The organism is Mesorhizobium sp. M8A.F.Ca.ET.218.01.1.1 (assembly GCF_004791165.1).
Classification (GTDB): Bacteria; Pseudomonadota; Alphaproteobacteria; order Rhizobiales; family Rhizobiaceae; genus Mesorhizobium.
In genome coordinates this window covers 63397-119626 of sequence record NZ_SRUZ01000008.1, presented here as the reverse complement: position 1 = coordinate 119626, position 56230 = coordinate 63397, and the positions used below count along the sequence as shown (strand labels likewise).

General features: G+C 64.3%; 55 protein-coding genes, 1 tRNA gene, 2 pseudogenes and 1 riboswitch (1 of these 59 cut by a window edge). Of the genes and pseudogenes, 24 read left to right on the top strand and 34 right to left on the bottom strand.

Features of this window, described 5'->3' with window-relative positions; genetic code table 11:
• Positions 1-337, top strand: partial view of an MBL fold metallo-hydrolase gene (locus tag EN861_RS26645; RefSeq protein WP_245512117.1) — the 3' portion only. It extends 518 nt beyond the left edge of the window; 337 of the gene's 855 nt are visible here — the last part of the coding sequence; the start codon falls outside the window, past its left edge; its stop codon occupies positions 335-337.
• A gap of 21 nt (positions 338-358) precedes the next feature.
• Here EN861_RS26645 and EN861_RS26640 read toward each other — a convergent pair whose 3' ends face one another.
• The 17 genes from EN861_RS26640 to EN861_RS26560 form a co-directional block, all read right to left on the bottom strand.
• Positions 359-2029 carry a ribonuclease J gene (locus EN861_RS26640; protein ID WP_135866590.1) on the bottom strand — a complete coding sequence of 557 codons (1671 nt, stop codon included), beginning with the start codon at positions 2027-2029 and terminating at the stop codon, positions 359-361.
• Positions 2030-2124: 95 nt separating this feature from the next.
• Positions 2125-2946, bottom strand: coding sequence for a biotin--[acetyl-CoA-carboxylase] ligase (locus EN861_RS26635; RefSeq protein WP_135866588.1), 822 nt, complete (start codon positions 2944-2946; stop codon positions 2125-2127).
• A gap of 4 nt (positions 2947-2950) precedes the next feature.
• On the bottom strand, positions 2951-4387 hold the full coding sequence (nuoN, locus tag EN861_RS26630; protein WP_135866586.1) for an NADH-quinone oxidoreductase subunit NuoN: 1437 nt from the start codon (positions 4385-4387) through the stop codon (positions 2951-2953).
• A gap of 19 nt (positions 4388-4406) precedes the next feature.
• Complete coding sequence (locus EN861_RS26625) at positions 4407-5912, bottom strand: NADH-quinone oxidoreductase subunit M (RefSeq protein ID WP_127276496.1); 1506 nt, start codon at positions 5910-5912, stop codon at positions 4407-4409.
• Positions 5912-7885, bottom strand: coding sequence for an NADH-quinone oxidoreductase subunit L (nuoL, locus tag EN861_RS26620; RefSeq protein WP_135866584.1), 1974 nt, complete (start codon positions 7883-7885; stop codon positions 5912-5914). The genes EN861_RS26625 and nuoL overlap by 1 nt, the downstream gene beginning before the upstream one ends.
• 10 nt (positions 7886-7895) lie before the next feature.
• Positions 7896-8204, bottom strand: coding sequence for an NADH-quinone oxidoreductase subunit NuoK (gene nuoK, locus EN861_RS26615; RefSeq protein ID WP_127276500.1), 309 nt, complete (start codon positions 8202-8204; stop codon positions 7896-7898).
• Position 8205: 1 nt separating this feature from the next.
• Positions 8206-8826 carry an NADH-quinone oxidoreductase subunit J gene (locus EN861_RS26610; protein WP_127276502.1) on the bottom strand — a complete coding sequence of 207 codons (621 nt, stop codon included), beginning with the start codon at positions 8824-8826 and terminating at the stop codon, positions 8206-8208.
• 232 nt (positions 8827-9058) lie between these two features.
• Positions 9059-9550: an NADH-quinone oxidoreductase subunit NuoI gene (gene nuoI / locus EN861_RS26605; RefSeq protein ID WP_023763316.1), complete on the bottom strand. Its 492-nt coding sequence runs from the start codon at positions 9548-9550 to the stop codon at positions 9059-9061.
• Positions 9550-10593, bottom strand: coding sequence for an NADH-quinone oxidoreductase subunit NuoH (gene nuoH / locus EN861_RS26600; RefSeq protein WP_135866582.1), 1044 nt, complete (start codon positions 10591-10593; stop codon positions 9550-9552). The genes nuoI and nuoH overlap by 1 nt, the downstream gene beginning before the upstream one ends.
• Positions 10594-10595: 2 nt before the next feature.
• Positions 10596-12677: an NADH-quinone oxidoreductase subunit NuoG gene (nuoG, locus tag EN861_RS26595; protein ID WP_135866580.1), complete on the bottom strand. Its 2082-nt coding sequence runs from the start codon at positions 12675-12677 to the stop codon at positions 10596-10598.
• A gap of 73 nt (positions 12678-12750) precedes the next feature.
• A complete protein-coding gene (locus tag EN861_RS26590; protein ID WP_135866578.1) occupies positions 12751-13446 on the bottom strand; it encodes an NADH-ubiquinone dehydrogenase in 696 nt (231 codons plus the stop codon).
• 66 nt (positions 13447-13512) lie between these two features.
• Positions 13513-14817, bottom strand: coding sequence for an NADH-quinone oxidoreductase subunit NuoF (gene nuoF, locus EN861_RS26585; RefSeq protein ID WP_015317342.1), 1305 nt, complete (start codon positions 14815-14817; stop codon positions 13513-13515).
• A 10-nt stretch (positions 14818-14827) separates the two neighbouring features.
• Positions 14828-16108, bottom strand: coding sequence for an NADH-quinone oxidoreductase subunit E (locus EN861_RS26580; protein WP_135866575.1), 1281 nt, complete (start codon positions 16106-16108; stop codon positions 14828-14830).
• Positions 16109-17299 carry an NADH-quinone oxidoreductase subunit D gene (locus EN861_RS26575; RefSeq protein ID WP_127871586.1) on the bottom strand — a complete coding sequence of 397 codons (1191 nt, stop codon included), beginning with the start codon at positions 17297-17299 and terminating at the stop codon, positions 16109-16111.
• Positions 17300-17308: 9 nt separating this feature from the next.
• Positions 17309-17914 (bottom strand): NADH-quinone oxidoreductase subunit C, encoded by a 606-nt coding sequence (locus EN861_RS26570; RefSeq protein ID WP_135866573.1) that lies wholly within the window; start codon positions 17912-17914, stop codon positions 17309-17311.
• A 4-nt stretch (positions 17915-17918) separates the two neighbouring features.
• Complete coding sequence (locus tag EN861_RS26565) at positions 17919-18500, bottom strand: NADH-quinone oxidoreductase subunit B (protein ID WP_015317338.1); 582 nt, start codon at positions 18498-18500, stop codon at positions 17919-17921.
• Complete coding sequence (locus EN861_RS26560; RefSeq protein ID WP_006335683.1) at positions 18491-18856, bottom strand: NADH-quinone oxidoreductase subunit A; 366 nt, start codon at positions 18854-18856, stop codon at positions 18491-18493. Before EN861_RS26560 ends, EN861_RS26565 begins: the two co-directional genes overlap by 10 nt.
• A 333-nt stretch (positions 18857-19189) precedes the next feature.
• On the opposite strand from EN861_RS26560, the gene EN861_RS26555 reads away from it, so the two are divergent.
• The 8 genes and pseudogenes from EN861_RS26555 (at position 19190) to EN861_RS26520 (ending at position 29324) form a co-directional block, all read left to right on the top strand.
• On the top strand, positions 19190-20389 hold the full coding sequence (locus tag EN861_RS26555; RefSeq protein ID WP_135866571.1) for a winged helix-turn-helix domain-containing protein: 1200 nt from the start codon (positions 19190-19192) through the stop codon (positions 20387-20389).
• A gap of 29 nt (positions 20390-20418) precedes the next feature.
• Positions 20419-20625: riboswitch (cobalamin riboswitch) on the top strand.
• Positions 20626-20662: 37 nt separating this feature from the next.
• Positions 20663-21097, top strand: coding sequence for a DUF1636 family protein (locus tag EN861_RS26550; protein WP_127871589.1), 435 nt, complete (start codon positions 20663-20665; stop codon positions 21095-21097).
• On the top strand, positions 21094-22146 hold the full coding sequence (gene cobW, locus EN861_RS26545; protein ID WP_135866569.1) for a cobalamin biosynthesis protein CobW: 1053 nt from the start codon (positions 21094-21096) through the stop codon (positions 22144-22146). Before EN861_RS26550 ends, cobW begins: the two co-directional genes overlap by 4 nt.
• Positions 22147-22164: 18 nt before the next feature.
• Positions 22165-25686, top strand: coding sequence for a cobaltochelatase subunit CobN (locus EN861_RS26540; protein ID WP_135866567.1), 3522 nt, complete (start codon positions 22165-22167; stop codon positions 25684-25686).
• Positions 25683-27258: pseudogene (cobG, locus tag EN861_RS26535) on the top strand (precorrin-3B synthase). The gene EN861_RS26540 and the pseudogene cobG overlap by 4 nt, the downstream one beginning before the upstream one ends.
• Positions 27182-27814, top strand: a complete 633-nt coding sequence (locus EN861_RS26530; protein ID WP_127871593.1) for a precorrin-8X methylmutase — start codon at positions 27182-27184, stop codon at positions 27812-27814. Before cobG ends, EN861_RS26530 begins: the two are co-directional and overlap by 77 nt.
• Positions 27811-28563, top strand: coding sequence for a precorrin-2 C(20)-methyltransferase (locus EN861_RS26525; RefSeq protein ID WP_135866563.1), 753 nt, complete (start codon positions 27811-27813; stop codon positions 28561-28563). The genes EN861_RS26530 and EN861_RS26525 overlap by 4 nt, the downstream gene beginning before the upstream one ends.
• Positions 28560-29324 (top strand): precorrin-3B C(17)-methyltransferase, encoded by a 765-nt coding sequence (locus EN861_RS26520; protein ID WP_127280969.1) that lies wholly within the window; start codon positions 28560-28562, stop codon positions 29322-29324. The genes EN861_RS26525 and EN861_RS26520 overlap by 4 nt, the downstream gene beginning before the upstream one ends.
• Here the strand turns inward: EN861_RS26520 and EN861_RS26515 are convergent.
• Positions 29288-30046: a cobalt-precorrin-6A reductase gene (locus EN861_RS26515; RefSeq protein ID WP_135866560.1), complete on the bottom strand. Its 759-nt coding sequence runs from the start codon at positions 30044-30046 to the stop codon at positions 29288-29290. The two genes, EN861_RS26520 and EN861_RS26515, sit on opposite strands and share 37 nt — an antisense overlap.
• Before the next feature lie 154 nt (positions 30047-30200).
• Here EN861_RS26515 and cbiE point away from each other — a divergent pair, with 154 nt between their 5' ends.
• From cbiE to cobT, 7 genes are read left to right on the top strand one after another with little or no spacing between them, the layout of a single operon-like run.
• The gene (gene cbiE / locus EN861_RS26510; protein ID WP_135866558.1) at positions 30201-31427 is read left to right on the top strand and encodes a precorrin-6y C5,15-methyltransferase (decarboxylating) subunit CbiE; all 1227 of its coding nucleotides are present in this window, start codon (positions 30201-30203) and stop codon (positions 31425-31427) included.
• Positions 31424-31810 carry a cobalamin biosynthesis protein gene (locus tag EN861_RS26505; RefSeq protein ID WP_135866556.1) on the top strand — a complete coding sequence of 129 codons (387 nt, stop codon included), beginning with the start codon at positions 31424-31426 and terminating at the stop codon, positions 31808-31810. Before cbiE ends, EN861_RS26505 begins: the two co-directional genes overlap by 4 nt.
• A complete protein-coding gene (cobM, locus tag EN861_RS26500) occupies positions 31807-32571 on the top strand; it encodes a precorrin-4 C(11)-methyltransferase (protein WP_135866554.1) in 765 nt (254 codons plus the stop codon). The genes EN861_RS26505 and cobM overlap by 4 nt, the downstream gene beginning before the upstream one ends.
• Positions 32568-33386 carry a uroporphyrinogen-III C-methyltransferase gene (cobA, locus tag EN861_RS26495; protein WP_135866552.1) on the top strand — a complete coding sequence of 273 codons (819 nt, stop codon included), beginning with the start codon at positions 32568-32570 and terminating at the stop codon, positions 33384-33386. Before cobM ends, cobA begins: the two co-directional genes overlap by 4 nt.
• On the top strand, positions 33383-34696 hold the full coding sequence (locus EN861_RS26490) for a cobyrinate a,c-diamide synthase (protein WP_135866550.1): 1314 nt from the start codon (positions 33383-33385) through the stop codon (positions 34694-34696). The genes cobA and EN861_RS26490 overlap by 4 nt, the downstream gene beginning before the upstream one ends.
• Before the next feature lie 3 nt (positions 34697-34699).
• Positions 34700-35476 carry an adenosylcobinamide-GDP ribazoletransferase gene (gene cobS, locus EN861_RS26485; protein ID WP_135866548.1) on the top strand — a complete coding sequence of 259 codons (777 nt, stop codon included), beginning with the start codon at positions 34700-34702 and terminating at the stop codon, positions 35474-35476.
• Between the two features lie 37 nt (positions 35477-35513).
• A complete protein-coding gene (gene cobT / locus EN861_RS26480) occupies positions 35514-36524 on the top strand; it encodes a nicotinate-nucleotide--dimethylbenzimidazole phosphoribosyltransferase (RefSeq protein ID WP_127279491.1) in 1011 nt (336 codons plus the stop codon).
• Between the two features lie 68 nt (positions 36525-36592).
• Here the strand turns inward: cobT and EN861_RS26475 are convergent, their stop codons facing one another.
• On the bottom strand, positions 36593-36880 hold the full coding sequence (locus EN861_RS26475) for a hypothetical protein (RefSeq protein WP_127279492.1): 288 nt from the start codon (positions 36878-36880) through the stop codon (positions 36593-36595).
• A 38-nt stretch (positions 36881-36918) separates the two neighbouring features.
• Positions 36919-37269 (bottom strand): annotated as a pseudogene (locus tag EN861_RS26470) (IS1 family transposase); the annotation flags it as partial.
• Between the two features lie 438 nt (positions 37270-37707).
• Between EN861_RS26470 and EN861_RS26460 the strand changes: the two are divergent.
• Positions 37708-38016: a hypothetical protein gene (locus tag EN861_RS26460; RefSeq protein ID WP_135866546.1), complete on the top strand. Its 309-nt coding sequence runs from the start codon at positions 37708-37710 to the stop codon at positions 38014-38016.
• 257 nt (positions 38017-38273) lie between these two features.
• On the opposite strand, the gene EN861_RS26455 is transcribed toward EN861_RS26460, so the two are convergent.
• Positions 38274-38349, bottom strand: a tRNA-Lys gene (locus tag EN861_RS26455).
• A gap of 106 nt (positions 38350-38455) precedes the next feature.
• Positions 38456-39364, bottom strand: a complete 909-nt coding sequence (locus EN861_RS26450) for a PhzF family phenazine biosynthesis protein (RefSeq protein WP_135866544.1) — start codon at positions 39362-39364, stop codon at positions 38456-38458.
• Between the two features lie 101 nt (positions 39365-39465).
• On the opposite strand from EN861_RS26450, the gene EN861_RS26445 reads away from it, so the two are divergent.
• The 4 genes from EN861_RS26445 to EN861_RS26430 all read left to right on the top strand — a co-directional run bounded on the left by EN861_RS26445 (position 39466) and on the right by EN861_RS26430 (position 43060).
• Positions 39466-40758, top strand: coding sequence for an efflux RND transporter periplasmic adaptor subunit (locus EN861_RS26445; protein WP_135866542.1), 1293 nt, complete (start codon positions 39466-39468; stop codon positions 40756-40758).
• Positions 40759-40762: 4 nt separating this feature from the next.
• Complete coding sequence (locus EN861_RS26440) at positions 40763-41470, top strand: ABC transporter ATP-binding protein (protein ID WP_135866540.1); 708 nt, start codon at positions 40763-40765, stop codon at positions 41468-41470.
• Positions 41471-41473: 3 nt separating this feature from the next.
• Positions 41474-42691, top strand: coding sequence for an ABC transporter permease (locus tag EN861_RS26435; RefSeq protein WP_135866537.1), 1218 nt, complete (start codon positions 41474-41476; stop codon positions 42689-42691).
• A 129-nt stretch (positions 42692-42820) separates the two neighbouring features.
• Positions 42821-43060 (top strand): hypothetical protein, encoded by a 240-nt coding sequence (locus EN861_RS26430; protein ID WP_135866535.1) that lies wholly within the window; start codon positions 42821-42823, stop codon positions 43058-43060.
• Between the two features lie 73 nt (positions 43061-43133).
• Here EN861_RS26430 and EN861_RS26425 read toward each other — a convergent pair whose 3' ends face one another.
• The 4 genes from EN861_RS26425 to EN861_RS26410 form a co-directional block, all read right to left on the bottom strand.
• A complete protein-coding gene (locus EN861_RS26425) occupies positions 43134-43559 on the bottom strand; it encodes a type II toxin-antitoxin system VapC family toxin (protein WP_135866533.1) in 426 nt (141 codons plus the stop codon).
• A complete protein-coding gene (locus EN861_RS26420; RefSeq protein ID WP_127280732.1) occupies positions 43556-43810 on the bottom strand; it encodes a plasmid stabilization protein in 255 nt (84 codons plus the stop codon). The genes EN861_RS26425 and EN861_RS26420 overlap by 4 nt, the downstream gene beginning before the upstream one ends.
• Before the next feature lie 103 nt (positions 43811-43913).
• A complete protein-coding gene (locus EN861_RS26415; protein WP_135866531.1) occupies positions 43914-44630 on the bottom strand; it encodes a hypothetical protein in 717 nt (238 codons plus the stop codon).
• 26 nt (positions 44631-44656) lie between these two features.
• Positions 44657-45769, bottom strand: a complete 1113-nt coding sequence (locus EN861_RS26410) for an endonuclease/exonuclease/phosphatase family protein (RefSeq protein ID WP_135866529.1) — start codon at positions 45767-45769, stop codon at positions 44657-44659.
• A 191-nt stretch (positions 45770-45960) separates the two neighbouring features.
• On the opposite strand from EN861_RS26410, the gene EN861_RS26405 reads away from it, so the two are divergent.
• Positions 45961-46548: a BA14K family protein gene (locus tag EN861_RS26405; RefSeq protein ID WP_127279160.1), complete on the top strand. Its 588-nt coding sequence runs from the start codon at positions 45961-45963 to the stop codon at positions 46546-46548.
• Positions 46549-46712: 164 nt separating this feature from the next.
• On the opposite strand, the gene ilvC is transcribed toward EN861_RS26405, so the two are convergent.
• The 3 genes from ilvC to EN861_RS26390 form a co-directional block, all read right to left on the bottom strand.
• Entirely contained in the window at positions 46713-47732 is a 1020-nt protein-coding gene (ilvC, locus tag EN861_RS26400) for a ketol-acid reductoisomerase (protein ID WP_135866527.1), read from the bottom strand.
• 19 nt (positions 47733-47751) lie between these two features.
• Positions 47752-48408: a TetR/AcrR family transcriptional regulator gene (locus EN861_RS26395; protein WP_127279159.1), complete on the bottom strand. Its 657-nt coding sequence runs from the start codon at positions 48406-48408 to the stop codon at positions 47752-47754.
• 165 nt (positions 48409-48573) lie between these two features.
• On the bottom strand, positions 48574-49032 hold the full coding sequence (locus tag EN861_RS26390) for a MarR family transcriptional regulator (protein ID WP_135866525.1): 459 nt from the start codon (positions 49030-49032) through the stop codon (positions 48574-48576).
• 101 nt (positions 49033-49133) lie between these two features.
• Here EN861_RS26390 and EN861_RS26385 point away from each other — a divergent pair, with 101 nt between their 5' ends.
• Positions 49134-49871, top strand: coding sequence for a glutathione S-transferase family protein (locus EN861_RS26385; protein WP_189343739.1), 738 nt, complete (start codon positions 49134-49136; stop codon positions 49869-49871).
• Here the strand turns inward: EN861_RS26385 and EN861_RS26380 are convergent.
• Both EN861_RS26380 and EN861_RS26375 read right to left on the bottom strand, forming a co-directional pair.
• Entirely contained in the window at positions 49819-51084 is a 1266-nt protein-coding gene (locus tag EN861_RS26380; RefSeq protein WP_135866522.1) for an NAD(P)/FAD-dependent oxidoreductase, read from the bottom strand. The two genes, EN861_RS26385 and EN861_RS26380, sit on opposite strands and share 53 nt — an antisense overlap.
• Positions 51085-51136: 52 nt before the next feature.
• A complete protein-coding gene (locus EN861_RS26375; RefSeq protein ID WP_127871613.1) occupies positions 51137-51547 on the bottom strand; it encodes a helix-turn-helix domain-containing protein in 411 nt (136 codons plus the stop codon).
• A 136-nt stretch (positions 51548-51683) separates the two neighbouring features.
• Here EN861_RS26375 and EN861_RS26370 point away from each other — a divergent pair, with 136 nt between their 5' ends.
• Positions 51684-52574, top strand: a complete 891-nt coding sequence (locus EN861_RS26370) for an SDR family oxidoreductase (protein ID WP_135866520.1) — start codon at positions 51684-51686, stop codon at positions 52572-52574.
• A gap of 34 nt (positions 52575-52608) precedes the next feature.
• Here EN861_RS26370 and EN861_RS26365 read toward each other — a convergent pair whose 3' ends face one another.
• The 3 genes from EN861_RS26365 to EN861_RS26355 all read right to left on the bottom strand — a co-directional run.
• Positions 52609-53649, bottom strand: coding sequence for an aldehyde reductase (locus tag EN861_RS26365; protein WP_135866518.1), 1041 nt, complete (start codon positions 53647-53649; stop codon positions 52609-52611).
• Between the two features lie 37 nt (positions 53650-53686).
• Complete coding sequence (locus EN861_RS26360; RefSeq protein WP_135866516.1) at positions 53687-55606, bottom strand: potassium transporter Kup; 1920 nt, start codon at positions 55604-55606, stop codon at positions 53687-53689.
• A 195-nt stretch (positions 55607-55801) separates the two neighbouring features.
• A partial coding sequence (locus EN861_RS26355; RefSeq protein ID WP_189343738.1) for a KUP/HAK/KT family potassium transporter occupies positions 55802-56230 on the bottom strand: 429 nt, incomplete at its 5' end.

The window sequence follows — 56230 nt, the reverse complement described above, 5'->3', positions numbered from 1 at the left end:
CATCGCGCCTGGAGACGAAGTGGTGCCGGGCATCACTGCCATCGACGCGGCCGGTCACTCTCCCGGGCTCTTGGCATTCCTGGTCGAAAGCAGCGGACAGCAATTGCTGATCTGGTCGGACGCTTTCCTGCACTATGTCGTGTCCATCCAGCGTCCGGAGTGGCATGCGGATTTCGACGACGACAAGGAAAAGGCGGTCGAAACCCGCAAGCGGCTGCTGAGCATGGCTGCGGAGCGGCGCCTGCTCGTCGCCGGCCATCACATGCCGTTTCCGGGCCTGGGCCATGTCGGGCAGACAGGCGGGTCCTTTCGCTGGATTCCGGCAGCTATCAGCTGAACGTCTGACCAGCCGCCGCCTTCAGCGGGTGACGAAAACCGTCACCAGCGGTTTCTTGCCCCAGGCTTCGTTGGCCGCGCCGCGCACCGCGCGGCGCACCGCCTCCTGCACGAGGTCGAGGTCCTTGCGGCGCTGACGGGGGATCGACTCGACCGCGCCGACGGCCGCATCTATCATCAGGTCCTCGAGCGTCTCGCCTCGGGCATCGGCCTCGGCGACGCCGATTGCCACCAGATCGGGATCGCCGGCCAGCTCGTACTTCTCGTCGAGCACGACATTGACCGCGACATGACCGGCAAAGGACAATTTGCGCCGGTCGCGAATACCCATCGCCTGATCGCTGCCGATCAGATTGCCGTCCTTGTAGACGCGGCCGAACGGCACCTGGTCGATGATGGTGGCGGGACCTGGCGCGAGCCGCAGCATGTCGCCGTCGCGCACCTGCGCCACCTGGCCGATGCCAGAGGTCGACATCAGCGAACCCTGCGCCACCAGATGCGCGGCCTCGCCATGCACGGGAACGCCGATCTGCGGACGCACCCATTCGTACATCTTGCGCAGTTCACTGCGTCGCGGGTGGCCGGAGACGTGTACCAGTGCGTCGCCGTCCTCGATGATCTTGATGCCGAGATCGATCAGGCGGTTCTTGATTTCGAGGATCGCCTTCTCGTTGCCGGGAATGGTGCGCGAGGAAAACACCACCGTGTCGCCCGCCGTCAGCGACACCGATTTCATCTCCTCGCGCGACAGTTTCGCCAGCGCCGCCAGCGGCTCGCCCTGGCTGCCGGTGCAGATGATGACGAGGTTCTCGCGCGGGATGAAGCCGAAATCCTCCTCGGCGATGAACTCCGGCAGCCCGTCCATATAACCAAGCTCGTCAGCCACATCGATGACGCGCTTCAGCGAGCGGCCGAGCACCAGGCACTGGCGGCCAGCATCGCGCGCTGCCCTGGCGATCGAGACGATACGTCCGACATTGGAGGAGAAGGTGGTGACGGCGACGCGGCCCTTGGCGGCCTGGATGACGCCTTTCAGGCCCTCGCCCACCGCCACTTCCGAAGGCGACTCGCCTTCACGCAGCGCATTGGTCGAATCGCAGATCAGCGCCAGCACGCCCTTGTCGCCATAGGCGCGGAACCGCGCCTCGTCGGTCTTGGGTCCAATCGTCGGTTCCGGATCGATCTTCCAGTCGCCGGTATGGATGACGGTGCCTGCAGGCGACGTGATCGCCAGCGACATGGGTTCGGGAATCGAGTGCGCCACCGGAATGGCTTCGATCTCGAAGGGACCGACAGTGAACTTTTCGCCCGCCCGGTAGATCGTCAGCGGGATCTTCGGCGCGCCCTGCTCGCCCTGCCGCTTGGCTTCCAGCAGCCCGGCGCTGAACGGCGTCATCCAGACCGGCGCCTTCAGCTTCGGCCAGGTGTCGAGCAGCGCGCCGTAATGGTCCTCATGCGCGTGGGTGATGATGATGCCGCGCAGATTGGCGAGGTTCTCCTCGATGAAGCGCGTGTCGGGCAGGATCAGGTCGACGCCCGGATGCGCCGCGTCGGGAAAGGTGACGCCGACATCGATGACGATCCACTCGCGCGCGCTCGGCGGGCCGTAGCCGTAGAGGGCGAAGTTCATGCCGATCTCGCCAACACCGCCGAGCGGCACGAAGACGAGTTCGGCGTTGTCCGCTTTCGCCATGATTTTTCCCTTCCTGGCCCTCAGGCCAAGCCGTTAAAGCAATTCCGGCAAAGGTGTCTAACGGTTTTCAGTCCGGAATTGCCCAAAAAACAAAACTAAACCCGCGCGGAAGCGACCGCACCGAAATGAACATCGCCGGCGGCGACCGTCAGAACAGCCCCCTCATCGTCGCGGATCACGAAACGGCAGTCCTCGTCAATGGTCTCGAACACGCCACGCACCACATTACCGTCAATTCTGACAGCAACCTCGCCGCCAAGGCCCGCGGCACGGGCCAGCCAGCGCTTTCTGATCGCGGCAAGGCCTCGTCCTTCGTCCCAAAGGCGGGCATTCTCGCTCCAGGCATCCGACAGCGCCAGAAAAAGCGTCTCGGCATCGCAGGCAGCGCCCAATTCATGAAGCGATGTCGCGGGATAGGGCAAGTCCTGCGGGTGCGCCACCACATTGACGCCGATGCCGACCGCCACCGCGAAGCGGCCACCGTCGAGCATCGCCGACTCCAGCAGGATGCCGGCCAGCTTGGCCCCGGACGCCAGCACATCGTTCGGCCATTTCAGCTCGAAGCGGTTCTGTCCCTGGCTCGCGCCGTCGAGGCCTACCGAAATGCGGCCCTTCGGGACCGCCGCGTCGAGCGCGTCGGCCAGTGCCAGCCCGGCGACGAAACCGAGCGTCGCGGCAAGGCGCAGTTCACCGCCGGTGATGACAAGCAGCGTCGCCGCCAGATTGCCTTCCGGCGTTGCCCAGGCACGGCCACGCCGGCCACGCCCGCTTTCCTGTTTCTTGGAAACGACCCAGAGCTTGCCCGGGTCGCCGGCGCGGGCATGGTCCAGCGCCAGCGCGTTGGTCGAGCCGACACTGTCATGCGCCTCGAGCCGGAACCCTTCCGACGCCGAGGTTGGAGCCAGCCGAAATGCCATCCCGTCAGAAAAATGTCTTGGCGGCGGCTTCGGCATAGGTGCCGATCGGCCCGCCGATCAACACATAGAACAGCACGAAGGCGCCACTGACGCCGAGCACGACACGCAATTCGCTGGCCATCGGCACGAAGCCGCCGACCGGCTCGTCGAACCACATGATCTTGATGATGCGCAGATAATAGTAGGCGCCCACCACCGAGGCCAGCACGCCGATGATCGCCAGCGCATAGAGATTGGCGTTGATGGCGGCGAGGAAGACGTACCACTTTCCCCAGAAGCCGGCGAGCGGCGGAATGCCGGCCAGCGAGAACATCAGGATGGTCAGGATCGTCGCCATGACCGGGTTGGTCGACGCCAGGCCGGCGAGATCGCTGATCTGTTCGACATTGCCTTCCTTGCGCCGCATGGCGAGGATGAAGGCGAAGGTGCCGAGCGTCATCACCAGGTAGATCAGCATATAGATCGCGACGCCGCGCACGCCGGCCTGGCTGTTGGCGGCAAGGCCGACCAGCGCGTAGCCCATATGGCCGATCGAGGAGTAGGCCATCAGCCGCTTGATGTTGGTCTGGCCGATCGCTGCGAAGGCGCCAAGCGCCATCGAGGCGATCGAGATGAAGACGATGATCTGCTGCCAGTCGGAAGCGATCGGCTTGAACGCGCCCATGGTGACGCGCACGATCAGCGCCATCGCCGCCATCTTGGGGGCCGCCGCCAGGAAAGCCGTCACCGGGGTCGGCGCGCCCTCATAGACGTCCGGCGTCCACATGTGGAACGGCACCGCCGATATCTTGAAGGCAAGTCCGGCCAGTACGAAGACGAGGCCGAAGACGAGGCCAAGCTGACGTTCGCCGCCGCCCAGCGCGGTCGCGATCTCCTGGAAACCGGTGTTGCCGGTGTAACCGTAGACCAGGCTGATGCCGTAGAGCAGCATGCCCGAAGACAGCGCGCCGAGGACGAAATATTTCAAGCCGGCTTCGGTCGAACGCAGATTGTCGCGGTTGATCGCCGCCAGCACATAGATCGCCAGCGACTGCAGTTCGAGGCCGAGATAGAGCCCGATCATGCCGTTGGCCGAGATCATCAGCATCATGCCGAGCGTGCAAAGCAGGATCAGCACCGGATATTCGAACTTGTCGAAACGCTCCGCCTTGGCAAAGCGCATCGACATGATGAGCGTCACCGCCGAACCGACCAGGGCAAGCACCTTCATGAAGCGGGCGAAGGAGTCCTGGATGAAGGCGTGGCCATAGGCGCTGCCCTGCCCTGCGTGGAAGATCAGCCAGGCGCCCGCGATCACCAGCACGGCCACGGCAAGGCCGGTCACCGTACTGGCGGTGTTGGAACGCGAATAGGCCCCAACCATCAGCAGCGCGAGCGCGCCGATGGCAAGGATCAGCTCGGGCGTCGAGAGCGACAGGCTGGAGAGAAGGTCCGGCGTCATGGTTCGCAAAACCCCTGGGTCAGTTCGCCGCCGCGGTCTGCGCGGCGCCGATGGATGCGGTGACATTGGTGACGAGCGACTTGACCGACTGGGCCGTCGCGTCGAAGACGGGTGCGGGATAGACGCCGAAGAAGATGACCAGCACGACCAGCGGATAGATGATCGCCTTCTCGCGGGTCGACAGGTCGAGCAGCCCCTTCAGGCTGTCCTTGGTCAGCGCGCCGAAGATCACCCGGCGATAGAGCCAGAGCGCATAGGCGGCCGACAAGATGACGCCGGTGGCGGCGAAGAACGCCACCCAGGTGTTGACCCGGAACACGCCGAGCATGGTCAGGAACTCGCCGACGAAGCCTGACGTGCCCGGCAAGCCGACATTGGCCATGGTGAAGACCATGAACACGGTGGCGTATTTCGGCATGTTGTTGACGAGGCCGCCATAGGCGGCGATCTCGCGCGTGTGCATGCGGTCATAAATGACGCCGACGCAGAGGAACAGCGCGCCCGAGACCAGGCCGTGGCTCAGCATCTGGAAGATCGCGCCCTGCACGCCCTCCTGGTTCATGGCGAAGATGCCCATGGTGACGAAGCCCATATGGGCGACCGACGAATAGGCGATCAGCTTCTTCATGTCCTCTTGCATCAGCGCCACCAGCGAGGTGTAGATGATGGCGACGACTGACAGCGTGAACACCAGCGGCGCGAACATTTCAGATGCCAGCGGGAACATCGGCAAGGAGAAGCGCAGGAAGCCGTACCCGCCCATTTTCAAGAGAATGGCGGCCAGGATGACCGAACCGGCCGTCGGCGCCTCGACGTGTGCGTCCGGCAGCCAGGTGTGCACCGGCCACATCGGCATCTTCACCGCGAAGGAGGCGAAGAAGGCAAGCCATAGCCAGGTCTGCATGTTGGCCGGGAAGCTGTGCGTCAAGAGCGTCGGGATGTCGGTCGTGCCGGACTGATAGAACATCGCCATGATGGCGAGCAGCATCAGCACCGAGCCGGCAAGCGTATAGAGGAAGAACTTGAAGGAGGCGTAGACGCGCCGCTTGCCGCCCCACACACCGATGATGATGAACATCGGGATAAGGCCGGCCTCGAAGAAGACGTAGAACAGCACGATGTCCAGCGCGCAGAACACGCCGATCATCAGCGTTTCCAGCAGCAGGAAGGCGATCATGTACGCCTTGACGCGCTTCTCGATCGCTTCCCACGACGCCAGGATGCAAAGCGGCATCAGGAAGGTCGTCAGGATGACGAACAGCATGGAAATGCCGTCGACGCCCATATGGTAGGAAATGCCGGAGTCGAGCCAGGCCACCTTCTCAACGAACTGGAAGCCGGCCTGCGAATTGTCGAAGCCGGTCCAGATAAACAGCGAGATGATGAACGTGAATGTCGTGGTCAACAGCGCGATGGCGCGGATGTTGCGGCGTGCGTTTTCGCTGTCATCATTGATGAACAGGATCAGCAGCACACCAACCAACGGCAGGAAGGTGACCAGCGAGAGGATTGGCCAGGCGGTCATCAGAGCATCATCCAGGTGACGAGTGCGGCAACGCCGATCAGCATGGCGAAGGCATAGTGGTAGAGGTAGCCGGTCTGCAGCTTGACGACGCGGTTGGTGACGTCGACGACGCGCGCCGAAACGCCGTCGGGCCCCAGGCCATCGATGATGGTCCCGTCGCCGGTCTTCCACAGGAAGGAACCGAGGCGCTTGGCCGGCCGCACGAACAGGAAGTCGTAGAGTTCGTCGAAGTACCACTTGTTGAGCAGGAAGGCGTAGAGCCCGCGATGCCGCGCGGCGAGATCGACCGGCATTTCCGGCGAGCGGATGTAGAACTTCCAGGCCAATGCCAGGCCGATCAGCATGGCGATGAAGGGCGACAGCTCGACCCACAGCGGCAATTCGTGGATTTCGTGCAGGATATGGTTGTCCGCCAGGGTGAACAGTGACGCCTTCCAGAATTCGGCATAGCCCTCGCCGATGAAGGCGCCGTGGAAGATGATGCCTGCAAACAAAGCGCCGGCCGCCAGGATGAACAGCGGCACCAGCATCACCGGCGGCGATTCATGGACGTGATGCATCACATCGTGGCTCGCCCGCGGCTCGCCATGGAAGGTCATGAAGATCAGCCGCCAGGAATAGAAGGAGGTGAAGCCGGCGGCGATCACCAACAGCACGAAGGCCAGGCCCGCAACCGAATTGTGGCCGGCAAAGGCCGTCTCGATGATGGCGTCCTTGGAGAAGAAGCCGGCGGTACCGATGACGGTCACCGGAATGCCGACGCCGGTCAGCGCCAGTGTGCCGATCACCATCATCCAGTAGGTGGTCGGGATCAGCTTCCTCAAGCCGCCCATCTTGCGCATGTCCTGCTCGTCGGAGACGGCATGGATAACCGAGCCCGAGCCAAGGAACAGCAGCGCCTTGAAGAAGGCATGCGTGAACAGGTGGAAGATCGCAGCGCCATAGGCGCCGACGCCGAGCGCCACGAACATGTAGCCGAGCTGAGAGCAGGTCGAATAGGCAATGACGCGCTTGATGTCGTTCTGGACGAGACCGACGGTCGCGGCGAAGAATGCGGTGAAGGCGCCGATGAAGGTCACCACCGTCAGCGCCGAATGCGACAGCTCGAACAGCGGCGACAGCCGCGCCAGCATGAACACGCCGGCCGTCACCATGGTGGCGGCATGGATGAGTGCCGACACCGGGGTCGGGCCTTCCATGGCGTCGGGGAGCCAGGTGTGCAGCGGCACCTGCGCCGACTTGCCCATGGCGCCCATGAACAAGAGCAGGCAGACGACGGTCATCGCCGCCTGTTTGTCGAGCGCATGGCCGAGGAAGGTGAGCGCGGCGGCACCCTGTGGCGCGCCTTCAGCAGGAATGAACGTCGCCGCATTAGCGAAGATGGTGCCGAGATTGGCCGAGCCGAACAGCACGAAGACGCCGAAAATGCCGAGCGCGAAACCGAAATCGCCGACACGGTTTACGACGAAGGCCTTTATTGCCGCGGCATTGGCCGATGGCTTCTTGTACCAGAAGCCGATCAGCAGGTAGGACGCGAGGCCCACCCCTTCCCAGCCGAAGAACATCTGCACGAGGTTGTCTGCCGTCACCAGCATCAGCATGGCGAAAGTGAACAGCGACAGATAGGCGAAGAAGCGCGGCCGGTTCGGATCGTGGTGCATGTAGCCGATCGAATAGATGTGAACCAGCGCCGACACGGTGTTGACCACCACCAGCATCACCACCGTCAGCGTGTCGATCCGCAGCGCCCAGGAGACGTCCAGCCCGCCGGACTGGATCCAGTGCAGCACCGGCACGGTGAACACCTCGCCATGGCCGAAACCGACGCTGAAGAAGGCGACCCATGACAGCACGGCCGCGATCACCAGGAAGCCGGAGGTGATGTATTCGGATGCCTTGGCACCGAGCGCGTTGCCGAACAGGCCGACGATCAGGAAGCCGAGCAGTGGAAGGAAGACGATCGCTTGATACATAGTCGCCCCGTCAACCCTTCATGGTGTTCACGTCTTCGACCGCGATCGAGCCACGGTTGCGGAAGAAGACGACGAGAATGGCAAGTCCGATGGCGGCTTCAGCCGCCGCGACCGTCAGCACGAACAGCGCGAACACCTGGCCGACCAGATCGCCGAGCGCCGCCGAGAAGGCGACGAAGTTGATGTTGACCGCGAGCAGGATCAATTCGACCGACATCAGGATGACGATGATGTTGCGGCGGTTGAGGAAGATGCCGAACACGCCGAGCGTGAACAGAACAGCCGATACGGTCAGATAATGTGCGATGCCGACGACCATCTCAGACTCCTTCGCCCGACTTGACCTTGCGGATTTCCATGCCGGTCGCCGCGGTGCGGCCGACCTGGGCGGCGATCGACTGCCGCTTGACCCCTTCCTTGTGCCGCAGCGTCAGGACGATGGCGCCGATCATGGCAACCAGCAGGATGAGGCCCGAAATCTGGAAGTAGTAGAGGTAGTCGGTATAGAGGATGTCGCCGAGCGCTGCCGTGTTCGAGCGCGCGGCGAGATCCGGGATGGGCTTTGCGACCGTCGCGGCGAGCTTCGGGGCGAATGTGTAGCCGCCCAGCACGACGATCAGCTCCGCCGCCAGGATCAGCCCGACCAGCGCACCGATCGGCGCGTATTGCAGGGCTCCCTCCTTCATCTCGGCGAAGTCGACGTCGAGCATCATGACGACGAACAGGAACAGCACCATGACCGCGCCGACATAGACGACGAGCAGGATCATCGCCAGGAACTCGGCGCCGGTCAGCATGAACAGGCCGGCGGCGTTGAAGAAGGTCAGGATCAGGAACAGCACCGAATGCACGGGGTTGCGCGACGAAATGACCATGAACGCCGATGCCACCGCGACAAAGGCGAAGAGGTAGAAAAAGGCCGCCTCTAGTCCACTCAGCATTGGGGATCCCCCGGGTTCCTGTCCAAACAGGACACTCGCCCTGTTCGTTGTCTCTGGCTTCGTCGTACCGAAGCCGCGTTGTCCTATCGCATGTTCCGATCGGGTTGAAATACCCGATCGAAAGAAACATGCGACACTTTTGTCTTCCGGAGGATGATCTTGTCCGAAAAGTCTGCAACTTTTCGGGATCATCCTCTAGACGAGGCCCTTCGCCCCGTCCATGCGTCAAATCTCAGCGATAGGGCGAGTCCAGCGAGATGTTGCGCGCCAGTTCGCGCTCCCACCGGTCGCCATTCGCCAGCAGCCTGTCCTTGTCGTAGTAGAGTTCCTCGCGCGTCTCAGTCGCGAACTCGAAATTCGGCCCCTCGACGATGGCGTCGACCGGGCAGGCTTCCTGACAGAAGCCGCAATAGATGCACTTCACCATGTCGATGTCGTAACGCACCGTGCGGCGCGTGCCGTCATTGCGGCGCGGGCCGGCTTCGATGGTGATGGCCTGCGCCGGGCAGATCGCCTCGCACAATTTACAGGCGATGCAGCGCTCCTCGCCATTGGGATAGCGGCGCAGCGCGTGCTCGCCCCGGAAGCGCGGGCTGACCGGCCCCTTCTCGTGCGGATAGTTGATCGTCTCCTTCGGCGCGAAGAACTGGCGCATCGACAGGAAGAAAGCGCTGACGAAATCCTGCAGCAGCAGCGATTTTGCGGCCTGGGACAAAGCGGACATCACGCAAACCCCGTGATCTTGAGGAAGGCCGCGGTGGCGACGACCATGAACAGCGAGATCGGCAGGAACACTTTCCAGCCCAGCCGCATCAGCTGGTCGTAGCGGTAGCGCGGCACGAAGGCCTTCACCATCGAAATGCCGAAGAACACGAAGCAGACCTTCAGCACGAACCAGATGACGCCGGGCACCCAGGTGAAGGGCGCGAAGTCGAAGGGCGGCAGCCAGCCGCCGAGGAACAGGATGGTGGCCAGCGCGCACATCAAGACGATCGCGACATACTCGCCGAGGAAGAACAGCAAGAACGGCGTCGACGAATATTCGACCATGTGGCCGGCGACCAGTTCCGATTCGGCTTCGACCAGATCGAAGGGTGGCCGGTTCGTCTCGGCCAGCGCCGAGATGAAGAAGATGATGAACATCGGGAACAGGGCCAGCCAGTTCCAGTCGAGGAACGTGTTGGGCAGGCCGAGCCGTGTGCCAATTCCGTCATGCTGCGACAGCACGATATCGCTGAGGTTGAGCGAGCCGGCGGTGAGCAGCACGGTGACGATGACGAAGCCGATCGAGACTTCATAGGATACCATCTGCGCGGCCGAACGCAGCGCGCCGAGGAACGGATATTTCGAGTTGGACGCCCAGCCGCCCATGATCACGCCATAAACCTCCAGCGAGGAGATGGCGAAGACATACAGGATGCCGACATTGACGTTGGCGATCGCCCAGCCTTGGCTGACCGGAATGACCGCCCAGGCCGAGATCGCCAGCACGGCCGAGACCAGCGGCGCCAGCAGGAAGACGCCCTTGTTGGCGCCGGACGGGATGACCGGTTCCTTGAAGACAAACTTCAACAGGTCGGCGAAGGCCTGCAGCGTGCCCCAGGGGCCGACGACGTTCGGGCCCCGGCGAAGCTGCACGGCCGCCCAGATCTTGCGGTCGGCGTAGAGGATATAGGCGACGAAGATCAGCAGCACGACGATCAGCACGACCGACTTCAGAAGGATCAGCAGCGCCGGCAGCACGTAGAAGGAGAAGAAGGTGTCCATGCTTATTCCGCCGCCTGCTTGAAGCCGCTCTTGGCCAGTGCCGAGCATTCCGCCATCACGGCCGATGCCCGCGCGATCGGGTTGGTCAGATAGAAATCCTTGACCGGCGAGGTGAAGGTGCCCTTGTTCAGCCGCCCGCCGAGCTTCGCCACGCTGGCGATATCCTCGGCGTTGCCGGCTGCGACCTGGTCGATGCGCGCCAGATGCGGGTATTCGCCATAGAGCTTGGCACGCAGTTGCGGCAGCGAGTCGAACGGCAGTTTCTTGCCCAGCACGTCGGACAGCGCCCGCAATATCGCCCAATCCTCGCGCGCATCGCCCGGTGCGAAGCCGGCGCGGTTTGTCTGCTGCACCCGCCCCTCGGTGTTGACGTACGTGCCCGACTTTTCAGTATAGGCCGCCCCCGGCAGGATGACGTTGGCGCGGTGCGCGCCGGCGTCGCCATGCGTGCCGACATAGACGACAAAGGCGCCGCCGGTCTTGCTCATGTCGATCTCGTCGGCACCGAGCAGGAACAGCACATCCGTCTCGCCCAGCATGCCGGCAACGTTCTTGCCGCCTTCGCCCGGCACGAAGCCGAGGTCGAGGCCGCCGACGCGTGCCGCCGCATTGTGCAGCACGGCAAAGCCGTTCCAGTCGGCGCGAGCAGCATTCACGGCAGCGGCGAGCCTGGCCGCCTGGCCGAGCACGGCCGCACCGTCGGCGCGCGCCAGCGCGCCCTGGCCGACGATGATCAGGGGATGCGTCGCCTTCTTCAGCGTCTGGAAGAACTTGCCGTTGCCGTCCGCCAGATCCTTGAGCGAGTCCGGCCCGGCGCCCAGTTGTTCGTAGTCATAGCGCGTGTCGCCGACATCGCCGATGACGCCGACCGGCAGATTGCCGAGGCGCCAGCGCTTGCGGATGCGGGCATTGAGCACAGAGGCCTCGAAGCGCGGATTGGCTCCGATGATCAGCACCGCGTCGGCCTGCTCGATGCCTTCGATGGTCGGGTTGAAGATATAGCTGGCGCGTCCGAGCGCCGGATCGAGCGCGGCGCCGTCCTGGCGGCAATCGGTGTTCTTCGAACCGAGCGAAGCCATCAGGAGCTTCAACGCAAAGATTTCCTCGACCGCCGCGAGATCGCCTGCGATCGCGCCGATCTTCTCAGGCGTCGTCTTCGACACCGCGTCCTTGATAGATGCGAACGCTTCGGCCCAGCTCGCCGGAACCAGCTTGCCGTCCTTGCGCACATAGGGGCGGTCGAGGCGCTGCGTGCGCAGGCCGTCCCAGATGAAGCGGGTCTTGTCGGAAATCCATTCCTCGTTCACGGCCTCGTTGACGCGCGGCAGGATGCGCATCACTTCCCGGCCACGGCTATCGACGCGGATCGCCGAGCCGACGGCGTCCATGACGTCGATGGATTCGGTCTTGGTCAGCTCCCACGGCCGCGCCTGGAAGGCGAAGGGCTTGGAGGTCAGCGCGCCGACCGGGCAGAGATCGATGACATTGCCCTGCAGCTCCGAGGTCATTGCCTGTTCGAGATAGGTGGTGATCTCGGCATCCTCGCCACGGCCGATCAGGCCGAGTTCGGAAATACCGGCAACCTCGGTGGTGAAGCGGACGCAGCGCGTGCAGTGGATGCAGCGGTTCATCACCGTCTTGACCAGCGGGCCGATATACTTGTCTTCGACCGCGCGCTTGTTCTCGTGATAGCGCGAGGAATCGACGCCGAAAGCCATCGCCTGGTCCTGCAGGTCGCACTCGCCGCCCTGATCGCAGATCGGGCAATCCAGCGGGTGGTTGATCAGCAGGAATTCCATCACGCCTTCCCGGGCCTTCTTGACCATCGGCGTGTTGGTGAAGATTTCCGGCGGCTCGCCGTTGGGGCCGGGGCGCAGGTCGCGCACGCCCATGGCGCAGGAGGCCTGCGGCTTGGGCGGCCCACCCTTCACCTCGATCAGGCACATGCGGCAGTTGCCGGCGATCGACAGCCGCTCGTGGAAGCAGAAGCGCGGCACTTCCGCGCCCGCGTCTTCCGCCGCCTGCAGCAGCGTGTAGTGGTCGGGTACAGTGATTTCTTTCCCGTCGACCTTGAGCTTTGCCATTCGTCTCAAACCCCTGCGGATTTCCCGCAATCTCATTTCCCGGGCGCGGCAGGAGCAGCGCCCGACATTTCGTTTACTTCTTGGCGGCCAACGCCGCGGCCTGGGCAGTCCAGTCGTCACGGCCGATACGGCCGTTGAACGAGAGATAATCGTCGACCCAGGCGATCTCCTGCGGCGACCATGCGGCGATCTGGGCGTAGGTCCAGATACCCAGGCCGTTCAGCACCTTTTCCAGCTTCGGACCGACGCCCGATATCGCCTTGAGGTCGGACGGTTTCGCCGGCTTCTCCATGGCCTTGGGCTGCCTGAAATCTTCCGGCAGCAGCACATCGGAGGCCTCACCCGCTGCCGGAGCGGCATTCGCGGTCGGCACGATGACAGCGGCTTCCCTGGCTGCGATATCGGTGACCTCCTGGGCGAAGGACTGCGCCTCGGCAATCATGGTCTTCGCCGTCGCCCGCGCCCTGGCGGACGACGAATTCGCGCCCTCGAATTGCTCGACGCGTGCCTCGAAATCCTCGATCAACGGCTGCATGAGCCGATGTGACGCCTCGGCGGCTCCCGAAAGCGCTCCCATCCAGACGCCGAAGGCATGATTGGCGAGCCCCATGCCAAGCGCCGACATCGCCACCGCACCCGCGACAGGATGCGCGAAAAGGTTGACGGCGCTGGCCATCTCCTTCGGCATCATCCCGGTCAGGTCCTGGTTCATCTTCTCGATCTGTTCCAAATTGGGCATCAATGAGTAGGGTGTCGAATACGGCGCCATAGAGTTCTCCTGGTCGTTTCTTCGTCCGCCCCGCCCCGTTTTCTTCCCGAGTTCAAAAGTTTCTTTTTATTCCGCCGCCACCATCACCGGTTCGGCCCGGTGCGCGTTGCGCGAAAACTCGTCGATGCGCCGCTCCACCTCGCCACGGAAATGCCGCATCAGGCCCTGGATCGGCCAGGCCGCGGCATCGCCCAGCGCACAGATCGTGTGGCCCTCGACCTGCTTGGTGACGTCGAGCAGCATGTCGATCTCGCGCTTCTGCGCCTCGCCGCGCACCAGCCGCTCCATCACCCGCCACATCCAGCCTGTGCCCTCGCGGCATGGCGTGCACTGGCCGCAGCTCTCGTGCTTGTAGAAGTAGGAAAGCCGCGCGATCGCCTTCACGACATCGGTCGACTTGTCCATGACGATGACGGCCGCGGTGCCGAGGCCGGATTTGAGGTCGCGCAGCGCGTCGAAATCCATCGGCGTGTCGATGATCTGCTCGGCCGGCACCAGCGGCACCGAGGCGCCGCCCGGAATGACCGCAAGCAGATTGTCCCAGCCGCCGCGGATGCCGCCGCAATGCGTCTCGATCAGCTCGCGGAACGGGATCGACATCGCCTCTTCGACGGTGCACGGATTGTTGACGTGGCCGGAGACACAGAACAGCTTGGTGCCGACATTGTTGGGCCGGCCGAAGGACGAGAACCACGCGGCCCCCCGGCGCAGGATGGTCGGCGCCACCGCGATCGATTCGACATTGTTGACCGTGGTCGGGCAGCCATAGAGGCCGACATTGGCCGGGAATGGCGGCTTCAGCCGGGGCTGGCCCTTCTTGCCTTCGAGGCTTTCCAGCAGCGCGGTTTCCTCGCCGCAGATATAGGCGCCGGCGCCGTGATGCATGTAGATTTCGAAATCGTAGCCCGACGTGTTGTTCTTGCCGATCAGCTTGGCCTCGTAGGCCTCTTCGATCGCCCGCTGCAGCGCCTCGCGCTCGCGGATGAATTCGCCGCGCACATAGATATAGGCGGCAATCGCGCCCATGGCGAAGCCGGCCAGAAACGCGCCCTCGACCAGCGTGTGCGGATCGTTGCGCAGGATGTCGCGGTCCTTGCAGGTGCCGGGCTCGGATTCGTCGGCGTTGATGACGAGATAGCTCGGCCGGCCGTCGCTCTGCTTGGGCATGAACGACCATTTGAGGCCCGTCGGGAAGCCGGCGCCACCACGGCCGCGCAGGCCCGACGCCTTCATCTCGTTGACGATCCACTCACGCCCCTTGGCGACGATGCCAGGCGTGTTGTCCCAGGCGCCGCGCGCCATGGCGCCGGCCAGCGACTTGTCGAAGAGGCCGTAGATGTTGGTGAAGATGCGGTCTTTGTCCTGAAGCATTTTTCGTCCCTCAGACCGGCTTCTTGCCGAAAACGCGGATGTATTCGGCAACGCCGCCCTTGGCGAGCGCCTTGGCTTGGGCAACCCAGTTGTCGCGGTCGATGCGGCCCTGGAAGGAGAGATAGCCATCGATCCATTCGCGCTCGGCCTTCTTCCACGACGCGACTTGCGCGAAGGTGAAGATGCCAAGCGTATGCAGGATGCCCTCGATCTTCGGGCCGACGCCGGAGATCAGCTTGAGATCGTCGACCGCGGCCGGCCTGTCGATACCGGCCGGACGATTCTTGTCCTCGAGCGACGGTTTTGCCGGCTTCGCGGCTGGCACCTTGGCTTCCGGCGCCTTGAAGGCCGAAGCCGGTTCGGCCTTGGCCGTCGGCCCATTGCGCTGCTTGGCAACCTTCTCGACCTCAGGCGCTGCCGTATTCGCGTTGGCCGCCGAATGCAGCGGCGCCGAAACGCTCGCTGCCTTTTCCGCCGCCGGCGCCACCTTGGCCTTTGACGGCGTCTTCAGCGCCGGGCTGGTCTCAGGCGCATCGGTTTTCGGCTTGCTGGCATTGGACGGCGCGACAGGAGCGCCAGCCGGTGCCGGCACCGGCGCCGCGATGATCGCGCCGGGCGCTGCCTTGGCGGCCTTGGCTGCTTCCCGGGCTTCACGGTCGCGGGTCGATTTGAGGATCGCCTTTTCGCTTTTGAGCGTCGTCAAACCGGAGGCCGGCTCCGAGCCGGTGCGGCCGTTCTGCGGTCCCGGCGCCACCGAGGCGCCCTTGCCGGCATCATAGAGATCGATGATTTCGGCCAACCGTTCAGGCGTCAGATCCTCGAACGTATCCTTGAACACCATGACCATCGGTGCGTTGACGCAGGCGCCGAGGCACTCGACCTCCTCCCACGACAAGGTGCCCTTGTCGTTGGTGTGGAACTGGTCGTGATGGATTTTCGAGCGGCACACATCCATCAGCGCTTCCGAACCGCGCAGCATGCACGGCGTGGTGCCGCAGACCTGGATATGCGCGCGGGTACCGACCGGATTGAGCTGGTACTGCGTGTAGAAGGTCGCGACCTCGAGCCCGCGGATACGGGGCATGCCGAGCATGTCCGAGATCGTCTCGATCGCCGCCTTGGTGACCCAGCCTTCCTGCTCCTGCGCTATCATCAGAAGCGGGATGATCGCCGACTGTTCGCGCCCCTTCGGATATTTCTTGATCCACTGCTTGGCCGCCGCCGCATTCGCCTTGTTGAAGGCGAAGGACGCTGGCTGGACGCTGGCTTCTGCGAGACGGCGGACTGACATTTAGCGATCGACCTCACCAAACACGATGTCGAGGGAGCCAAGAACGGCGGTGACGTCGGCCAGCATGTGGCCGCGGCACAGGAAATCCATGGCTTGCAGATGCGCGAAACCGGGGGCGCGCAGCTTGCAGCGGTACGGCTTGTTGGTGCCGTCGGAGACGAGATAGACGCCGAACTCGCCCTTCGGCGCCTCGACGGCCGCATAGACCTCGCCGGCCGGCACGCGATAGCCCTCGGTGTAGAGCTTGAAGTGGTGGATCAGCGCTTCCATCGAACGCTTCATCGCCTGGCGCTTGGGCGGCACCACCTTGCCGTCGAGGTTCGACACCGGACCGGTGCTTTCCTTGCCGAGCAGAAGATCGACGCACTGGCGCATGATCCGCGCCGACTGGCGCATTTCTTCCATACGCACGAGATAACGGTCGAAGCAGTCGCCATTCTTGCCGATCGGGATGTCGAAATCCATCTCGGAATAGCATTCATAGGGCTGCGACTTGCGCAGATCCCACGGCGAGCCCGAGCCGCGCACCATGACGCCCGAAAAGCCCCAGGCCCAGGCATCGGCCAGCGAAACGATGCCGATATCGACATTGCGCTGCTTGAAGATGCGGTTGCCGGTGAGCAGCTTGTCGAGATCGTCGAGCGATTTCAGGAACGGGTCGATCCATTTGCCGATGTCCTCGACCAGCTGCCGCGGCAGGTCCTGGTGGACGCCGCCAGGCCGGAAGTAGGCCGCATGCATGCGCGAACCTGAAGCCCGCTCATAGAACACCATCAGCTTTTCGCGCTCGACGAAGCCCCACAGCGGCGGCGTCAGCGCACCGACGTCCATCGCCTGCGTCGTCACATTGAGGATGTGCGACATGATGCGGCCGATCTCGCAATAGAGCACGCGGATCAGTTGGCCGCGCCTCGGCACCTCGATGCCGAGCAGGCGCTCGGCGGCAAGCGCGAAGGCATGTTCCTGGTTCATCGGCGCGCAATAGTCGAGCCGGTCGAGATAAGGCACCGCCTGCAGATAGGTCTTGGCCTCGATCAGCTTCTCCGTGCCGCGATGCAGCAGGCCGATATGCGGATCGACGCGATCGACGACTTCGCCGTCGAGCTCAAGGACCAACCTCAATACACCATGCGCCGCAGGGTGTTGAGGTCCAAAGTTGATGTTGAAATTGCGGACGGAGGTTTCAGCCATTCTGGCGCCTCAATTCGTCTTGGCTTTTTCGTCCCCGGGCAGCACGTAATCGGTGCCTTCCCAAGGGGAAAGAAAATCAAAATTGCGGAATTCCTGCTTGAGCTCGACCGGCTCGTAGATGACGCGCTTGGCTTCGTCGTCGTAGCGCACTTCGACGAAACCGGTCAGCGGGAAGTCCTTGCGCAGCGGATGGCCTTCGAACCCGTAATCGGTCAGCAGGCGGCGCAGGTCCGGATGGCCCGAGAACAGCACGCCATAGAGATCGTAGGTCTCCCGCTCGAACCAGTCGGCGCCGGGATAGACGCCGGTGACCGACGGCACCATCGTCTCCTCGTCGGCCTGCACCTTGACGCGGATGCGGACATTCTGCTTCGGCGAAAGCAGGTGATAGACGACGTCGAAGCGCTTGGCCCGCGACGGATAGTCGGCGCCGCAGACATCGATGATCGAAATGAACTGGCAGCGCGCATCGTCGCGCAGGAAGGTCATTACCTCGATCAGGTTTTGCGGCTCGACGTGAACGGTAAGCTCGCCGTAAGCGAGCACAGCGTCGCTGAAGCGGCCAGGCAGCTTCTCGCCGAGATAGGTCGACAGTTCGCTAAGGGATGCGGCCATGGATTTACCGTTCGATTGTGCCGGTGCGGCGGATCTTCTTCTGCAACAGAAGAATGCCGTAGAGCAGGGCTTCGGCGCTCGGCGGGCAGCCGGGCACATAGATGTCGACCGGCACGACCCGGTCGCAGCCGCGCACCACCGAATAGGAATAGTGGTAATAGCCGCCGCCATTGGCGCAGGAGCCCATCGAGATGACGTAGCGCGGCTCCGGCATCTGGTCGTAGACCTTGCGCAGCGCCGGCGCCATCTTGTTGGTCAGCGTGCCGGCCACGATCATGATGTCGGACTGGCGCGGAGACGCGCGCGGCGCGACACCGAAGCGCTCCGAATCGTAACGCGGCATCGAGGTGTGGATCATCTCGACCGCGCAGCACGCCAAACCGAAGGTCATGAACATCAGCGAGCCGCTGCGCGCCCAGGTGATCAGCGCCTCGGTCGAGGTGACCAGAAAACCCTTGTCTGCAAGCTCATTGTTGATTTCGAGGAAGAAGGGATCGTCCTCCCCCACCGGCCTGCCGGTGTTGGGATCGATGATGCCCTTGGGCTTTGGCGCGACGAGGGTGCCTGAACTGTCGTTCAATCCCATTCCAGCGCTCCTTTTTTCCATTCATAGGCAAAGCCGATGGTCAGCACCGCCAAAAACACCATCATCGACCAGAAGCCGAGCATGCCGATCTTCGAGAAGGACACTGCCCAGGGAAACAGGAAGGCCACTTCGAGGTCGAAGATGATGAACAGGATCGACACCAGGTAGAAACGAATGTCGAACTTCATGCGGGCATCGTCGAACGAGTTGAAACCGCACTCGTAGGCGGACAGCTTTTCGGGATCGGGGTTGCGGTAGGCCACCAGGAACGGTGCGACCAGCAGCGCCAGGCCGACCACCAGCGCCACGCCGATGAACAGGACGATGGGCAGGTACGAACTGAGGAGTGCGTTCATGCAGCGGCCTTCCGTTGGCGCCAATCCACGTTGATTACAGCACCGGACCTTAATGCGGAAGCGTGACAGTTTAACCGCTGAACCGTTTTAAGGAGCCTATGCTGCAACGCGGCGAGGGTTAGCGCAGCACTTCCAGCGAAGCAAGTCAAACCTTGTTCAAAACAACGAGCTGGACGGCATTCCGGGAGAAACTGGTCTCATAGGCTCCTGTTTGATTTCCTTCTCTTTTTACTCCACTTTTCTCTCCTGACAGGGTTGCCGCCAAAACCCTGCTAGCATGGGCTGGAATCACCCATCACATCTTTGTCAAAGCACCCTCAGAGTGACGCCTGCATGAAGGAAAAGATCTCGCTAGCCGCCGCCCGGCGCATCGCGCTCGCCGCTCAGGGATTTCTCGATCCCCGCCCCGCCGGCATGCCCGACCGCCGCCATTTCGCCCGCGTTCTGTCCCGCACCGGCCTGTTGCAGATCGATTCCGTCAGTGCGGTGGTGCGTGCCCACTATATGCCGCTCTATTCGCGTCTGGGTCCCTATCCCGTCGCCTTGCTCGACAACGCCGCCGTGACGCGTAAGCGCACGGTGTTCGAATATTGCGCGCACGAGGCCTCATTCCTGCCGGTCGAGACGTACCCGCTGATGCGCTGGCGCATGCAGCGCGCCGAGCAAGGCGATGAAATGTATCTGGGGCTGGCCAAATGGGGCCGTGAGCACGCTGCCTATATAGAAGAGATCTACCGCCAGGTCGTCGATCGTGGCCCGATCGCCGCTTCGGCGCTGGAAGGCCAGAAAGGCTCCGGCGGCTGGTGGGGTTGGAGCCACGCCAAGCACGCCTTCGAATGGCTGTTCTGGGCCGGCCGCATCACCACGGCGCACCGGCGCGGTTTCGAGCGCTTCTATGACCTGCCGGAGCGGGTGCTGCCGCAAGCGATCCTCGACCTGCCGGTACCGGCGGCCGAGGATGCACATCGCGAATTGCTGCGCATTTCCGCCCGCGCCCACGGCATCGCCACATCAGGCGACCTGCGCGACTATTTCCGGCTCTCCCCCGCCGACATGAAAGGCCGGCTCGAGGAACTGGTCGAACTCGGCGAGTTGTTGCCGGTCCGTGTCGAGGGGTGGGACAAGCCAGCTTACCTTCACAGGGATGCGCGTTTGCCACGCAAGATCGAGGCCCGCGCCCTGCTGGCGCCGTTCGATCCCGTCGTCTTCGAGCGCTCGCGCTCGGAGCGGCTGTTCGATTTTCACTATCGCATCGAAATCTACACCCCGGCCGAGAAGCGCCAATACGGCTACTATGTCCTGCCCTTCCTGCTTGGCGACAGGATCGTGGCGCGCGTCGACCTCAAAGCCGACCGGCCGGCCAGTGTCCTGCGCGTCCATGCCGCCTATGCCGAGCCCGGCGCGCCGCCTGAAACCGCCGCTGAACTTTTCGAGGAATTGAAGCAGATGCAGGGCTGGCTTGGGCTTGAACGCATCGAAGTGACGCCTGCCGGCGACCTCGGCCCGGCGCTGTCCGACATCGCGGTGTCGTAAGCTCGCGTTGACACCGCTGCCCGCAAGAGCCTAAATCCGATCCAGACGGTCTCCTCTCGGCAAAGGGAGGAGCCAAGAGGGAATGCGGTGCGGGCCGAAAAGCCCAAATCCGCGGCTGTCCCCGCAACTGTAAGCGAAGAGCCAAGGCCGAAAGCCACTGGGATTGTCCCGGGAAGGCGGCTACCCAAGGCGATGACCCGCGAGCCAGGAGACCTGCCGTCTGGAATGCAAGAATCCGATCGCCCGGCGGGTTTTCCGGGCAAGGAGCCTGATTTGGATCGCGACAGCAGTTTCTCGGCTGAAACAACGGACATTTCGTCCGGCGGGGATGATTCCCTGGCCGGCATCACTGTCATCGTCTGCGCCTCCTGTCGCGACGAGACCGGTTCCGACGCCCATCCCCGGGCCGGCGAACTTTTGGCTGAAGATACCCGCCAAGCCGCCTCGGGCGAGCAAATTCGCATCCGCACGGTCGAATGCCTCGGCAATTGCAAGCGCAGGCTGAGCGCCGCGATCCTGCGCGACGGATGCTGGAGCTATGTGTTCGGCGACCTGACCACAACCAGCGGCGCCGATCTCGTCGCCGGCGCGAAACTCTTCGCCACCTCGACCGACGGCCTCATTCCCTGGCGCGGCCGGCCCGATAGCCTCAAGCGCGGCCTCGTTGCCCGCATCCCTCCTCTCGACATGCTGAAGGACTTGATATGACCGCTCCAAATTCGGCCGGCAATCTCTCCCGCGTTCCCTGCACCGTCGTTACCGGCTTCCTCGGCGCCGGCAAGACGACGCTGGTCCGCCATCTCCTGGAAAATGCCGGCGGCAAGCGGATTGCCATCATCGTCAACGAATTCGGCGATATCGGCATCGACGGCGAAATCCTCAAGGGCTGCGGTATCGACACCTGCCCCGAGGAAAACATCGTCGAACTGGCCAATGGCTGCATCTGCTGCACCGTCGCCGACGATTTCGTGCCAGCGCTCGACCAGATCCTGTCGCTGACGCCGAAGGTCGACCACATCCTGATCGAAACCTCCGGTCTCGCCCTCCCCAAACCTCTGGTCCAGGCGTTCCAGTGGCCGACGGTGAAAAGCCGCGTCACCGTCGATGGCCTCATCGCCGTGGTCGACGGTCCCGCACTTGCGGAAGGCCGCGTCGCCAACGACATGGAAGCCCTGCAGGCGCAACGCGCCGGGGATGAAAGCCTCGACCATGACGATCCGGTCGAAGAGGTGTTCGAGGACCAGATCGCCTGCGCCGACCTGATCATCCTGTCGAAGAGCGACCTGATGGACGCCGAGGGCTCGGCCCGCGCCAACGCCATCGTCAACGAACACTCCGCCCGCGCGGTGAAGATCGTGCCGACGTCGCATGGCAAGGTCGATCCCTCGGTGCTGCTCGGGCTTGGTCTTGCCGTCGAGGACGACATCGAGAACCGCAAGTCCCATCACGACGGCGCATTCGACCACGAGCATGACGACTTCGACACATTCATCGTCGACATTCCCTCGATCGCCAATCCCGACGATCTGGCAAAACGTGTCGCAGAGGCCGCCGAACAGGAAAACGTGCTGCGTGTAAAAGGCTTCGTCGAGGTCGGCGGCAAGCCGATGCGGCTCCTGCTGCAGGCCGTCGGCCCACGCGTCAATCATTACTATGACCGTGCCTGGAGCGCCGAGGACGACCGCCGCTCGCGCCTGGTCGTCATTGGTCTCAAGGGGCTGAACCGTCCGGCGATCGAACGTATCCTCGCCGGCTGATTTCAGACACGGACCGCGATGCACATCCTCACCACGACCTCCGCTTCGCTTGACGACCTCGCCGAGCCTGTCGATCTCAGGCAGACGCCGGCGGATATCGTGGCCTTGTCCTTCACCGACAGCGATCTCGCCGGACTGGCGGCGGCGTGGAAGGCGGACGCCGACCGCCTGCCCTCCATGCGGCTTGCGGCACTGCGCGACCTGCGCCATCCCATGTCCGTCGACCTCTGGATCGACAGCGTCGCCCGCCATGCCAAGGTCATCCTGGTGCGCATCCTCGGCGGCAACGACTGGTGGCGCTATGGCTGCGACCAGCTGGCGGTGATTGCCCGTGAGCGCGGCATCAAACTGGCGCTGCTTCCGGGTGAAAGCCATGACGAGGATCTCAGGCTGATCGAAGCCTCGACGCTGCCACGCGCCGAACTCGACGGCCTGCTTGGCTATTTCCGAGAGGGCGGCCCGGCCAATATGAGCGCGCTGGTTCGGAGGCTGGCAGGCCTGGCTGGACAGGATACGTCCGTCGCCAGTCCGGTCAGCGTGCCGAAGGCCGGTTACTATCAGTCTGGATTGGGGGTCGCGGAGGAGCCGGACCTTTCAGATGTCGGCGCTCCCATCGTCCCTATCCTCTTCTACCGCTCGATGCTGCTCGCGGCCGACGTTGCCCCGATCGATGCGCTGGCCGAGGCCTTGCGCTCCCAGGGACTGGCAGCGGTCCCGATCTTCGTTTCCAGCCTTAAAGATCCTGTGTCCCTGGCGTTCGTCGAAAATGCCATCGCATCGCTGAAACCTGCCGCCATCATCACCGCGACCGCCTTCGCTTCGGGCGCCGAACCCGGCGTCGAAACCCTGTTCGACCGCGCCGGCGTGCCCGTCTTCCAGGTCATCGTCGCCACCACGCGCCGCGATGTCTGGGAAAACAACCAGCGCGGCCTGGCGCCGGCCGACCTTGCCATGCATGTCGTGCTGCCCGAACTCGACGGCCGCATCCTTGCAGGCGCCATTTCCTTCAAGGGCGAGAGCGATGTCGATCCGGCGCTTGGCCACCGTGCGCTGGCCAACCGGCCGGAACCGGATCGTGTGACGCAGGTGGCTAAGCGCGTTGCGGCCTTCATCCGCCTGCGGGAGACATCGCGCGCAGAGCGCAAACTGGCGATCCTGATTCCCGATTATCCCAGCGCTCCTGGCCGCACCGGATATGCGGTCGGGCTGGATGTGCCGTCCAGTGTGCTGGCGATGCTGCACGACTTGAGCGAACAGGGCTATGCCGTTGAGGGGATTCCGCAAACACCGCGCGCGTTGCTGGATCTGCTGGAGCACGGCAATGATCGATTGGGGCTCGACGACTATGGTGCCTTTTCTATTGAGCTTCCGACATCGGCAATTGCCGCGGTAGACGCCGCGTGGGGCAGAGCAGATCAGGAGACAGGTTTGCGCGAGGCGCCCCCCTCTGTCCTGCCGGACATCTCCCCCACACGGGGGGAGATTGTGCCCGCATCTCCGCTTTCGCCAATCTCGAAGGTTAAAGAACGGGCGCCGAAGTTGCCAATCTCCCCCCTCGTGGGGGAGATGTCCGGCAGGACAGAAGGGGGCGCTCAAGCGCCAGCCTCAGCAAACTTCCCCTTCCGTGCCGCAACCTTCGGCAACATCACCGTGGCACTCGCCCCCGATCGCGGCCGTTCCGCCGATCGCCGCGCCGATTACCACGACCCGACACTGCCTCCGCGCCACGCCTTGATCGCCTTCGGCCTCTGGCTGCGCAAATCGCTCGGCATCCATGCCTTGATCCACGTCGGCGCCCACGGCACGCTAGAATGGCTGCCCGGCAAGACCGTCGCGCTTTCGCAAAACTGCTTCCCCGAGATCGTGATCGGGTCCCTGCCCGTCATCTATCCCTTCATCGTCTCCAATCCAGGCGAGGCGGCGCAGGCCAAACGGCGCATCGCCGCCGTCACCCTTGGCCATCTGCCGCCGCCGCTCGCCGGTGCAGGTCTCGACGAGGACCAGCACAAGCTCGAACGCCTGGTCGATGAATACGCCCAGGCCGATGGCCTCGACCGCCGCCGCCGCGACCGTCTCGCCAGGCTGATTGTCGAAACCGCGCAAAAGACCGGCCTTGCCTCCGAAGCCGGCGTCGCCAAAACCGATGCGCCCGACGAAGCGCTGCGCCGCATCGACGCCTGGCTCTGCGATCTCAAGGACTTCGCTATCAAGGACGGGCTGCATATCTACGGCCGCGCGCCCGAGGGCGAGCCGGATGCCATGCGCCGCCAAAGCGCGGCAGCCGAGAAGTCGGCGCTGTTCGCCGCGCTCGATGGCTGTCACGTCAAGGCCGGCCCGGCTGGCGCGCCCGCACGGGGCCGCTCCGACGTGCTGCCCACTGGCCGCAACCTGTTCACCTCGGACCCGCGCACCATGCCGACGCCGACCGCCTACGACCTGGGCAAGGCGGCGGCGGAAGAAGTGGTACGCGGCTACCTGCAGTCGCATGGCGACTGGCCGCGTTCCCTGGTCATCGACCTCTGGGGCTCGGCCTCGCTGCGCACCGGCGGCGAGGAGATCGCGCAGGGCCTGGCGCTGATGGGCTGCCGACCGCAATGGGACACTGCCACCGGCCGCATCACCGGCATCGAGGTGCTGCCGCCAGCTATGCTCGGCCGTCCGCGCGTCGACGTCACCTGGCGCATATCCGGGCTGTTTCGCGACATGTTCCCGACCCAGATCGCGTTGATCGATGCCGCCGCCAACGCCGTTGCCGCCCGCGACGAGGACGATTCGGAAAACCCGCTCGCCGCCAAGACCCGCGCCGATGGCAAGATCAGCCCGCGCATCTTCGGCACCTCGCCCGGCACTTATGGCGCCGGCGTCGAGGACCTGTTGTCGAGAGGCGACTGGAGCGAGCGCGAAGAGATCGGCCGCGCCTATCTCGACGCCACCTCGCACGCCTATGGCGGCGCCGGCGGCGAAGGCGTCTCGGCGCCCGGCGCCTTCGAGGGACGAATCGCCGAAGCCGACCTTCTGGTTCACACCGGCGACGATCCCGGCCGCGACATTCTCGAAGGCTCGGCCGACGTCGCCTTCATCGGCGGCTTTTCGGCCGCCTTGGCCACACTGGGCAGGAACGCCGACGTCATCGTGCTCGACACCACCGACCCACAAAAACCGAAACCGCGATCGGTTGGCGAGGCGGTGTCGCGCGTCGTGCGTGCCCGTGCCGTCAACGCACGCTTCATATCAGGCCAGATGCGCCACGGTCCGCGCGGCGCCTCCGAATTCGCCGAAACCGTCGACCGGCTGGTCGGCTTCGCCGAAACGACGCATGCCATTTCGGGCGCGCTGATCGAGGCCGTGCACGATGCCTATCTCGGCGATCCGGACGTTCGCGCCTTCATCCTGCGCGAAAATCCCGCCGCCGCCAAAGTCATCGCCGAGCGCTTCCTGTCGGCGCGCCGCCGCGGCCTCTGGCATCCTTTGCGCAATTCCATCGACGACGATCTCGCCGCGCTGATTGCGGAAGCCAACGCGCCCGGGGTCGCGGCATGAACGCCTTCTCGCGCCGTGGCGCCTGCCCCGCTCTGTCCGCGCCGATGCAGACAGGCGACGGCCTGCTGGTGCGCCTGAACCCGGTCGCCGGAGGTCCATCCTCCGGAGGGTTGTCGCCGAAGCTCTTGATCGGGATCGCCGAATCCGCCTTGCGGCACGGCAACGGCATCATGGAAGTCACCGCGCGCGGCAGCCTGCAGATACGCGGCCTCACGGCGGACAGCGCTGCGTTGCTGGCGGCGGAGGTGGATGCATTGGGAATCGCGGTGCGCACCGGGGTGCCGGTCGAGACCGGCCCGCTGGCAGGCATTGACCCGCAGGAGATCGCCGATCCCCGGCCGATGGCGGAAGAGATTCGCGTGGCCGTCGAGGAAGCCGGGTTGACGAAGCGGCTGGGACCGAAGGTTTCGGTGATCGTTGACGGTGGCGGACAACTGACGCTGGATGCGGTAACGGCCGATGTGCGGCTGAGGGCGGTGCGAGCCGATACAGCCAGCCGTTGGCTTGTATCCGTCGCGGGTGACGGGCGGACCGCCAAGCGGCTCACCGTGGCGGATGAGGATGCGGCACGCGACATTGCTGTCGCGGCGCTGCGGATGGTTGCCGAGAAAGGCCGGGACGCACACACGCGGGATTTGTCGGGGCGGCAATTGGAGTCTCTCGCAAGCTGGCACTCTACGGCGCCCGCCGCTGTCCTGCCGGACATCTCCCCCTCTAGGGGGGAGATCAACGGCTTCGACGCTGGCTTTTCAACAACACCGGAGATTGGCGAAACCATCGGTGACAGCGCAATCTCCCCCCTTGAGGGGGAGATGTCCGGCAGGACAGAGGGGGGCGCCTCGCGCAAACCTATCGGGCTTTTCCCCTTGGCCGGTGAAACTTTCGCCCTCGGTATCGGCCTGCCCTATGGCAGCATCCCAGCGGACAAAATCATCGCACTCGCAAAAAGCGCCCTCGCCCTCGGCACCACCGAAATCCGCCTCGCCCCAGGCCGTGCCTTGCTTTTCCTCGGCCAGCCGGCGACCGCCAACCAGCCCCTGCAAGACACAGCCGCCACCCTCGGCTTCGTCACCTCCCCCGCCGACCCCCGCACCCGCATCGCCGCTTGCCCCGGTACGCCGGCCTGCGCGTCCGGCCGCATCGCCACCCGCGACATCGCCGAGACGATCGCCACCGAAAACGCCGACATCCTCGATCCCTCCCTCACCCTGCACATTTCCGGCTGCGCCAAGGGCTGCGCGCATCCCGGCCCGGCGGCGCTGACCTTGGTCGGCGGCGAAAACGGAGCCGGACTTGTCGTGAACGCGACGGCAAAGGCTCTTCCTGCCGGCTACAGGCCGGGCTATGACGCCGCGCGCGGCATCGGCCGCGTCGCCGCGGTGATCCGCGGCGCTCGATATCAGGGCGAGACCGCCGCCGCTTGCCTGACAAGGCTGGGCACGGCCGGCATCGCCGAAACTTACCAACGGGCCCAACCTTACCAACGGAAATGAGCATGGCCGCCTACGACTACATCCACGACGGCACCGCGATCTACGAGCGTTCCTTCGCCATCATTCGCGCCGAGGCTGATCTCTCGCGCTTCTCGGAGGCCGAGGCCGATGTCGCCATCCGCATGATTCATGCCTGCGGCCAGGTCGAAGCCGCCAGGAATTTTGTCTTCTCCCCCGATTTCGTCACCGCCGCCCGCAAAGCCCTGGCGGCGGGCGCGCCGATCTTCTGCGACGCGGAGATGGTTTCGCATGGCGTCACCCGCGCCCGGCTGCCGGCCGGCAATGAGGTGATCTGCACCTTGCGCGACCCGCGCACGCATGACATCGCGAGGGAGATCGGCAACACCCGCTCGGCCGCCGCGATCGACCTGTGGGGCGAGCGCATGGCCGGTTCGGTTGTCGCCATCGGCAATGCCCCGACAGCGCTCTTCTACCTCCTGGAGAAGCTGCGCGATGGCGCGCCGAAGCCAGCTGCCATCATCGGCATGCCAGTCGGCTTTGTCGGCGCCGCCGAATCCAAGGATGCGCTGGCCGAGAATTCCTATGGCGTGCCCTACGCCATCGTGCGCGGCAGGCTCGGCGGCAGCGCCATGACCGCCGCCGCGCTCAATTCGCTGGCGAGGCCTGGTCTGTGAACGCGATTTCCAAAGGCAGGCTTGTCGGTGTCGGCACGGGTCCCGGCGACCCCGAATTGTTGACGCTGAAGGCCGCGCGAGCCTTGGCCGAGGCCGATGTCGTGGCCTATTTCGCCAAGCGCGGCAACAACAGCAATGCGCGCGCCATCGTCGAGGCGCGCTTCCGGCCCGACATGCTGGAACTGCCGCTGCTCTATCCCGTCACCACCGAGATCGACAAGGATCACGACGACTACCGCTCGCAGATATCAGGTTTCTACGAGGAGTCGGCCGACAAGGTCGCCGAGCACCTCGATGCTGGCCGGATGGTCGCCGTGCTGTCCGAAGGCGACCCGCTGTTCTACGGCTCTTATATGCACCTGCACGTCCGTCTCGCCAATCGTTTCCCGACTGAAGTCATTCCCGGCATCACCGCCATGTCCGGCTGCTGGTCGCAGACCGGCGTGCCGATCGTCCAGGGTGACGACGTGCTGACCGTGCTGCCCGGCACGATGAGCGAGTTCGAGTTGACCCGACGCCTCGCCGACACCGATGCCGCCGTGATCATGAAGGTCGGCCGCAACCTGCCCAAGATCAGGCGCGCGCTGGAAGCGACCGGAAAGCTGACGCGCGCCGTCTATGTCGAGCGCGGCACCATGGCCGGCAGCGTCTCGATGCGGCTTGCCGACAAGGCGGACGACAAGGCGCCCTACTTCGCCATCGTGCTGGTCGCCGGCTGGTCCGGCCGCCCGACTGGAGCGCAGGCATGAGCGGCCGTCTCACCGTCATCGGCCTCGGCCCCGGCAATGCCGACCAGGTCACGCCGCAAGCCAGCCGCGCTGTCGCCGAGGCGAAATTCTTCTACGGCTACAAGCCTTATCTCGACCGGCTTGATCTGCGCCCCGACCAGACCCGCGTCGCTTCGGACAATCGCGAGGAACTCGCCCGTTCCAAGGATGCCCTGACCAAGGCCGCCGAAGGCCACGATGTCGCCGTGGTGTCCGGCGGCGATCCCGGCGTCTTCGCTATGGCCGCCGCTGTCTGCGAGGCGATCGAGGCCGGTCCGGCCGAATGGCGTGCGGTCGATGTCGCCGTCGTGCCTGGCGTCACCGCCATGCTGGCTGTCGCCGCCCGCATCGGTGCGCCGCTCGGCCACGACTTCTGCGCCATTTCGCTGTCCGACAATCTGAAGCCTTGGGATTTGATCGAACTGCGTCTTCTGGCGGCGGCTGGCGCCGGCTTCGTCATCGCGCTCTATAACCCGATCAGCAAGGCGCGTCCCTGGCAGCTTGGCCGCGCCTTCGAATGCCTGACCGCCATCCTGCCCGGCACGACGCCGGTGATCTTCGGCCGTGCCGCGGGCCGGCCAGACGAGCGCATCGAGGTCTATCTACTGGCCGACGTCGACGCTGAAAAGGCCGACATGGCGACCTGCATCATCATCGGTTCGCCGGAGACCCGGATCATCAAGCGCGGCGACAAGCCGGCGCTGGTCTACACGCCGCGCTCGGCGTCGGGTTCGACGAAATGATCGATCATGGCGGCCAGCGCTTCGACGGTTTCAGCCGAAGGCACCTCCGGCAAGGCCGGCCTGCGCACCATGACCACCTCGATGCCGAGCGTTCGCGCCGCGGCAATCTTCCCGTATGTCGCCGCGCCACCGCTGTTCTTCGACACCACGACACCTATGTGATGCTTTTCGAGCAAAGCGCGTTCTTCCCTCTCGTGAAACGGGCCCCGCGCCAGCAGATAGTCGGCGTCGGGCACAACCAGCTTCGGCTCGACCGGATCGACGCTGCGGATGAGATAGTGGTGCTGGGGTGCTGCCTCGAAGGCGGCGACCTCCTGCCGGCCAAGCGCCAGAAATACGCGGCGCGGCACATCGCCAAGCGCCCGCGCGGCGCCAGCAACGCTATCGATCTCAAGCCAGCGGTCGCCTTCTACGGCCTCCCACCCCGGGCGCCGCAAGGCAAGGATCGGCACGCCGGTCTTGCGCGCGGCCATTGCAGCATTGGCGGAGATCCGCGCCGCGTAGGGATGCGTGGCGTCGATCAGCAGACCAGTGCCGGTCTCCCTGAGATATGCGGCCAGTCCATCGGCGCCGCCGAATCCACCGCTTCGCACCGGCACGCCCTGCGCAACCGGGCTTTCCGTGCGGCCGGCCAGAGAAAGCGTGACGAGGAAATCCTCCACCAGTTTTCCGGCCAATTGGCGCGCTTCTGTTGTGCCGCCGAGGATCAGAATCTTCTTCATGGGCACCATGTCAAACATCGTCGGCGCTGCCCCTCACCCTTACCCTCTCCGCGTGAAGGACGGGGAGAGGGAGGCGTCGGCGCCGGAGCTTCTCCCTTCTCCCCGTCACTATACGGGGAGAAGGTGCCGGCAGGCGGATGAGGGGCGGCGCGACATGTCAAAAAATCAGCCAACGCCAAAATGGCTTACGGTAGTCGGCATCGGCGAGGACGGTTTAGCGGGTCTCGGCGACGAGGCCAAGCGTCGGATCGCCGAGGCGGAGTTCATCTTCGGTGGCAAGCGGCACCTGGCGCTAGTCGCTTCTTTCGCCAGGGGTAAGCCATGCCCCTGGCCGGTTCCTTTCGATGCCGGGATGGCCGATGTCCTGGCGCTCACCGGCAGGAATGTCTGTGTGCTCGCCTCCGGCGACCCGTTCTTTCACGGTGTCGGCGCCACCCTCGCCCGCAAGGTCCAGCCACAGGAGATGCATGTCATATCAGCTCCGTCGGCGATTTCGCTGGCCGCGGCGCGGCTCGGCTGGGCGCTGCAGGACATCGAGATCATCTCGTTGCACGGCCACCCGGTCGACCTGATCCGCCCGCTGCTGCAGCCCAACGCGCGCATCCTGGCGCTGACGTCGGATGGCGACGCGCCCGCTGCAATTGCCCGCCTGCTCACCGAGCTTGACTTCGGCGCTTCACGGTTGACGGTGCTGGAGGCGTTGGGCGGACCGAAGGAGACATTGCGCTCAGCGCGTGCCGATGCCTTCAATCTGGAAAACATCAATCCACTCAACGTGCTGGCGATCGAGATTGATTCGAATCCGCAAGGGCGCGTGCTGCCGCTCACATCGGGCCTTGCCGATCATATGTTCGAGCATGACGGCCAGATCACCAAACGCGAAATCCGCGCCATCACCCTGTCGGCGCTGGCGCCGAGACGCGGCGAAGTGCTGTGGGATATCGGCGCCGGCTCAGGGTCCATCGGCATCGAATGGATGCTCACCCACCCTTCGCTGCGCGCCATCGCCATCGAGGCCGACCCGACCCGCGCCGCCCGCATCGGCCACAATGCCGTCGCCTGTGGTGTTCCCGGCCTCGTCATTGTGGAAGGCAGCGCGCCCAAGGCACTGGCCAAACTAGCGACGCCCGATGCCATCTTCATCGGCGGCGGCGGCAGCGACGCCGGTGTCTTGAACGCCGCCATCAAGGCGCTGCGCGCCGGCGGCCGTCTCGTCGCCAACGCGGTGACGCTGGAGATGGAAGCCCTGCTTCTCGCCCAGCACACTAGGCGCGGCGGCGATCTTGTCAGGATAGGCATTTCCCGCGCCTCGCCTGTCGGCTCGATGCAGGCGTGGCGGCCGGCCATGCCTGTCACGCAATGGAGCTGGGTCAAGCCATGATGGTCGCGGGCATCGGCAGCCGAAAAGGCGTCACCGTCGAGGACGTGCTCGCGGCGATAGAAACCGCGCTCGAAGCGCATGGGCTGGCGATGTCGGCTCTTTCGGCCCTGGCCACCGCGGCGCTCAAGAAGGATGAAGACGCGATCGCTGCCGCCGGCCGCGCGCTGAACCTTCCGGTCATCATCGTCGATGACGCAGCTCTCCAGGCAGCCTCGCCACGGACGCTCAGCAGCTCCAGCCTCTCGCGGGACCTGGCCGGCACACCATCGGTTTCCGAAGCGTCGGCCGTTGCCGTCGCCGGCAAAGGCGCCAGCCTGCTTGGTCCGCGCACGGTGCTCGGCGCGGTCACCTGCGCCATCGCCATCAGCGGAGACGCCGAATGACCGTCCATTTCATCGGCGCCGGTCCCGGTGCCGCCGACCTCATCACGCTGCGTGGCGCAAGGCTCTTGGCGAGTTGCCCGGTCTGCCTCCATGCCGGCTCCATCGTCGCGCCGGAATTGCTGCAGCATTGCGCGCCGGGAACGAAGCTGATCGACACCGCGCCGATGTCGCTCGACGAGATCGAGGCTGAATATGTGGCGGCCCACAAGGCCGGCCATGACGTTACCCGTCTGCACTCCGGCGACCTGTCGGTGTGGAGCGCGGTTGCCGAGCAGATCCGCCGGCTGGAAAAGCATGGCATCCCCTACACGCTGACGCCGGGCGTCCCTTCCTTCGCGGCGGCGGCCGCCGCCCTTCGCCGCGAGCTGACCATTCCCGAAGTCGCGCAAAGTCTTGTGCTGACCCGTGTCTCCGGCCGCGCCTCGAAAATGCCGCCTGGCGAGACCTTGGCCGGTTTCGGCCGTACCGGCGCCACGCTGGCCATCCATCTTGCCATCCACGCCATCGACCGCGTCGTCGCCGAACTGACACCGCACTATGGCGGCGATTGCCCGGTCGCGATCGTCTTTCGCGCCTCCTGGCCGGACGAGCGCGTGCTGACCGGCACGTTGGAGACGATCGAGGCAAAGCTCGCCGCCGATCCGATGGAGCGCACGGCGCTCATCTTCGTCGGCCGCTCGCTGGCGGCGGAAGGCTTTGGCGAGAGTTCATTGTACGACGCCCACTATCAGCGGCGTTTTCGCGGACGGGACGGATTGTGAGCGGCAGCACCAAAAACAAAGGCGAAAACGCCACGCTCGAACAGGCGCTTGCGCGGCTGAACTTCAAGCCGCGTCCGCTCGAGCCCGGCCATGTCTGGCTGGCCGGCGCCGGCCCCGGCGATCCCGGCTGCCTGACGCTGGAAGTGCTGGCGGCTTTGGCGAAAGCGGATGCGCTGGTCTATGACGCGCTGGTTTCGCCTGACGTGGTCGCGGTTGCCGGAAACGCCGAGCTTTTCTTTGCGGGAAAACGCGGCGGCCAGCCTTCGATGAAGCAGGACGATATCACCGCTTTGCTGGTGCGGCTGGCGCGTGAAGGCCGCCGCGTCGTCAGGCTGAAGGGCGGCGACCCCTATATTTTCGGCCGTGGCGGCGAAGAGGCGCTGGCACTGGCGCGCGAAAACATCCCGTTCCGTGTGCTGCCGGGCCTGACATCGGGCCTCAGCGCATTGGCGGCCACCGGTATCCCGGCCACCATGCGCGGCATCAACAAGGCTGTCATTCTGGCGACCGGCCACGCCGCCGGCACCGATGACGACATCGACTGGGTGGCAATCGCCCGCACCGGCCAGCCGGTCGTCGTCTATATGGGCATGGCCAATCTGCCTGTTATAGCGGCAGCCCTGCTCGACGGCGGGCTTGCGCCATCGACGCCGGCGGCCGTGATCGTCGCCGCGACGACGCCGCAGGAGCGAACCGTCGTCGCCACGCTCGCCACCATTGCCGAGGCAGCGGCGGCGGCCGGGCTTGCCTCACCGGCATTGATCGTCGTCGGCGGCATCGTCGCCATGCGCGCGGCACTGGCTGGGCAAGCATGACCGCGCGCGCGATCATCATCGGCGCGCCACGCTCCGGTTCTGGCAAGACCAGCGTCACCATCGGCATCTTGCGCGCGCTGACCCGGCGCGGCCTGAAGGTGCGCGGCGCCAAATCCGGCCCTGACTATATCGATCCCGGCTTCCACACCGCCGCCACCGGCCTGTCCGGCGTCAATCTCGACAGCTGGGCGATGTCGCCGTCGCTGCTCAATGCGCTGGCCGCACAGGCGGCCGACGATGCCGATTTCGTCATCCTCGAAAGCGCCATGGGTCTGTTCGACGGCATCCCGGCCGCGCAGGGGCGCACCGGTTCGGCCGCCGATCTGGCGCGGCTTTACGGCCTGCCGGTGCTGCTGGTGCTCGACGTGTCGGGCCAGTCGACCACGGCGGCGGCCGTCGCCAAGGGCTTTGCCACCTACGATCCGGATGTGCACATGGCGGGCGTGGTGCTGAACCGGCTGGGTAGCGAGCGCCACCGTCGGCTCTCCGGCGACGCCATCGAGGCGATCGGACTGCCCGTCGTCGGCGCCATCCTGCGCGATCCCACGCTCAATTTGCCCGAACGCCATCTCGGCCTCGTCCAGGCCGGCGAATATGACGACCTGGTGGCGCATCTCGATCGGCTCGCCGACATGGCCGAGAAGTCGCTCGACCTCGATGCGATCATGGCGCTGGCAACACCCCTCGCCCCGACAGTTGGCGACTTTGCCGACGCGCTGCGGCCGCCCGGCCAACGCATCGCGCTGGCAGAGGACGCCGCCTTCAGCTTCCTTTATCCGCATGTCGCCGCCTGTTGGCGCAAGGCCGGCGCGGAAATCGTTCCGTTCTCGCCGCTCGCCGACCAAGCGCCCGACGAGGATTGTGATGTCTGCTGGCTGCCCGGCGGCTACCCCGAGCTTCACGCCGGCACACTCGCAGCCGCAATGAATTTCCATGCGGGAATGGCGCGTTTCGCCGCGAAGAAGCCGGTCCATGGCGAGTGCGGTGGTTTCATGGTTCTTGGTGAAGCGCTGGAGGATGCTGGCGGCGAGACGCATCGCATGCTCGGCCTGCTCGGCCATTCCACCAGCTTCGCCAGGCGCAAGATGAATCTCGGCTACCGCGAGGCGCGGCTGCGCGCCGACTGTCCGCTGGGGCCGCAAGGTGCGCTGATCCGAGGTCACGAATTCCACTATGCGCAGATGACGGCCGCCGGCAATGACGAGCCGCTGGCCGACCTCGCCGACGGCCAGGGCAATCCGCTCGGCGCTTCCGGCTACCGGCGCGGCCATGTCAGCGGCACCTTCTTTCATGCGATTGCGAAGAGCTAGGCCATGAAGCTCCCAAGAATCACCCTGTCGCCTCGGCAAGTCCTCGATGACATCGCGCTCTGCCTGGTCTTCTTCACGCGCCTGCCGCTGCCCGTGCTCGATTTTCGTGGCCGCAGCCTCGCCGCCGCGATCTGGGCCGCTCCGATCGCCGGCCTTGCCGTCGGCTTGATCGGCGCGATCGTCTTTGCCACTGCGGAACGCTTTGGCCTTGCCATTGGGCCATCAGTCGCCCTGGCCCTTGTTGCAACCGTGCTCACCACCGGCTGCCTGCACGAGGATGGCCTCTCCGACGTCGCCGATGGCTTCGGTGGCGGCAAGTCGCGCGGACGCAAGCTCGAGATCATGCGCGACAGCCGCATCGGCGCCTATGGTGCGATGGCGCTGGCGCTGGCGCTGCTGACCCGCTGGAGCACGCTGTCGGAACTCCCCGATCCCACGCAAGCCCTCTTCGCTCTGGTGGCCGCGCATGCGGCCTCGCGTGGCGTGCTCGGCGCCTTCATGCACCTCTTGCCGCCGGCACGATCCGACGGCCTGTCGGCCGACGCCGGCACGGTATCGCTCGGCACCGCCATAGCCGGCGGCGTGCTCGGCGCGATCCCTTTGCTGTTGCTTGGCCCCGGCGGCGCCATCGCCGCGCTCGTCCTGCTTGGCCTGCTGTTTGCCGCTTTCCACGCTCTTTGCCTCAACCAGATCGATGGCCAGACCGGCGATACGATCGGCGCCTTGCAGCAGGTGAGCGAAATCGCGGTGCTTCTCGTCGCTTCCGTCGCCCTTTCCTGATCCCTTGACCTGATTCCCTTCTGGAGACCTTGCCCCCATGCCCTTCAAATCCCTCGATGAACTGCGCGCTGCCTGCCTTAATCTGCCCGCCGGCAGCGAGACGGCGGCCGATGCCGTTGCCCGCCGTCAGGACACGCTGACCAAGCCGCAAGGCAGCCTCGGCCGGCTGGAAACCATCGCCGCCTGGCTGGCGCGCTGGCAGGGCCGCGATATGCCCAAGCTCGACCGCGTGAAAGTCTTCGTCTTCGCCGGCAACCACGGCGTCACCGCGCAGGGCGTGTCGGCCTACCCTTCCGAAGTCACCGTTCAAATGGTGGCGAATTTCGCCGGCGGCGGTGCCGCCATCAACCAGTTGGCCCGCATCGCCGGCGCCGAACTCGACGTCATCCCGCTCGACCTCGACCAGCCCACTGGCGACTTCACGCAGACATCGGCGATGGATGAGAAAGCCTTTCTCGCCGCGGTTTCCGCCGGTTATGACGCGGTCACCAAGGACATCGATCTCGTCTGCTTTGGCGAAATGGGCATCGGCAACACCACGCCGGCCGCCGCCATCTCGGCTGCCCTGTTCGGCGGCGGCGCGGAAAAATGGACTGGACGCGGCACCGGCGTCGACGATGCCGGCCTGAAGCGCAAGGTGGTCGCCATCGAAGCCGGCCTGAAGCGCCACGCCGCCGCCCTTGCCGATCCGCTGGGGATCGCGGCCAGCCTTGGCGGACGCGAACTCGCCGCGATCTTTGGCGCGACGCTGGCCGCACGGCATCTGGGCATACCCGTACTGCTCGACGGCTTCGTCTGCACCGCTGCCGCGGCACCCCTGGCGAAGCTGCACCCGACCGGCCTCGCTCACACCATCGCCGCCCACGTCTCGGCCGAATCGGGCCATCGCGGCCTGCTCGAAGCGCTCGCCCTGCCGCCGCTGCTTGATCTCGGCATGCGGCTCGGCGAAGGCTCAGGCGCGTGCCTGGCCGTCAACATCGTGCGCTCGGCGCTGGAATGCCATGCGAGAATGGCGAGCTTTGCCGAGGCTGGCGTGTCGGAGAAGTAATGCGCGGATCGCCTTGAGGTACAAACCCTCATAAATTTTGGTAGTGGGTCAGTTTGAAATTGCGAGCATCATTCCTCGATCTCATAGGAACCTATAGGGCCCAGCATGGCAGCGACATGGGCGATCACATCGGATAGGATGTCGTGGCGCGCGTGATAATATGGATCAGCGACCTTCGCGAGGCGATCCTTGGGTATTTCCTGCGAATGGGCGTGAAAGAACGCTAGGTGTTTCGCGGTGTCCAAAATCTCCCGCCTGGTTCTGGACATTTGCTCGTCATTATCCCGAAACGGATGCTTCATGACGAAATGCATACGTTCAACGGCATCTGGGTATTTGGTCAGATGCAGATGCATAAACTCTTCGATTTGACTGTCGCTGAACGTTCGCTGTCTCAATTAAGTTTCTTTCGATAAGCCCCGCGAGCCATTGGCTTCTCGGCTTCTTTCGCTTCAATCAACGCGACAATATCACCGATCTCCCAAAGCTTGTCAGTCACGCCAGCGGCCATCGCCGGGGTGACGCGCAGCGTCTTATGGATGCGGACGAAATTGTAATACATGAAGTGCAGAGCGACCGCATTAGCGTGAGCTTCAACCTTTTTGGAAAAGCCATTGGTCAGGCGGGTGAAGCGGCGCATGTGCATCCGCATGGTGAGGTTCTGGCGCTCGGCAAATGACGTGCTGACGTGCTTAGGATCGGGATTGCCTTCGACCGTCTCTTTGCGTGCGCCAGGCGAGCGGCTTCTTATCTTCAGCCTCGCCGGTGGCGAGCGAGACAATCGACTTCGCCAACTGGTTAGGATCGCGCGGGCGCTTTGGGTGCTTCTCTGTCATGGCTTGAAGATGGCATGCGCTTCAGCCTATTTTCCAGACAGAGCGTAGGCGAAAGCGCCTATTGTGATCGGGGCGGAATTTCAAACTGACCCACTACCTAAATTTTCGAAGACCCCGAAACAGGGGGGCGCGATGTCCTTGCTCGAACCGACTGAAATTTCGACAGCAAGAGAAGGCACGGGCGCGCTCGGCCCTTCTGCAGGCTCCAAGGACGCATATTAGCAAGAAAGAATATATTAACGGCTGTGATGCAGCCTTCCATAAGGGGATGGGAAACGCCTCCTCATCGGACGTTCCAAACGCGCGCCCTCAAGCGCCGGGACGCTCGACCAATGCGGAGCAAACGCATGAGTGTCGGAGCAGCTCTCGAACTATTGCTACGGTTGATTCATAGCCGAGCCATGAAGTTGGCGGCGTTGCCGGAGGATGAAAGGGATGTACACTACGATCTCATCCGCCGCGCATGCTGCGAAGCAGCCGAGCACATCGGGCAAAACCCCGACAAGGCAGCCATCACGGCAAACGATATGGTTGAGTTTGTTCACGCGCTGGTGGGAATCATCGAAGTGGGCCGTGGACCAGATCAAGGGGCAAGCACCGACCGACCGCCAGCGCGACATTTTGGTAGCCGGAAGCATGACATGACGCGCATCTAGAGCATGATGCCGAACAAGTGTGACGCGGTTTTCGGACGACATCATGCTCCATCTCTTTGATTTAGAGGCGGATGGGTTTCGCAAGCTTTGAATTTCCGGAGAGGCCGACGGGGCTTTTTGGTCGGATTGAGCGGGAAAGAAACCAGGACGCAACTTCGATGCTGCCCAAAATATTCAGACATAGCGCGGATACCGACTTCCGCCTGCATCCGTCAGGGTCCCTCACCTCGTCCAACAAATTGATTTTGTTAGATTTTTGGTGGGTGCGCACAGGATTGAACTGTGGACCCGCTGATTAAGAGTCAGCTGCTCTACCAACTGAGCTACGCACCCACTCGGCCGGTAAAAACCGGCGTTGGCGGCCATATAGCCGCCGATACTGGTCCTGTCCAGCCCTGCCGGAATCATTTCCCGACAAATCGACAAAGCCCGGAGGCGATCAGAGGAAAAGCTTGCCTTCCGCGACTTTGATCGCATTGCCGCCAATGCGCGCGGAGGCCAGTTTTCCGCCCTGCACGGTCAATTCGAGGCGGATGCGCGATGGCCGCCCCATCTCCAGTCCCTGTTCGATCCAAAATTGCGAAACCCCGTCGGTCGGAGCGTCGAAATGCATGATGGCGCCGGCGAAGGCCGCCGCCGCCGAACCCGTCGCCGGGTCTTCATAGGACGGCGTGCCCGGCACGATCATGCGCACGTGGAAAGCGCTTTCGTGGTTTACCGTCTCGCGGCAATAGACATAGGGGCTGGCAAAGGCCCATTCGCTCTTGCGCGGCGCCAGTTCCGACCACGCCTGATTGTCCAGCCGGATCCGGCCCGCCGCCTCGATATTGGCGACCGGAATGGTCACGTAGGGCACGCCCGCCGACCAGAAGGCGACACGGTGATTCTCGAAGCCGATTTCATGCGGTGCCAGGCCAAGCGCCGCGCCGATCGCCACCGGATCGGCTTCGAGCTTCAGCGGCTCCGGCAGCTTGGCCAGGTCGAATTCGGCGAAGGTGGCGCCATCGTGCTGGCTCACGGCGCAACGCACCGGTCCGATATTTTCCTCCAGCACGAAGATGCCGGCACCGCCCTCACCGGCCAATTCCGCCAGCGCAATGGCCGAGCCCACCGTCGGGTGGCCCGCGAACGGCATTTCATAGTCGGGCGTGAAGATGCGGATGCGGTTTCGGTGCTTGGGATTGTCCGGCGGCAGCACGAAAACCGATTCGGACAGGTTGAACTCGCGCGCGATGGCTTGCATCGCGGCGGTGTCCAGACCTTTGCAATCCAACACCACCGCCAGCGGGTTGCCGGCCAGTCGCTCGGTCGTGAACACATCGTAAAGCAAGTAATTCCGGGTTTGCATTCCTGCCTCAATCCCAACATGGGCGAAATTTAATTTGATATTTGAACCGGTAAGCCTGATCTGTGCACAGATAGGGACATTGCGCATCATAGGGGTCCGAGGTGGACCAGATTGTCAATCTGCCAAAGACGGAATCGGATTCCGCCATCGAGACGGCGCTGGGGCTCGACCACGCCGGCCGGCGCAGGACGCGCCGCCGCGGCTGGCTCTACGCGCTGCTGACCCTGATCGTCCTCGTCGCGGCTTTTGCCGGCTATCAATGGTATGCCGGCACGCCGACTAGGATCGACTATACGACAGCGCCGGCCGCCAAGGCCGACCTCACCGTCCAGGTGTCGGCGACGGGCACGCTGCAGCCGCTCACCCAAGTCGACATTTCCAGCGAATTGTCCGGCATCATCCGCTCGGTCTCCGCCGAGGAGAACCAGCAGGTCAAGAAGGGCGACGTGCTGGCGACGCTTGATACGGTGAAACTCGAGGTCCAGATCGAACGCGCTGAGGCATCCGCCAAGGGCGCCGCAGCCAATGTCGAAGACGCCACGGTGACGCTGGCCGAGAACGAAAGCGCGCTGGCACGCGCAGCGGCCTTGACAAAACGCGGCATGGCGACCGACCAGTCACTCGAAGCGGCAACCGCGACCCGCGACCGCGCCAAGGCGGCGCTCGACAGTGCGCAAGCCAATCTCGCCATCGCCCAGGCCGACCTCAAGGCGCAGCAGACCGACCTTGCCAAGAGCACCATCTACGCGCCGATCGACGGCATCGTATTGACCCGTTCGGTCGACCCCGGCCAGACGGTCGCTTCCTCGCTGCAGGCGCCGGTGCTGTTCGTCATCGCCGCCGATCTCAGAAACATGGAGTTGGTGGCCGCGGTCGACGAAGCCGACATCGGCGCGGTCAAGTCGGGCCAGCATGCCCGCTTCACCGTCGACGCCTTCCCCGACCGGCCGTTCGATGCCGAAATTCGCGACATCTCCTATGCCTCGGTCACGACGGATGGCGTCGTCACCTACAATGCACGGCTCGAGGTCGACAACGGCGAACTTCTGTTGCGGCCCGGCATGACCGCCACAGTTTCGGTGGTCACGCGGCAGGCCAAGGACGTGCTCACCGTGCCTTCTTCCGCCTTCCGCTACCGCCCGGCGCAGCAAGCGGCACGCGGCTGGAGCTTGAGCGACCTATTCACCGGCCGCATGGGCCGCCCCGGCGGCAACCGCCAGCGCCAGGCCGCGAAGGCACCGACCGATGGTTCCCGCACGCTCTATGTGCTGGATAACGGGCGGCCGCATCCGGTCAACGTCAAGATCGGCTCCACCGACGGCGAGCTGACCGAGATCACCTCCGGCCTGGAGGAAGGCGCGCAGGTGATCACCGCCTCGCAGTCGCGGAGCTGAGGCCATGGCCGCCGGTGCCCCCCTCATCACCTTCGACAAGGTCTGGAAGAGCTACGGCCAGGGCGAAGCCAAGGTGCATGCGCTGGCCGGCGTCGACCTTGCCATCAAGCGCGGCGAATTCGTCGCCATCATGGGTCCGTCCGGCTCCGGCAAGTCGACGGCGATGAATATCATCGGTTGCCTCGACACGCCGACGGCCGGAACCTATTCCTTCATGGGCGTCGATGCCGGCCGGCTCGACCGCAACCGCCGCGCCATGCTGCGCAACCTCTATGTCGGCTTTGTCTTCCAGGGCTACAATCTCCTGGCCCGCACCACGGCGGCGGAGAATGTCGAACTGCCGCTGATCTATCGCGGCGTCGCTGCCCGCGAGCGCCGCGACCTCGCCATGCAGGCGCTGGCCGAGGTCGGCCTCGTCGGCCGCGAGCATCACACGCCGGCCGAGCTTTCCGGCGGCCAGCAGCAGCGCGTGGCGATCGCCCGCGCCATCGTCACCAGGCCGACGCTGCTCGTCGCCGACGAGCCGACCGGCAATCTCGACACCGCGCGCACCCATGAGATCATGGAGCTGCTGACGCGGCTGAACAGGGAACTTGGCCTGACCATCACCATGGTCACGCACGAGGCCGATGTCGCCGAATACGCCGAGCGCACCATTCGCTTCCTCGACGGCCACGTGGCCTCCGATTCCATGAACCTGGAAGTGGCATAGGCTATGATCTGGGAAACCGTCCGCCTCTCGCTGCGCTCGATCCGCCGCAACGTGCTGCGCTCGTTCCTGACCTTGCTCGGCATCGTCATCGGCGTTGCCGCCGTCATTGCCATGCTGACCATTGGCTCCGGCACCACGCAAAAGGTCAAGGCCGACATTTCCAAGCTCGGCAGTAATCTGCTGGTCGTGCGAGCCGGGCGCCCGGCCGGTCCCGGCGGTCCGGGCGGGCTCGACCAGGCGGTGCGGCCGCTGGCCGAAAAGGACCTGGCGGCGCTGGTTGCGCATCTCACCGGCGCGCGCGCCATCTCCCCGGCATCGCAGAAGCAGGTGCGCGTCATCTTCGGCACCGAAAGCCTGACCTCTGGCGTCACCGGCACCGACAGCGCCTATCTCGACGCACGCGACTGGAAACTGGTCTCCGGCCGCCCGTTCAGCGATTCCGAAACCCGGTCGGGCACCGGCGTCTGCCTGATCGGCGAGACGGTGCGCCAGCAGTTCTTCGGCGCCGGCGATCCCGAGGGCGAGATCATCCGCGTCAACCGCACCTCCTGCAAGATCGTCGGCCTGCTCGAGCCCAAGGGCTATACCGGCTTCGGCCAGGACCAGGACAATGTCGTGCTGATGCCGCTCGCCGCCTATCAGCGCCGCATCGCCGGCAACCGCGACATCGACAACATCTATATCGCCGCTGACGACCGCACGCCGACCACCGAATTGCAGCCGCGCGTCGAGGACATTTTGCGCGATGCGCGCCATATGACCCCCGACCGCGAAAGCGATTTCGCCATCCGCGACATGACCCAGATCGCCGATGCCATGGCCAGCGCCACCACCACCATGACCGGCATGCTGGGCGCGGTCGCCGGCGTCAGTCTGCTGGTCGGCGGCATCGGCATCATGAACATCATGCTGGTGTCCGTCACCGAGCGAACGCGCGAGATCGGCATCAGGCTCGCCATCGGCGCGCATGAAAAGCACATCCTCATCCAGTTCCTGGTCGAGGCGACCGTGCTGTCGCTGCTCGGCGGCATCATCGGCATCCTGATCGGGCTGGCGCTGGCCGGCCTCGCCTCCGTGACCTTGACCATACCCTTTGCGCCAAGCCCCGCGGTGATCCTGCTCGCAGTCGGCTTCTCCGCCCTGATCGGCATGGTGTTCGGCTTCTTCCCGGCCCTGCGCGGCGCCAGGCTCGATCCGATCGACGCGCTAAGGCACGAGTAAGGGAGCAAGCTGCAAAGGCGCCCGGCACGCCGCGCCGGTTTTTACGCAACCTTGGACGTTTCCGCCCTGCCCCTGTCGTCACTGTGTCGGCGATGTTATGCCAAGGCATTTCTGGTCGAGGAGCAGCTGATGAGCAAGAAGGCGCGCGTGATCCTGACCATGGTGATTATCGAAGCTGTCCTGGCAGGGATCTGGTGGTATCTCGCCGATTACGGGATGACCAACCCCGATCGCGTCAAACCGGATTTCCAAGCGGTCGTCGGCCAGACCATGGGTATGGCGATGAGCGGGTTGCTGGGCGTCGGCTTCATTCTGTTTTTCATCGCCGCGCGCAACGAACGCAAGGCACTCATGAGCAAGACATCATAGAGCCCTGTCCGCCTCTCCCCGGATCATTCATCCCGACCGCGGCGACGACGTGCGGTTTCGAGTGGCAGGCGGGCTACAACGCTGCTTCCCACGGATTGACGGTATTCAACCCGGCGGCCGCGAACGGGCTCGTGTCGCGGGTGGCGACCGTGAGGCCGTGCGCTGCGGCAGTGGCCGCGATATAGCCGTCCGCGTTGCCGATGGCCTTGCCCGCGGCTCTCGCCCGCATCATGAGGATGGCATAGGCGCGCGACGCATCGAGATCGAAGGGCAGAATACGGCCAGCAAACAGCGGCAGCGCGTCCTGCTCCAGACGGTCCTGCAGGATCGTGCGGCGCTTGCCGGCAGGCATCGCCGCGACACCGAAACGCAACTCGGCCACGGTGACGGCCGAGAGATAGAGGGTTTCGACCGCCTGAGCGTCGATCCACGCGATGACGCGCGGATCGGGCGCGGGTTTCCACGGTTCGGAAATTACATTGGTATCGATGAGGATCATTCGAACCGTACCGGCTCGCCCGGTGTTTTGTCGCGGAGCCTTTGCAAGGTATCGACATCCTCTTGCGACAATCCAGCCTCGCGACCGATGGCGGCGAGCAGCGAGCCGAGTTTGACCCGATTGGCCGGCCGCACGGCCGTTTCCAGGATCTCTCGCATTTCGGCCTCAGTGCTGCGGCCGTGGTGGGCAGCCCGCACCTTCAAGGCGCGGAGCGTTTCCTCTGGCAAGTTGCGGATGGTAACAGCGCTCATCGATAGCAAACCTACTTACGTGACATCGTTGATAGCATTTTATAAAGATTGATATCAGAGCGCAATCTCTCGGCGCTTCTCCGTAAGGCGCATGCAAGGGGATTTAGCCCTCGTTCGCAAAATGCCACTCGATCAGCGGCTTCATATGCGGCGACAGACCGTCCGGCAGGTCGCCGGCATGTCGTATGATCACTGGCCCCTCGATCTCCGGATCGGCTTCGGAGGCGACGAAGGCGCGGATGCGCGATGCGATCTCGTCAGCCGCCTCATCGACATGATAGCGGCGGAAGATGACCGTGCCGCTTGTCGTCGACAGGGCGTGCCAGCGCACACCGCGCCTGGCATCCGACAGGTCGAGGCCGGTCTCCTCGCGCACCTCGCGGATCATGTTGAAATCGACATCGACGAGACCGTCGTGGAAATCGGTCGGCTCGAACGAGCCCGCGGCGAAATAGACGCTCCCGGCACCCACTGTGTGTCGTCCCATGCGGATCGCCACCAGAGCGTTGTCCCCGGCCACCAGCATGGCGTGCCCATAGGCGTGCTCGGCGCCGGAATTCTCCCGTCGTTTGCGCCAAAGCATGAAGGTCGAGTAGTTGATCGCATGACAGCGGCCAATGAGGCTGCGGTCGCGATAGGCGAGTTCCGAAAGCAGAACCACCGTGCCGTCGAACAGCGCCGGATTGGCCGCGATCTCGCTCTGCCAATTCTTGGCGATCGCCTCGGCATTATCCACCGCGAAGGGATGCGGGCCGGGATCGAGACGGACGTCGATGGCATCGACCGGCAGGATGACATTGCGCGGAAGATCGAAGCTCATGTCGGCTCAGGTCCCGATCCTGCCCATCAGGCCATGTCCAGCGTGATCGCCACCGGGCAATGGTCCGAGGCCTTGGGCCGATCCCAGCCGGCACGCGGGAAGCGCTCGACTTCCTGGCCCGCGGGAAAGATCGTGCGCCAGGGCTGGCCGTTGCGGATGATGTCGGGAACGGCGGTGGCGTTCTTGGCCGCCAGTCCCCTGGAAAGCAGGATATAGTCGAGCTGGCACAAATGCCGCTCCTCGGGTCCGCGTGTGTGATAGAAGGTCCAGCGGTTCATTTCCGGCCGCCGCTCGACCACGTTTTCGCAGAAGCCGCCCGCTGTCAGCACGTTGATGCAGGACAGGTTCTCGTCGACCACCTCGAAACGGTAGCCGTCGACCTCATCGCCGGCGATCTTCACGCGCTGGCGGTAATCGTTCATGTCGCCGCAGATCGCCCAGCGCTTGTCGGCGGCGTGATCCCCACCGAAGCGCTCCTCGATGATGCGCCGCACGGCCTGCGCCTCGGCGATGCGCACCGGCATTGTCGCCTCGCGTCCGTCGAGCCCGTTGCGGGGCGACCCCATCGACTTGAAGTGCACGAGATAGAGCGTTATCGGCGCGCCGCCCACCTTGATGTCGACTTCCAGGCAGTCGCGCCGGAAGATGCGTTCATTGGCCTGGTTGCCAAGCGCCGCGAGTTCCGGCGTGTGCAAGCCGAACTGCTCGTAGGTGACATAGGCGTGGCTGGTCATGCGCACGAATTCGATCGGCTGTCCCTGCGCGGTCTCGTTGCGCATCATTATCGCGACATCGATGCCGCGCGAATCATTGCCCGACGTGGTGTATTTCTGGCGGTAACCCTGCCCCACCATCTTGAACAGATAGCCGTACTCGAACGCCTTCAGCGCTTCGATGTTGTCGACCTCCTGCATGCAGATGATGTCGGCGCGGGTGGCGGCGATGGCCAGCGCCGTCAGCTGGCGCGTGTCATCGGATTGCGCGATGGCGCGCGCCTGTTCCAGCATCCTGTATTCGGCCTCGCTCTGGATATCGAACAGCGCCAGTGTCCGGTCCTCGTTGAGTTGGTTGCGATAGCCGGAAAAGTCGAACCTATTCATCAGGTTCTCGACATTGAAGGTGGCAAGGCGCAGCGACATGCGCTGACCTTTGCCTGCAAGAGCGGCGGAAGACAAGATCGCAAGACCACAAGCAGGGATCGTTTGGTCCTGACGGCGTTCGCGCCATGGTTGACGGAACCTTTCCGTTCATCCGCCGTTCAGACGCAAAGATCCACAGTGGTCCCATTCCCCTGGGTAGGGCGTGGGGCCTGTTCTCTTGGAGAAGTGCAATGAACGCGCTTTTTTCTTCCACTGTCAAATCCGGGCTGATAGCGCTTGGTATTGTCTCCGGCGTCACGGCGCCGTCCGCTGCCGGGCCGATCCTACAGCCGGATGTGTCGATCCCGGCCAGCACCGCCGCGCCAACGGTTACCCCGGTCCGCGAAGGCTGGGCCGGCGGCAACAACCGGAGTTTCAACAACGATTGGAGATGGCGCCGGTCGGGGAACTGGAACGGCCGCCACTGGAATGGCGGAGGCAACTGGAGCGGCCGTCACTGGAATGGTGGCGGCAACTGGAACCGCGGCGACGACTGGCGCTGGCGCCATGGCCGCCGCTACTATCACGGCGGCTACTACGACGATGGCGCCGCCGCGATCCTCGGCCTTGGCCTGGGTCTCGGCCTTGGCAGCATGTACAACAACTATAACAACTACGACTACTATGCGCCGGCGCCACGCCGCTACTACCGCGCGGGACGGCTTTCGAGCGCCCATGTCCGGTGGTGCTACAACCGCTACCGGTCGTACCGCGCTTACGACAACACGTTCCAGCCCTATAACGGGCCGCGCCAGCAGTGCTGGTCGCCCTATAGTTGAGCTGCCTGCGGCTGACACCAGAAATGAAAACGGCGCCACGGGGCGCCGTTTTTGGTTTTTGACCGTTCGAAGTCAGAGCAATTCCAGAAAAGTGCGTAGCGGTTTTCCATCCGGAATTGCGTAAAAACCAAGAGTTGGAGGGGCTTCGAGCGGATAGATTTCGCTCAATTCTTGGCCTTGTCCACCAGCTTGTTCTTCGAAATCCAAGGCATCATCGCGCGCAGCTTGGCGCCGACTTCCTCGATCTGGTGGCTGTCGTTGTTGCGGCGGATGCCCTTGAAGCGCGACATGCCGGCGCGGTATTCCTGCATCCATTCCGAGGTGAATTTCCCCGTCTGGATGTCCTTCAGCACGCGCTTCATCTCGGCCTTGGTCTCGGCGGTGATGATGCGCGGACCCGAGACATATTCGCCCCATTCGGCGGTGTTGGAGATCGAGTAGTTCATGTTGGCGATGCCGCCTTCATAGATCAGGTCGACGATCAGCTTGACCTCGTGCAGGCACTCGAAATAGGCCATTTCCGGCGCGTAACCGGCTTCCACCAGCGTCTCGAAGCCGGCGCGGATCAGTTCGACCAGGCCCCCGCACAGCACGACCTGCTCGCCGAACAGGTCGGTCTCGCATTCCTCGCGGAAATTGGTCTCGATGATGCCCGAACGGCCGCCGCCGACGCCGCAGGCATAGGAGAGAGCGAGGTCGAGCGCGTTGCCCGAGGCGTCCTGGTTGACGGCGACCAGGCACGGCACGCCGCCGCCCTTCTGGTATTCGCCGCGCACCGTGTGGCCGGGACCCTTCGGCGCGATCATGACCACGTCGACGGTCGACTTCGGCTCGATCAGCCCGAAATGCACGTTGAGGCCGTGCGCGAAGGCGATCGCGGCACCGTCGCGGATGTTCGGCGCGATCTCGTTCTTGTAGATGTCGGCCTGCAATTCGTCTGGCGTCGCCATCATTATCAGATCGGCCCATTTGGCGGCGTCGGCGACGCTCATCACCTTGAGCCCGTCGGCCTCGACCTTCTTGGCCGTCGCCGAGCCGGCCTTGAGGCCGATGGCGATTTCCTTGGCGCCGGAATCCTTGAGGTTGAGCGCATGCGCCCTGCCCTGGCTGCCATAGCCGATGATGGCGACCTTCTTGCCCTTGATCAGGTTGAGATCGGCATCACGATCGTAATAGACGCGCATTTTTACTTCCTTCCCGTTTTTATGAAGAGGCCTTGCGGCCGTTTGTTGCTCCGAAAAGAGCGAGAAACTGCTGCGTCGCGCGGATGGCATCGCCGCCGATCGCCGCCTCAGTCAATTCCAGCCGGTCACCGAGGAGCAGACGGATCTGCACATCCCGGCCAACCAGTCCGAAAAAGGTACGGAACGCCATCTCGGCATCCGAAAATTCAAGGAGTCCCGCCTGCCGGCCGGCCTCAAGCACCGGCTTCAGCCGCTTGGCCAAGGCAAAGCGCCCATTCTCCAGCACGACGGCGCCGAGATTGTCCTTGCCCGACCCGGCATGGCCGACCGCGACACGGTTGAGCGCAATCGAGGTGTCGCTGGAGATCACTCTCAGCCAATCGGAAGCGAAACGCTCTAGGCTCGCCGCCAGCGAGGCAAGGTCAAGCCCCTTGCCATCGACCGGAGCCACCCGGACCTTGGAGGCCTGCCACTGCACGGTTGCCGTCAAAAGCCCGTCGCGGTCGCCGAACCATTTGTAGAGGGTTTCCTTGGAACAGCTGGCGCGTCGCGCCACGGCAGTCATGGTCAGGTTGTCGCCCTCCTCGACCAGCAGCCGCAGCGCCGCGTCCAGGACGGCCTGCTGCCGCTCCGTCAGCGTCTGGCTGTTGTCGATGTCGGCGTTGGCCTGCAACACGTTCGGTTCCTGTTCGAAGGGTACAGTTCGTCGTCAAACAACAGCGTACCGTACGTTACGGTTCGGCATATTGCGCGATCCGCCATCCGACGCAAGGGGAAAAAGTAGAAATATTTGGCGGCAAAAGGCGACGGTGCGCAACAGCCGCTCAGTACTGGTCCAACCTCAATGGTCCACAGGCGGATCGCGCAGCCGGCCGAGCATCGCCGAGACCGTGTTCAGCTCAACGGTTGACAGTTTGGCGCCAACCAGGTCCGCGATCGAGCGCCCGTAGACCGCCCACATCCGGCGGCGCGTCTCACGTCCCGTGGCCGTGACGCGGATGGTTTGCCCACGGCCGTCATCGGCCACCGGCAGTTTCTCGACCAGCCCGCCGGCCTCGAGCCGCGCCAGCAGCCGCGAGATGTTGTACTGGGCAAACAAGGTGCGCTCGATCAATTGAAACGGCCGCAAACCGGCCTCGCCGGCCTCGGCAAGCTCGTGCAACACGTCATACCATGCGAGCGGCGGCAGGCCGCCCTCCTTCAGCGCGTCCTCGGCGCGTTCCATCAATTGGCGCGACACCCGCATCAGGCGGGCCCAGACCTTGATGGCTTCAGGCGAAGGCATGGCTGTCTCTGTCATGGCCGCACCATACGAGGTAGATGCAATTGCATCAAGCTTGACGATCAATGCACATGCATCTACATAAATGCAACCGCATCGATATCGAGAGGCACATCCCCGTGCAACATACCGACACCCTCATTCTCGTCAGCCACCCCCTTTGCCCCTATGTCCAACGCGCCGCGATCTCGTTGGCCGAGAAGGGCGTCCCGTTCGAGCGCGTCGACATCGACCTCGCCGACAAGCCGGACTGGTTCAAGGCGATCTCGCCACTCGGCAAGGTGCCGCTGCTGCGCGTGCGGCAAGCTGGCGACGAGACGATAATCTTCGAATCGGCGGTCATCCTCGAATTCCTCGAGGAGACACAGACCAATCCCCTCCACCCTGCCGATCCCTACGCTCGTGCCCGGCACCGGGCTTGGATCGAATACGGCTCGGCCATCCTCAACGCCATCGGTCGCTTCTATTCAGCGCCGAGCGAGGCCGGCTTCCTCGCCGAGTGTAGTGCGCTGTCGGCGATGTTTGGCCGCCTCGAGGCTGAACTCGCGGACGATACCCCGCGGCGCGGGCCATGGTTCGCTGGCAGCCGCTTTTCCCTCGTCGATGCCGTTTACGGTCCGGTCTTTCGCTACCTCGACGCCTTCGACCGGATCGGCGATTTCGGCATCCTGGAAGGCAAGCCGCTTGTCCAGGCCTGGCGCAAGGCGTTGAGCGGCCGTCCGTCGATCAGGCAAGCCGTGGCGCCTGACTATCCGCAGCGCCTGCATGCTTTCCTGCGGGCGAAGGGGTCTTTCCTATCGAGTCTCATTCGGCAAGGCGATCCGGCCACCGCGCTTCGGCAAGCCCTGCCCGCCTGAACGGATCGATCACCGTGCCGGCCACCATCGAGGCGAGAAACCGCGGCGCCGGCGGGATTTTGGCGATCGTCGCCACCAGCCTGTCGCGGATGAAGGGCAGCGCCGCCGAATCCGACTGGTAGAAGGGCGTGAATGCCAGCGACAGTGCCTGGAAGGCCCGCACATGCCAGCGCCGCGCTCTCGCATAGGCTTCCAGCGCTGCCTCCACGCCGTCCGCTCGCGCCAGCGCATGGCTGAGCGCGGCGGCGTCGAGGAGCGCCATGTTGGCGCCCTGGCCAAGCTGTGGGCTGGTCGAGTGCGCGGCGTCGCCGATCACGGCCAGCCGCCGGCCAGCCGGAAATTTCATCGTATGGTGGCCGTAGCGGGCCAGCGAGAGCTGGTCGAAACTGTCGATCTGGCCGGTGAACGCCTCGGCCTGCGGCCACAGCCGCAGCACCCGCTCCTTCCAGGCATCGATGCCGAGGTTGCGCACGGCATCGGCATCCGCCGGTTTCAGGCTCCAGAAGAAAGCCGCCATCCTTTCGGCATCGGGTTCCGGCCGGCCGATCGGCAGCACGCCGATCATCACGCTGGCCTTGTCGTAGCGCTGCAAGAGCGCGTGCTCGTCAAAGCCCTCGCCTCGCCAATCCAGCGATGCCCAGAACGCGCCATAGGTGAGTGGTCGTGGTGCCGCGGCATTGCCGGCGCATTGCCGCAGTTTCGAGCGTGCGCCGCTGGCATCGACGACCAGATCGAACGGCCCCGCCTTTCGCCCGCCGCTGTGGATCAGCGTTGCCCGTTCGCCGATTTCCAGGGTCTCGATTTCGACGCCGGTTTCGATGGCGAGGGTCTCACGCCGGGCAGCGCGGAACAGCACGCCGAACAGGGCAGCCCGGTGCACCGCCAGGCCGAAGCGGCCGCCCTGCTGGGCGTCGTAGCGGACATCGAGCACGGTGCGGCCGGTCGAGGCATCGGCGCCATGCAGCCGGTCGATGCGGGCACCAAGTGCCATGACATCATCGAGGAGGCCGAGATCGGCCAGCACCGTCAGCCCGGTCGGCTGCAGGATCAGGCCGGAGCCGACCGGCCTGGGTTCCTCGAAGCGTTCGAAGACGGTGACCCTGTGGCCGGCGCGCTTGAGGTAAAGCGCCATGGCCAGCCCTGCCGGACCGGCGCCTGCAATTGCAATGTCGTAGGAAATGCCGATGCCCCCAAGCCGAACTGGCCGGGACAATCCTTCAGCCGTCGGGCGAAATCAAGTCGCCGAGCCGCGCACTGTCCGTTGTTCAAGCCTGGGTCGCGTCGAAGGCAGTGCGCGCGTCGCGCACCGCGTCATGGTTGTTTTCAGCCCACTGCAGCAAATACTGCAAGGCATCGAACATCGAGCGCCCGAGGTCGGTCAGGCTGTATTCGACACTCGGCGGCTTGGTCGGAAACACTTCGCGACGCACATAGCCGTCGCGCTGCAGATCGTAGAGCGTCTGGGTCAGCATGCGCTGCGAAATGTCGGGAACCAGCCGCCGCAGCTCGCCGAAGCGATAGGGCTGCTCAGCCAAGGCCGCCGTCAACAGCGAACTCCATTTGCCATTGAGCCCCTGGATGACGTCGCGGACCGGGCAATCGGCGATGCTTCCGCCGTCGGTCATCGCTTTGTAGACTTCGAGTTTGGATCTCAGATTGACGGTTCGGCTGTCCATGGTTGGTTCCTTGCCTGTGCCTACCTCCCCAAAAACTGCCTTCTTTACGGCATCGGGTCAATTCCTATTTTAGTGCTGGTCTCTTTTTGAGACCACCACTCGAACCGCCCTTCCGGCGCAAAGTCAGGATCCCCCCATGACCGCAACTCTTCTCGTCACCGGCGCGTCCGGCCAGCTCGGCCGCAGCGTCATCAACCATCTGCTGGACACGTTGGAGACACCGGCGGCCCGGATCATCGCCACGACCCGCACGCCCGCCAATCTTGCCGACCTGTCAGCGCGCGGCGTCACTGTTCGCGCGGCCGACTTCGACGATCAGGCCTCGCTTGCCAAAGCCTTCGCCGGCGCCGACCGGGCGCTCATCATTTCGACCAATGAGCTGGCGATCCAGGGAAAGCGCCGCGAACAGCAGCTCGCCGCGGTCGCGGCAGCCAAGCAGGCGGGCATCGCCCACCTGCTTTACACCTCGATGCCCAACACCGAGCCGGGGTCGCCGGTGCTCTTCGCGCCCGACCACTACGACACGGAACAGGCGATCAAGGCGAGCGGCATTCCCTACACGATCTTCCGCAATGGCTGGTACGACGAGAACCTGTTCATGGCGATGCCGCAAATCCTCGCATCGGGCCAATGGTATACGTCCGCGGCCGACGGCGCCATTTCCTACGGCGCGCGGAGCGATCTGGCCGCGGCCATAGCCGCGGGGCTGGCTTCGGACGACACCGAAAGCACGACTTACACGCTGACTGGCCCCAAGGCCTATACACCAGCCGAAGTCGCCGCACTGGTCACCGAAGTCACCGGCAAGCCGATCCAGGTCGTCCAGCTCTCTGACGAAGCGCTGACCGAGGGGATGAAGGCAGCCGGGCTTCCCGAGCCGATCGCCAAGCTTCTGGTGTCCTTCGATGCCGCCACACGCGCTGGCGACCTTGGCATGGTAACGGACGCGGTGGAGACCCTTTCAGGCCGGAAGTCGGTCCCGCTGAAGCAGTTCCTCGAGGCCAACAAGGCCGCACTGGCCGGCTGAAACCCGCGCGGCGGGAAGGCTTTGTCCCGCCGCGCTATTTCGGGGTCTTGACCAGCCCAAGCCGAACCAGGCTTGCTCCGGTGGCGGCCAGGGCATCCTCGCGCGAGCGCGGCGCCCAGCCGAGCATGCGCACCGCCTTGGCGTTGGTGGCGTTCTTGACCTTGCCGAGTTCCGTCACCAGCTGCGCGGCTTCCGCGTTGAACAACCCCACCACCCGCACCAGCCAATCGGGAAGCTCCCGCGTCGAGACACGCGAGGCGGCCGCGCCGAGCCGCGTCTTCACGGCCTGCGCGATCTCCCGCACGGTCATGAAATCGCCGGCTACGGCCAGAAACCGCTCGCCCTTGGCAGCGGGATTGGTCATGGCGCGCACATGCAGGTCGGCCACGTCGCGCGCGTCGACCACACCGAAGGACAGGCGCGGCAGCCCCGGCATGGCACCGTTCATCATGCGCTGGACGAATGCGGTGGAGGTCGAATGGTCGGCCCCCAGGACAGGCCCGAAAATGCCGACCGGATTGACGACTGCCAGCTCCAGGCTGCCACCCTCGGCGGCGATGAAATCCCAGGCCGCGCGTTCGGCGAGCGTCTTCGACTTCACATAGGCGCTGACCTTGGCCGTCGGATCGGTCCAGCTCTCTTCGGTGAAGGGCCGGCCGTCCGGCGGCATCTTGCCATAGCCGATAGCGGCGAAGGATGAGGTCAGCACGACGCGTTTGACGCCTGCGTCTCGCGCCGCCCTGAGCACGCGCAAGGCGCCTTCGCGAGCCGGGATGATCAGGTCATCTTCATGCTTCGGCACGCCGAAGGGAAATGGCGAGGCGACATGCAGGACATAGTCGCAGCCGGCAACCGCTTGCGGCCAGCCGGCGTCGCTCATGAGGTCGGCAATGGCAAAGGAAAGCCGGTCGCCGGGCTCGGCGCCACCAACCTTCAGCATGGCCAGAACATCGGCGTCACGCCTGGCGGAGCGCAGCGTCGTGCGCACGCGATAGCCCGCCTTCAACAGGGCAAGGATGCAGTGAGCGCCGAGGAACCCCGACCCGCCGGTGACAAGCACCAATTCGCCGCTCATCCCCGCCTCCCCGTTCAGGCCGAGGCGATCGACCTCGTCAGATCGCCACCTGCGTACCGATTTCTACCACACGTCCGGTCGGGATCTGGAAATACTCCGTCGCATCGGCCGCCGTGCGCGCCAGCCCGATGAACAGCCGGTCCTGCCACACCGGCATGCCGGAATTGGGCGAGGCCTTGAGCGAGCGCCGCGACAGGAAGAAGGACGTCGTCATGATGTCGAACTTCCAGCCTTGCTTGCGGCAGATCGCCAGCGCGCGCGGGATGTTGGGCTGCTCCATGTAGCCGAAGGTCAGCGTCACCCGCATGAACAGCTCGTTGACCGTCTCCATCTTCACCCGCTCGCTGTCGGGCACCACCGGCTGCGGTGCGGTGACCACCGAGAGGATGACGTTCTGCTCGTGCAGCACCTTGTAATGCTTCAGGCTGTGCATCAGCGCGGTCGGTGCGCTCAAGGGATCGCTGGTCAGGAACACGGCGGTGCCCGAGACCAGCTGCGGCTTTTTCTTCAACAGATTGCCGGCGAGGAAATCGAGCGGGATCTCGTTGCGGCGGGTCTTGTCGAAGAGATAGCGGCTGCCGCGCACCCAGGTCCACATGCCCAGCACGATGGTGAAGGCCACGACCAGCGACGCCCAGCCGCCTTCGAACACCTTGACGATGTTGGAGGCGAAGAAGCCGACGTCGATGAAGGCAAACAGCACGGTCAGCGGGATCGCCACCGAGAGCTTCCACTTCCAGATCCGGGTCATGACGACATAGAGCAGCACCGTCGTCACCAGCATGTTGCCGGTCACCGAGATGCCGTAGGCGGAAGCGAGCTTGCTGGATTCGCCGAAGCCGACCACCAGCATCATGACCACCAGGGCCAGCAGCAGGTTGACGCGCGGCATGTAGATCTGGCCGGACTGCTTTTCCGACGTGTGCAGGATTTCCAGCCGCGGCAGCATGTTGAGCTGCACCGCCTGCCTGGTCAGCGAGAAGGCACCCGAAATCACCGCCTGGCTGGCGATAACCGTCGCGGCGGTCGCCAGCACGACCATGGGAATCAGAGCCCAACCCTCGTTCATCTCGAAGAACGGATGGCCGACGATGCCATTCTTGGCCAGCACGAAGGCACCCTGTCCGGCATAATTGAGCAGCAGACAGGGAAACACGATCGCCAGCCAGGCAAGTACGATCGGCTTGCGGCCGAAATGACCGAGATCGGCATAGAGCGCTTCTGCACCGGTCACGGCAAGGAAGACGGCGCCGACCGTGACGAAGGCCACGTCCGGCGAATGAATCAGGAAGGCGACGATGTAGTGCGGGCTGATTGCCAGCAGGATTTCTGGATCGTTGATGATGTGTTTCAGGCCGGAAAGGCCGATCGCCAGGAACCAGACCGCGGTCACCGGCCCGAACACCAATCCCACCCCGCCCGTGCCAAAGCGCTGAACCGCGAACACCATGGCGAGGATGACCAGGGTCAGCGGCACCACATAAGGCTGGAAAGCAGGCGTGACGACGTTCATGCCCTCGACCGCCGAAAGCACCGAAATCGCCGGCGTGATGACCGCATCGCCAAAAAACAGCGAGGCGCCGACGATGCCAATGCCCAGAATCACCGCCGAGCGCTTCGGGAAACTGCCGCGTGCCAGCGCCATCAGCGACAGCACGCCGCCTTCGCCGCGGTTGTCGGCGCGCAGCACGAACATGATGTATTTTATCGTAACCGTAATCGTCAGCGACCAGATGATCAGCGACAGCACACCGAGAATATCGCCGCGATCAGCAACGGTGCCGTGTGACGACGCGACCAGCGCTTCTCGAAAGGCATAGATAGGGCTGGTGCCGATATCCCCATAGACCACACCGAGCGCGCCCAGCATCAGCACCTTGGTGCTATGCTGTTCGATTTCCGGATGGCTCGATTGGTCGACGGGTTCTGCCTCACTACCAGCATTGGCAAGGGCCATGTACGACACTCCGATAAACGCGCGGTGCTCTACGCTTGCTGCAATGCAATATCAAGTGCCGTAACGTTATGGCACTCATGTTAGCAGCGCGCGGCTCCCGGTGGGCGACGTCTTGCGATGTCGATCCATGCGACGTTTCGCATGCTCATATCCCGAACCATCGCAAAACAACCAGGCCCGGCGAACTCGTACCTATTAAATGGCGACCTGCGTGCCGATTTCAACGACGCGTCCGGTCGGGATCTGGAAATACTCCGTCGCATCGGCCGCCGTGCGCGCCAGCCCGATGAACAGCCGGTCCTGCCACACCGGCATGCCGGAATTGGGCGAGGCCTTGAGCGAGCGCCGCGACAGGAAGAAGGACGTCGTCATGATGTCGAACTTCCAGCCTTGCTTGCGGCAGATCGCCAGCGCGCGCGGGATGTTGGGCTGCTCCATGTAGCCGAAGGTCAGCGTCACCCGCATGAACAGCTCGTTGACCGTCTCCATCTTCACCCGCTCGCTGTCGGGCACCACCGGCTGCGGTGCGGTGACCACCGAGAGGATGACGTTCTGCTCGTGCAGCACCTTGTAATGCTTCAGGCTGTGCATCAGCGCGGTCGGTGCGCTCAAGGGATCGCTGGT

Coding starts and splice junctions, on each gene's coding strand:
- EN861_RS26640 (WP_135866590.1), bottom strand. CDS start 2,029: ATGGCGAAAGCGGACAACGCCGAACTCGTCTTCGTGCCGCTCGGCGGT.
- EN861_RS26635 (WP_135866588.1), bottom strand. CDS start 2,946: ATGGCATTTCGGCTGGCTCCAACCTCGGCGTCGGAAGGGTTCCGGCTC.
- nuoN (WP_135866586.1), bottom strand. CDS start 4,387: ATGACGCCGGACCTTCTCTCCAGCCTGTCGCTCTCGACGCCCGAGCTG.
- EN861_RS26625 (WP_127276496.1), bottom strand. CDS start 5,912: ATGACCGCCTGGCCAATCCTCTCGCTGGTCACCTTCCTGCCGTTGGTT.
- nuoL (WP_135866584.1), bottom strand. CDS start 7,885: ATGTATCAAGCGATCGTCTTCCTTCCACTGCTCGGCTTCCTGATCGTC.
- nuoK (WP_127276500.1), bottom strand. CDS start 8,204: ATGGTCGTCGGCATCGCACATTATCTGACCGTATCGGCTGTTCTGTTC.
- EN861_RS26610 (WP_127276502.1), bottom strand. CDS start 8,826: ATGCTGAGTGGACTAGAGGCGGCCTTTTTCTACCTCTTCGCCTTTGTC.
- nuoI (WP_023763316.1), bottom strand. CDS start 9,550: ATGTCCGCTTTGTCCCAGGCCGCAAAATCGCTGCTGCTGCAGGATTTC.
- nuoH (WP_135866582.1), bottom strand. CDS start 10,593: ATGGACACCTTCTTCTCCTTCTACGTGCTGCCGGCGCTGCTGATCCTT.
- nuoG (WP_135866580.1), bottom strand. CDS start 12,677: ATGGCAAAGCTCAAGGTCGACGGGAAAGAAATCACTGTACCCGACCAC.
- EN861_RS26590 (WP_135866578.1), bottom strand. CDS start 13,446: ATGGCGCCGTATTCGACACCCTACTCATTGATGCCCAATTTGGAACAG.
- nuoF (WP_015317342.1), bottom strand. CDS start 14,817: ATGCTTCAGGACAAAGACCGCATCTTCACCAACATCTACGGCCTCTTC.
- EN861_RS26580 (WP_135866575.1), bottom strand. CDS start 16,108: ATGTCAGTCCGCCGTCTCGCAGAAGCCAGCGTCCAGCCAGCGTCCTTC.
- EN861_RS26575 (WP_127871586.1), bottom strand. CDS start 17,299: ATGGCTGAAACCTCCGTCCGCAATTTCAACATCAACTTTGGACCTCAA.
- EN861_RS26570 (WP_135866573.1), bottom strand. CDS start 17,914: ATGGCCGCATCCCTTAGCGAACTGTCGACCTATCTCGGCGAGAAGCTG.
- EN861_RS26565 (WP_015317338.1), bottom strand. CDS start 18,500: ATGGGATTGAACGACAGTTCAGGCACCCTCGTCGCGCCAAAGCCCAAG.
- EN861_RS26560 (WP_006335683.1), bottom strand. CDS start 18,856: ATGAACGCACTCCTCAGTTCGTACCTGCCCATCGTCCTGTTCATCGGC.
- EN861_RS26555 (WP_135866571.1), top strand. CDS start 19,190: ATGAAGGAAAAGATCTCGCTAGCCGCCGCCCGGCGCATCGCGCTCGCC.
- cobW (WP_135866569.1), top strand. CDS start 21,094: ATGACCGCTCCAAATTCGGCCGGCAATCTCTCCCGCGTTCCCTGCACC.
- EN861_RS26540 (WP_135866567.1), top strand. CDS start 22,165: ATGCACATCCTCACCACGACCTCCGCTTCGCTTGACGACCTCGCCGAG.
- EN861_RS26530 (WP_127871593.1), top strand. CDS start 27,182: ATGGCCGCCTACGACTACATCCACGACGGCACCGCGATCTACGAGCGT.
- EN861_RS26520 (WP_127280969.1), top strand. CDS start 28,560: ATGAGCGGCCGTCTCACCGTCATCGGCCTCGGCCCCGGCAATGCCGAC.
- EN861_RS26515 (WP_135866560.1), bottom strand. CDS start 30,046: ATGAAGAAGATTCTGATCCTCGGCGGCACAACAGAAGCGCGCCAATTG.
- cbiE (WP_135866558.1), top strand. CDS start 30,201: ATGTCAAAAAATCAGCCAACGCCAAAATGGCTTACGGTAGTCGGCATC.
- EN861_RS26505 (WP_135866556.1), top strand. CDS start 31,424: ATGATGGTCGCGGGCATCGGCAGCCGAAAAGGCGTCACCGTCGAGGAC.
- cobM (WP_135866554.1), top strand. CDS start 31,807: ATGACCGTCCATTTCATCGGCGCCGGTCCCGGTGCCGCCGACCTCATC.
- EN861_RS26490 (WP_135866550.1), top strand. CDS start 33,383: ATGACCGCGCGCGCGATCATCATCGGCGCGCCACGCTCCGGTTCTGGC.
- cobS (WP_135866548.1), top strand. CDS start 34,700: ATGAAGCTCCCAAGAATCACCCTGTCGCCTCGGCAAGTCCTCGATGAC.
- cobT (WP_127279491.1), top strand. CDS start 35,514: ATGCCCTTCAAATCCCTCGATGAACTGCGCGCTGCCTGCCTTAATCTG.
- EN861_RS26475 (WP_127279492.1), bottom strand. CDS start 36,880: ATGCATCTGCATCTGACCAAATACCCAGATGCCGTTGAACGTATGCAT.
- EN861_RS26460 (WP_135866546.1), top strand. CDS start 37,708: ATGAGTGTCGGAGCAGCTCTCGAACTATTGCTACGGTTGATTCATAGC.
- EN861_RS26450 (WP_135866544.1), bottom strand. CDS start 39,364: ATGCAAACCCGGAATTACTTGCTTTACGATGTGTTCACGACCGAGCGA.
- EN861_RS26440 (WP_135866540.1), top strand. CDS start 40,763: ATGGCCGCCGGTGCCCCCCTCATCACCTTCGACAAGGTCTGGAAGAGC.
- EN861_RS26435 (WP_135866537.1), top strand. CDS start 41,474: ATGATCTGGGAAACCGTCCGCCTCTCGCTGCGCTCGATCCGCCGCAAC.
- EN861_RS26430 (WP_135866535.1), top strand. CDS start 42,821: ATGAGCAAGAAGGCGCGCGTGATCCTGACCATGGTGATTATCGAAGCT.
- EN861_RS26425 (WP_135866533.1), bottom strand. CDS start 43,559: ATGATCCTCATCGATACCAATGTAATTTCCGAACCGTGGAAACCCGCG.
- EN861_RS26420 (WP_127280732.1), bottom strand. CDS start 43,810: ATGAGCGCTGTTACCATCCGCAACTTGCCAGAGGAAACGCTCCGCGCC.
- EN861_RS26415 (WP_135866531.1), bottom strand. CDS start 44,630: ATGAGCTTCGATCTTCCGCGCAATGTCATCCTGCCGGTCGATGCCATC.
- EN861_RS26410 (WP_135866529.1), bottom strand. CDS start 45,769: ATGTCGCTGCGCCTTGCCACCTTCAATGTCGAGAACCTGATGAATAGG.
- EN861_RS26405 (WP_127279160.1), top strand. CDS start 45,961: ATGAACGCGCTTTTTTCTTCCACTGTCAAATCCGGGCTGATAGCGCTT.
- ilvC (WP_135866527.1), bottom strand. CDS start 47,732: ATGCGCGTCTATTACGATCGTGATGCCGATCTCAACCTGATCAAGGGC.
- EN861_RS26390 (WP_135866525.1), bottom strand. CDS start 49,032: ATGACAGAGACAGCCATGCCTTCGCCTGAAGCCATCAAGGTCTGGGCC.
- EN861_RS26375 (WP_127871613.1), bottom strand. CDS start 51,547: ATGGACAGCCGAACCGTCAATCTGAGATCCAAACTCGAAGTCTACAAA.
- EN861_RS26370 (WP_135866520.1), top strand. CDS start 51,684: ATGACCGCAACTCTTCTCGTCACCGGCGCGTCCGGCCAGCTCGGCCGC.
- EN861_RS26365 (WP_135866518.1), bottom strand. CDS start 53,649: ATGAGCGGCGAATTGGTGCTTGTCACCGGCGGGTCGGGGTTCCTCGGC.
- EN861_RS26360 (WP_135866516.1), bottom strand. CDS start 55,606: ATGGCCCTTGCCAATGCTGGTAGTGAGGCAGAACCCGTCGACCAATCG.